The following is a 56,715-nucleotide window of genomic DNA, read 5'->3' as shown; positions in this document are numbered from 1 at the left end:
ACTCACCCAGAACTCCCGTGCCGGATACGCCGGCCAGCTCACCGGGGCCGGCCCCGAGCTCGCGGGGCGAGCCTCCATCCTGATGGTGCTGGCCGTCGCCGCCCTCGCGGGCGCGGCCCTCCTGCTGCGGCGCCGTCTGGCGCACAGCGCCCTGCCGCTGCTGCTGGCCTCCGTCGCGCCCGTACCCCTGTTCGTGGTCAACGACTACGGCGGCGAAATGCTCTTCCGGGTCTATCTGTTCGCGCTCCCGGGCGCGGCCTTCTTCGCCGCCGCGGCGCTCGTGCCGGCGGTCGGCGGCACCGGAGCGCACCGGGTGCGGCCGTCCGTGCGGAGAGCCGGCGCGGTCGCCCTCCCGGTGACGCTGGCCGCACTGCTCGCCGGCTTCATGCCCGCGTACTACGGCAAGGAGCGGATGAACTACACCCCGCCCGCCGAGACCGCGCTCGTCACCCGAGCCATCGACAGAGCCCCCGAAGGGGCGCTGATCCTGGCCACCACGGGTTCCTTCCCGAAGGCGCTGCACCGCTACGACCGGCTGGAGCACTGGTTCTTCGCCGAACAGGAGCTGCCCGAGAACACCGAGATGCTCAAGGATCCGGCGGGTTACCTGTCGACCAGGCTGCCCCCCGGCACCACGGCCTACGTCATCCTCACGCGTACCCAGGACATCTACACCGCCGGCGAGGGGCTCCTGCCCCCCGGCGGCTTCGCCTCACTGACCCGGGACCTCGCAGCCTCGCCGCTCTTCCATGTGGTCGAACGGACCGGACACGGCGTCGTCCTCCGCTACGACAGCCCCTGAGACCCGTCCTCACGGCGGACCCGGGACCCATCCGCACGGCAGACCCCAGACCAGGAAGGCAGTCACGTGTCCGAGAACCGGCGACCGGTACTCCCCGCCCGGCAGGTCCTGACCAGAACCGCCCTGGGGCTCTCCGGATGGGTGGCGCTCGCCGCGACGGCGCTGCCCGGGGGGACCCCGCTGCGCTGGTCACCCGTCCTCCTCTTCGTCTGCTTCGGCCCCGGGCTCGCTCTGCTGTATCCGCAGTCCGGACCGCTCAGGCCGGGTGCGCGTCTCGAGGCGGCCGCCCTCGCCGCGCCCCTCGGGCTCTCCCTGGCCGTCACCGTGGCCACCTCGCTGTTCCTGGTGGAAGCCTTCTCGGGGACCGCGTTCCTGGTGTCGCTCGCCGCGCTCACCACCCTCGCCTCCGCCCTCCCCGGACTTCCGCTGCCCGCGGCGACGCGGGGTGCCGTCGAGCGGACCCCTGCGGCACCCGCGAGGCGGAGGTGATCCGCCGCGCACGGGGGGAGCGCCGGCCCCGTACGCACCTCGTGCTCGCCCTGGCCGCCGCCGTGGCCCTGCTGACCGGACTCCTCGCCTGGTTCGGCACGCCCTCCTCCGACGAGGGCGATGACGGGGCACCCGCGGCAGGCGCCCTCCCCGCCGACGCCGCCACCGGCCCGGTCCCCGGTGGGTCGTGCGCCCCCACCGCCCTGCTCGTGCCGCCGTGCGGGGCCTGGTGGGGTGCCTATGTGCCGCACGCCGGGAACGGCTCGCTCAAGGACGCGGTGTATGCGTTCGAGAAGAAGATCGGCCGGAAGCTCGACCTCCTGTACACCTACCACGACATGTCGAACACCGCTCTCGACGGACAGCTCCTGACGCGCGACGAACAGATCCTGGGCCGGGACCGGTTGCTGATGCTGGCCTGGGAGTCCACCGTGTGGCGCGAGCCGCACCACACCGACTGGACCGAGGACCAGCTCGGCTGGGCGAAGGTCGCTTCGGGGACGTACGACCGCGAGATCATCGACCCGCAGGCGCGTCGCATCAAGGCGTACGGGAAGCGGGTGTTCTTCTCCTTCGACCAGGAGGCCGACGCCCGGGTCGGCGACGCGGGCACCCCCGAGGAGTACGTCGCCGCCTACCGCCACCTCCACGACCGGTTCGAGGAGCTCGGTGTGGACAACGTGGTGTGGGTGTGGACGGTGTCCGGCTACCTCCCGGCGGGGAAGCTCTTCGAACGGCTCTACCCGGGCGACGACTACGTCGACTGGATCGGCATGGACCAGTACAACTACTTCACCTGCCACGACACCACGGACTGGAAGGACTTCGACCGCAGCCAGCGGCCGGCGTACGAGTGGCTGCGCGCCCACATCAGCGCCGGGAAGCCGCTGATGTTCGCCGAGTACGCCACGGTGCCCGACCCGGCGGACGAGGACCGCCAGCGCGAGTGGTACGAGGAGATCCCGGAGGCCGCCCGGACCATGCCCGGGGCCAAGGCGCTGGTGCACTGGAACCGCGCGGTCCCGGGCGAGGGCTGCGATCTCACGGTCAACGACGGTCCGGGGCTGGAGGGTTACCGCACGGCCGGCCAGGACGACTGGTTCAAGCAGCCGGTGCCCGGCCGCTGACCCTCCCAGGGACCCCGTACGCCACCGACGTGGACGACGGCCGGATCACGAGTCCTCGCCCCCTCGCTCCCGGGCGCGCCGCGCCGCGAGCCGGGCCCACTCCGTCCCGAACTCCTCCTCCGGCGCCGGACGCCGGGAGCGCCACAGGGACCGCCCGGTGAGGGCCGAGCGCAGTCCCAGGGCGGACACGGACGCCACCGCGGTCATGGCGATCAGCATCGCCCAGCCCGCTCCGGCGATCCCCATCGGGCCGAGCAGCACCGTCGCAGTGCCCAGGACGAGGACGCACATCGCGCCCTGCAGGGCGGCCAGCGCTCCGGTCCTGCCCTGCACCCGCAGAACGCCGATATACAGCTCGACCACGACCCGGGGCAGGGCGGCCGCGGCCAGCAGCCGCAGGACCAGGGTGCCGTGGTCGGCGTAGTCGGGGCCGAAGGGGCCGAGGATCTGCGGGGCGAAGAGGACCAGCACGGCCACGACGGGAACCAGCAGGACCGCCATGCGGCGCAGTGCCCCGCGTACGCCCTCGGCCAGGTGCCCGGGGCTGTGAGAGGCGTGCGCGGTGAGGGAGGAGGCCATGTTGATGGCCATGAACTCCATGGTGCCGCCGACGGTGTAGGCGATGTAGAAGAAGCCGTTGTGCGCCGCGTCGAAGCGCACGGCCACCATCACCGGCAGCAGGTTGATCATGGCCAGGCTGAAGAGCGCGCCGACCGAGTCCCCGGCCAGGAATCTGCCGACCTCGCGCAGCCGGGGCGGTTCGCGGTCGCGGTCGGCTCCGGCCTGACGTGGGATCAGCCGGCGGAAGATCAGCCAGCCGAGCGGCAGTACGGACAGGGCGATGGCCGCCGCCCACGACACGAAGACGCCGAGGACGGGCAGGGCGGTCGCGAACGCGGCGAGCAGCACCAGCTTGCCGAGGGAGAACACCGCGTTGCCGACGGGGACCCAGACGGCCTTGCGCAGCCCGGTCAGCACCCCGTCCTGGAGCGTGAGGACCGCCCAGGCGACGCAGGAGCCGGTGAAGACGAGCCCTGCGGACAGGGTGCCGAGCGGGGCGTACGAATCACCCCACAGGTCCAGGGTGAGCAGGAAGGCCACGCAGGCCACGGTGACGACGACGGAGCTGACCAGGTAGGCACGGGCGACCAGGGACGCGGTGGCGCGTCCGGCGCGGGGCACGTAGCGCACGACGGCGCCGATCATCGTCGTCGCGGTGACCGAGGCCAGGAGCCGCATCGCGGCGATGGCGGCGGAGCCCTGCCCGACGGCCTCCTCCGTGTAGTGGCGGGCGGCGACCAGCCAGAAGCCCAGGCCCAGAGCGGCGGAGACACCGGTGGAGAGCATGAGGGCGTAGGCGTTGCGGAACATCGAGTCGCCGCTCGTGCCGCTCCCCGGGGCGGGTGGGGGCGGCGGCGCCTCGGCCGTGGGTGGGCGGGCGCCCGCCGTGTCAGCCACCGGGCGGCGCTCCCGCCGGCCGGTCGCCCGTCGTGGATTCCGCCGTCTCCGCCGCTTCCGGCGCGGCGTGGCCCGCCGGGCCGGTCTCCCCAAGAGCCATGTGTGTTCCCCCCAGAACCCCGCCCAATGTGGCCCAGTCGGTGGCACTTCGTCAACGATGCGAAGGGACCCGTCAACGCGGAAGGACCCGCCCGACGGCCGGGGCAGGTCCTTCCGCGACGACGTACCGGTGGTGCCGGTGACGCCGGGTCACTCCTCCACGGTCAGGCCCTTCCTGAGCTTGACCAGAGTCCGGGAGAGCAGCCGGGACACGTGCATCTGCGAGATGCCGAGCTCCTCGCCGATCTCCGACTGCGTCATGTTGGAGACGAACCGCATGGAGAGGATCGTGCGGTCGCGCAGGGGGAGCGAGGCGATGAGCGGCTTGAGGGACTCGACGTACTCGATGCCCTCGATGCCGTGGTCCTCGTAACCGAGACGGTCCGCGAGGGCCCCCTCGTTGCCGTCGCCGTGGTCGTCGGGCTTGGCGTCGAGCGAGCTCGCGGTGTACGCGTTGCTCGCGGCCATGCCCTCCACGACCTCGTCCCTGCTGAGGCCGAGGCGGTCGGCGAGTTCGAGGACGGTGGGCGCGCGGTCCAGCTTCTGGGCCAGTTCGTCGCCCGCCTTGGCCAGGTCGAGCCGCAGCTCCTGCAGTCGGCGCGGGACGCGCACGGACCAGCTGGTGTCACGGAAGAAGCGCTTGATCTCGCCGACGATCGTGGGCATCGCGAACGTCGGGAACTCCACGCCGCGGCTGAGCTCGAAGCGGTCGATCGCCTTGATCAGGCCGATGGTGCCGACCTGGACGATGTCCTCCATCGGTTCACTGCGGGTGCGGAACCTGGAGGCGGCGAACTTGACCAGGGCCAGGTTGAGTTCGACGAGGGTGTTGCGGACGTACGCGTACTCGTGGGTGCCCTCTTCAAGGGCTTCGAGCCGCGCGAAGAGCGTCTTCGACAGGGCCCTGGCGTCCAGCGCGCCGATTTCGGCGTAGGGCGGGATCTCGGGAAGACCCTCGAGGCCGTCGAACCCGTCGCCCGGGAGGAGGTCGTCGGTGGTCAGGTCGGTGGTGGTGACGGTGGTGCCGGTGCTTTTTCGCGGGCCGGGTACGGCGCTCGCGGCAGCGGAGTCGGAATCGGTCGGTCCCTGAGGACATGCCGACGTCGCGATGTGGGTACGCGATACGTCGAGCCGGGGTGACATGGTTCTCCTCCATCGTTCTCGGCATATGGCTGCCGATGCCCATACGTCTTCCTGCGGTGAAGCGGCGCCTCCGAAGCCGATCGAAATTCTCTGGGTGGATGTCCCTTCTACCCTTACCCGGTTCCAGCGGTGAGTTACAAGCGCCAAATACTCCTATATGTCCGCTTTGTTGAGTTCTTCGACTACCGTGTGGCGAGGGAAACGCGTAATGTTTTACGCACGTCGGGGGCAGCCACGATGAAGCCGCGTACACAGGGGCGCGGGTAGTGACGGACGGCGAAGAGGGACGGGCATGGACCGCGGGACGGTCGGCAGTGCGAACCGGGGTCGGCTACAGGTCGATGTCCGGTCCGAGGGCCGCAGTGAAGTCGTGACGCCGGTGGGTGAGCTCGATCACCACACCGCAGATCTGCTGCGGGAACCTCTGGAGAGCGCGGTCGGGCAAGGACGTACGCGTCTGGTGGTCGACTGCGCGCGCCTCGACTTCTGTGACTCCACCGGACTCAACGTGCTGCTCGGTGCGCGCCTGCAGGCCGAGGCCGCCGGAGGAGGGGTTCACCTGGCCGGAATGCAGCCCGTGGTGGCTCGCGTCTTCGAGATCACGGGGGCGGAGGCGGTATTCACCGTCCACGCCTCGCTCGAAGAGGCTCTGGGCGACTGACCGTGGTGTGATCCATGCGTATTCCCGGCCACGGAGCCCCGCCTGTCGCAGCAGTCACGCTCATGGCGTAGACGAGGTGGGTGTTGTCACCATTCGGCCGGGCAGAAGACACCCCGTCGGGACATTGAAGCCCGCACAATCTGTATCTGATCAGTATCTGTTCGATGGCAACACACGGTGAATCGGTGAGGTGAAGCGCTGATGAGCACCACCCGGCAGCATCCGCCGGGCGGCCTCGGCCGCGAGCCGGACGGCACGGGCCCCGCCCCTGCCGCGCCCGCTGACCGGCAGTGGCGCACGCTCTCGCTGAGACAGGCCACCGGCATCGTCCCCATGGCTCGCGACTTCGCCAGGGAGGCGCTCCACGACTGGGGCTGGCTGCCCGCGTCGGGCGCCGACCGCAGGGCCGCAGCCGAGGACGTCCTGCTGGTCGTCTCCGAGCTCGTCACGAACGCCTGCCTGCACGCGGGCGGCCCCGAGGAGCTCCGTATCGCCTGCTCGGCCAAGATGCTCCGCGTCGAGGTCGTCGACGGCGGAGCGGGCCAGCCGGCGCCGCGGACCCCGCACCGCGCGGGCCGGCCCGGCGGGCACGGCATGTTCATCGTGCAGCGGCTGTGCCTCGACTGGGGCGTGACGCGTGCACCGGACCAGCCCGGCAAGACCGTCTGGGCGGAGCTCGCGGCGCCCGCGTAGCCCCGTTCGCCTCTCGCCTTCCGCGCGTATCCCCGCCGACGGCTCAGGGCCCCGCACCGATCGGTGCGGGGCCCTGAGCCGTGTGGGCGGGGTCCGTGTCAGCGGACGTTGCCCATGAGCGCCTTGACCTTGCCGCGGTACATGAAGACCGCGGCACCCGCGAGGACCGCGAGGGTGGCCTGGAGGGCAACCACCCCGGTGCCGTTGAGCTCGACACCCGCGAGGGAGAGCAGGCCCGTGGTGCAGTCACCGGCGGTCACGGCCAGGAACCAGACACCCATCATCTGGCTGGCGTACTTGGCCGGGGCCATCTTCGTGGTGACCGACAGGCCGACCGGGGACAGCGTCAGCTCGCCGACGGTCTGTACGAAGTAGATCGCGACCAGCCACATCGCGGCGGCCTTGTGACCGTCGCCCGCGATGGTGAGCGGTGCCAGGAAGAGGAAGAACGACGCGCCGACCAGCACCAGACCGGAGCTGAACTTCACGACCGTGCTCGGCTCCTTGCCCCGCCGGTTCAGCGCCATCCAGAAGGCGGCGAAGACCGGGGCCAGTGCCATGATCAGGACCGGGTTGACCGACTGGTACCAGGAGACCGGGAAGTCCCAGCCGAGGACCGAGTTCTCCGCGGAGGAGTCGGCGAAGATCGCCAGGGTCGAACCGCCCTGGTCGTAGATCATCCAGAAGATGGCGGCGGCCACGAAGAACCAGATGTAGCCGGACATCTTCTTCTGCTCGGTCTGGCTGAGCTCCTTGTCGCGCTTGATGCGCACCAGGACCATCACCGGGATGACCAGGCCCGCGATCGTGATCGGGACCAGCAGCCAGTTCAGCGTGTAGACGCCGGTGACGACGGTGCCGATGTAGAAGACGGCCGCGATGCCCAGCCAGATCATCGACTTGCGCAGGGTGGAGGCGCGCTCGTCGGCGGAGAGCGGCTTGGGCACGACGAGGCTGCGCTCGTTCAGGTGGCGGGTGCCGAGCAGGAACTGGGCGACACCGAGTCCCATACCGAGGGCCGCCAGGGCGAAGCCCAGGTGCCAGTTCACGTTCTCGCCGACGGTGCCGATGATCAGCGGGGCGGCGAAGGCACCCATGTTGATGCCCATGTAGAAGATCGTGAAGCCACCGTCACGGCGCGGGTCGTCCGGGCCGTCGTAGAGGTGGCCGACCATCGTGGAGATGTTGGACTTCAGCAGGCCGGAGCCGATCGCGACCAGGCCGAGCCCGGCGAAGAACGTGCCCTCGGAGGGCAGGGCCAGCGTCAGGTGGCCGAGCATGATGACGCCGCCCGCGATGGCGACGGTCTTGCGGGGGCCCCAGACGCGGTCGCCGAACCAGCCGCCGGGCATGGCGAGCAGGTACACCAGCGACAGGTAGACCGAGTAGATCGCCGTGGCCGTGGCGGGGTTCATGTGAAGCCCGTTGGGAGCGATCAGGTAGAGCGGGAGAAGGGCGCGCATGCCGTAGTAGCTGAAGCGCTCCCACATCTCCGTCATGAAGAGAGTGGCCAGGCCGCGGGGGTGGCCGAAGAAGGTCTTCTCCGAACCAGAAGTACTGGCCGGGTCCTTCGTCAGGCTGGACGCCATGGTCGATCCTTGCTGGTCGGGACGCGCCGCCTCGTGAGCGGTACGCGCCCGGTGGGGGGTGGCCGGCACCGGGGCGGACGCGCCCCACCCCTGACGCCTCGAGGGATTCGATCCGGCCACCCGATCCGTAGGGAGTGCGGGGGCGGGGTCGTGGGACCGACCGCTCAGGGATCCACACCCGGCGCGCGTCCTCGCGCTCCGGGCCCGGCCCACAGGTCATTCACTGGTCGGGGCCGGCGGAAACCGGCCCGTACACAAAAGGGACCCTTGGCGCGAAAAGCTGCCCAAAGGTCCTTCGGCGGTGCAACAGGCGTCGAGCAACCATACGACACGACACACGGGGATATGGAAGGACTTGAGACGCGGATCACAGGTTTAGGTGGAACCACGGTCCCATATTCAAAGGAGGATGTCCGATTCGTGGCCCTGACCCGCAGGGCTTGACCAGCGCCTCACTCCGGCATGCCCGCGCGGACTACCATCACTGCATGACCCGTGTACTGCTCGCCGAGGACGACGCATCCATCTCGGAGCCACTGGCCCGCGCCCTGCGTCGTGAGGGTTACGAGGTCGAGGTCCGTGAGGACGGTCCGACCGCGCTCGACGCCGGACTCCAGGGGGGCGTCGACCTGGTCGTCCTCGACCTGGGGCTGCCAGGGATGGACGGCCTCGAGGTCGCCAGGCGGCTGCGGGCCGGCGGTCACGCCGTACCCATCCTGGTGCTGACAGCCCGGGCCGACGAGGTCGACACGGTCGTCGGCCTCGACGCCGGGGCGGACGACTACGTCACCAAGCCCTTCCGTCTGGCCGAGCTCCTCGCCCGGGTCCGCGCCCTGCTGCGCCGCGGTGCCGCCGAGCACGCCCCGCAGCCCGCCACGCACGGCGTCCGGATCGACGTCGAGTCGCACCGGGCCTGGATGGGAGACGAGGAACTCCAGCTCACCGCCAAGGAGTTCGACCTGCTGCGGGTCCTCGTGCGGGATGCCGGCCGGGTCGTCACCCGCGACCAGCTGATGCGTGAGGTCTGGGACACCACGTGGTGGTCCTCCACCAAGACCCTCGACATGCACATCTCCTGGCTCCGCAAGAAGCTCGGCGACGACGCGGCCAATCCGCGCTACATCGCCACCGTCCGGGGCGTCGGCTTCCGGTTCGAGAAGAGCTGACGTACAGAACAGTCATGCGCCGCCGACTGATCAACTCCACGCTCGCCGTGGTGCTCGTCGTGATCGCCGTCTTCGGCGTGTCCCTCGTCATCGTCGAGACCCGCACCATCAGCAACAGTGCCCAGGAAAGCGTCGATTCCGAGGCCTTCCGGCTGATCAGCGTCGTCGAGAGCCGGCTGCTCGGCGCCGAGCGGATCACCCCCCAGGTCCTCGCCGAGCAGGTGGACGCCAGCCGCTACGCCCGCGTCGAGATCCCCGGCCGGGCTCCCATCGAGGTCGGCGAGCGCCCCACGGACAGCAACGTCACCCGCAGCACGGAGATGGGGGAGCAGGGCGAGAAGGTCACCGTCGAGGAGTCCCGCTCCGCCGTGACCCGCGAGGTCGGCCGGACCCTGCTGATCATCGGGGCGGTGGCGCTGCTCGCCATCATCTCCGCCGTACTCCTCGCCGTACGCCAGGCCGACCGGCTGACCTCCCCGCTCACGGACCTCGCGGAGACCGCCGAACGCCTCGGATCGGGCGATCCGCGCCCCCGGCACAAGCGGTACGGCGTGACGGAGCTGGACCGGGTCGCCGACGTCCTCGACTCCTCCGCAGAGCGGATCGCGCGGATGCTGACCGCGGAGCGCCGTCTCGCCGCGGACGCCTCGCACCAGCTCCGTACACCCCTGACCGCCCTCTCCATGCGCATCGAGGAGATCTCCGTCACCGACGACCCGGAGACGGTGAAGGAGGAGGCGAACATCGCTCTCACCCAGGTGGAGCGGCTGACGGACGTGGTGCAGCGACTGCTGACGAATTCCCGTGACCCGCGCACCGGCTCCGCCGTCGCCTTCGACCTCGACGAGGTCGTGAAGCAGCAGATCGAGGAGTGGCGGCCCGCCTACCGCAGCGCCGGCCGCGCGGTCGTCTGCTCGGGCAAGCACGGGCTGGAGGCCGTCGGCACCCCCGGAGCCGTCGCCCAGGTGCTCGCCGCGCTGATCGAGAACTCGCTGATGCACGGGGGCGGCACGGTCGCGCTGCGTACCCGCATCACCGGCAACCAGGTCGTCGTCGAGGTCACGGACGAGGGCCCCGGTGTCCCCGCCGACCTCGGGGCGCGGATCTTCGAGCGCACCATCAGCGGGCGCAACTCCACCGGAATCGGCCTCGCGGTGGCCCGGGACCTCGCCGAGGCGGACGGTGGCCGGCTCGAACTGCTCCAGCAGCAGCCTCCGGTCTTCGCCCTCTTCCTCAGCCGGGTCGCGCCGAGCCGCAAGGAATCCGCGCGCCCGGTGCGCTGAGCGGCCCGCCCACCGCGCCGGCCCCTACCGCCGGGGCGCCGGGCGTCAGTGGGGCACGGGGCCGGGCGCTACCTCGTCGGAGGGTCGTCGCTGCTCCAGAAACCGTTCCGCGTCGAGCACGGCCTCCTTGGCGGGCAGGGCCCTGAACACCCAGGTGCGGTAGGACCAGAAGCGGAACAGCGTGGCGATGCCGATGCCGAGGATCTTGAAGACGTTGCTCTGGACCGGGCTGTTCCAGCCGAAGCCGTACGTCGCCGCGTAGAGCACGCCCGTCTCGATCACCGCACCGACGGCGCTGAACAGCAGGAACAGTGTCAGCTCCCGGGTCCGGCCGGTCTTGTCGCGGTCCCGGTACGTCCAGTAGCGGAAGCCGACGTAGTTGAAGAGGATGGCGACGACCGTCCCCATCAGCCCGGCCCGCACCACAGGAATGTCCGTGGTGCGCCAGATCAGGTTGGAGACGGCGATGTTGACGACCAGCCCGAGTGCGCCGACCGCGCCGAACTTGGCGACCTCCCGGGCCAGCAGATCAAGCCGGGCCCGCAGTGCGCCCCGTTCGCTCATGGTGATCGCTCAGCCCCGTCCGGTCGGTTTCGTCAACCCGGCCATGCTAACCAGCCCGCACGTGTGATGCCGGTGAGCCGGACGGCCCGCTTGACGGGGCTTCTCCCCGGAGGGGCCCGGGGCCCGGCGGGAGAGGGTGAGGGGACCTCCCGCGCGCCCGATACCCTGGACACGTGACGTTCCCTGTAGTCGGCATGGTCGGCGGCGGTCAGCTCGCCCGTATGACCCACGAGGCGGGCATCCCCCTCGGCCTGAAATTCAAGCTCCTCAGTGACACCCCTCAGGACTCGGCCGCCCAGGTGGCCGGCGAAGTCGTCGTCGGCGACTACCGAGACCTGGAGACACTGCGCGCCTTCGCACGCGGCTGTGACGTGATCACCTTCGATCACGAGCACGTGCCGACCGAGCACCTGCGGGCCCTGGAGGCGGACGGCATCCCCGTGCGCCCCGGCCCCGACGCTCTGGTGCACGCCCAGGACAAGGGGGTGATGCGCGCGAAGCTCATGGAGATCGGCGCGCCCTGCCCCCGCCACCGCATCGTCGCGGACCCGGCGGACGCCGCGGCCTTCGCCGACGAGGTGGGTGGCTTCCCCGTCATCCTCAAGACGGTCCGGGGCGGTTACGACGGCAAGGGTGTCTGGGTGGTCCGCTCCGAGGCGGACGCCGCCGAGCCCTTCCGGGCCGGTGTCCCCGTCCTCGCCGAGGAGAAGGTCGGCTTCACCCGGGAGCTGGCGGCCAACATCGTCCGCTCGCCCCACGGCCAGGCCGTCGCCTACCCCGTCGTCGAGTCCGTCCAGGTCGACGGGGTCTGCGACACGGTCATCGCGCCGGCGCCCGACCTGGACGAACGCCTCGCCGGCGAGGCCCAGCAGCTCGCCCTGAGGATCGCCGCCGAGCTCGGTGTGGTGGGCCACCTCGCGGTCGAGCTCTTCGAGACGCGCGGACCCGACGGGACCCCCGGCATCCTCGTGAACGAGCTCGCGATGCGCCCGCACAACTCCGGGCACTGGACCCAGGACGGTGCGGTCACCTCGCAGTTCGCCAACCACGTGCGGGCCGTCCTGGACCTCCCGCTCGGTGACCCCCGCCCGCGCGCCACGTGGACGGTCATGTGCAACGTCCTCGGCGGCGACTACCCGGACATGTACCAGGCGTACCTGCACTGCATGGCCCGTGACCCGCAGCTCAAGATCCACATGTACGGCAAGGACGTGAAGCCGGGCCGCAAGGTGGGCCACGTCAACACCTACGGCGACGATCTGGCGGACGTGCGGGAGCGCGCCCGGCACGCGGCCGACTACCTGCGAGGAACGATCACCGAATGACCGCACCAGGCTCCGCCCCCGTCGTCGGCATCGTCATGGGCTCGGACTCCGACTGGCCCGTGATGGAAGCGGCCGCGAAGGCCCTCGACGAGTTCGAGATCCCCTACGAGGTCGACGTCGTCTCCGCGCACCGCATGCCGCACGAGATGATCGCGTACGGCGAGAGGGCCGCGGACCGCGGTCTCAAGGCGATCATCGCGGGGGCGGGCGGAGCGGCCCACCTGCCCGGGATGCTGGCCTCCGTCACCCCGCTGCCGGTGATCGGCGTCCCGGTCCCGCTGAAGTACCTCGACGGCATGGACAGCCTGCTGTCCATCGTCCAGATGCCGGCCGGGGTCCCCGTCGCCACGGTCTCCGTCGGCGGCGCCCGTAACGCGGGCCTGCTCGCCGCCCGTATCCTCGCCGCTCACGACAGCGCGCTGCTGGAGCGGATGAAGGACTTCCAGCAGGAGCTCAAGGAGCAGGCGACCGAGAAGGGTAAGCGGTTGCGCGCCAAGGTCCAGGGCGCGGACTCCTTCGGCTTCGGGAAGTAGGCGGTCACGATGGACAACCTGGACCGGGCCCGGCTGCTCCTCGCCGACCACCCCGTCGTCGACGGTCACAACGACCTCCCCTGGGCCCTGCGCGAGCAGGTCGGCTACGACCTCGACGCACGCGACATCTCCCGGGACCAGACGGGCACCCTGCACACCGACATCCCCCGGCTGCGGGCCGGCGGCGTCGGCGCGCAGTTCTGGTCGGTCTACGTCACCCCGAGGCTGGCGGGCGACGCCGCGGTCAGCGCCACACTGGAACAGATCGACGTGGTCGGCGAGATGCTCGCCCGCTACCCGGACGACCTGCGGCGCGCCCTGACCGCCGACGACATGGAGAAGGCCCGCGCCGAGGGCCGTATCGCCTCCCTGATGGGTGCCGAGGGCGGCCACTCCATCAACAACTCCCTGGGTACCCTGCGCGCCCTGCACACCCTCGGTGTCCGCTACATGACGCTCACGCACAACGACAACACGGACTGGGCGGACTCCGCGACCGACTCCCCGCGCGTCGGCGGCCTGTCGGAGTTCGGCCGTGAGGTCGTACGCGAGATGAACCGCATCGGCATGCTGGTCGACCTCTCCCATGTGGCGGCCACCACGATGCGTGACGCGCTGGCCACCTCCGTCGCGCCGGTGATCTTCTCGCACTCCTCCGCCCGGGCGGTCTGCGACCACCCGCGCAACATCCCGGACGACGTGCTGCGGATGGTCGCGGCCAACGGCGGCGTGGCGATGGCGACGTTCGTGCCGAAGTTCGTCCTGCCGGCGGCCGTCGAGTGGACGCTCGCCGCCGACCGCAACATGCGGGAGCACGGACTGCACCACCTGGACACCACACCGGCCGCCATGCGGATCCACGCCGACTTCGAAGCGCTCAACCCGCGCCCGATGGCCACCGTGGCCACGATCGCCGACCATCTCGACCACATGCGGGAGATCGCCGGGATCGACCACATCGGTGTCGGCGGCGACTACGACGGCACGGCCTTCCTCCCGCAGGAGCTGGAGGACGTGTCCGGCTACCCGTACCTGATCGCCGAGCTGCTCACGCGCGGCTGGTCGGAGTCCGACGTGGCCAAGCTGACGTGGCGGAACGCGGTCCGGGTCCTGCGCGAGGCCGAAGCGGTCTCCCGCGAACTGAGCACCCGGGTCGGCCCGTCCCACGCGACGATCGACGAGCTGGACGGCCCGGTGCGCTGACGTATCCGGTACCGGACCGGCCCCGCCGTTTCGATGATCCCCTGCTAGCAGGCGCACAGACAGAACGGGTGCCCCGCGGGGTCGGCGTACACGCGCCAGGTGCGTGACGGGTCGCCCGCCTCCAGCAGCGTCGCGCCCAGCGACAGCACCTCCCGCTCCGCCGCCTCCAGGTCCTCCACCGTCAGGTCCAGATGGAACTGCTGCGGGGCCTCGGCGCGCGGCCACTGCGGCGGGACGTGACCGGGCGCGGACTGGAAGGCCAGCGCAGTGCCGTCGTCCGTCTTCAGATCGACCCAGCCCTCGCCGTCGTCCTCGGTCCTGCCGCCGAGTACCTGGGCGTAGAAACCGGCCAGGGCGACGGGGTCGGGGCAGTCCAGGACGACGGTACCCAGCTTGGCGACGGCCATGACGTCTCCTCCTCGGATCGGAACCGCGACGGGGCGTGGCGGACCGCCATCACCCCACGGTTACCGCTTGAACCGCTCAACCAGTAACCGTTACCGCATGCTCCCGCAAAGGAAGTAACCTCGCAACCATGAATGAGAGGGCGACCGCCCCCGGTGGACTCGCTCTGATCGAGAGCCTGGTCAACACGCTGGACGTCGAGACCGGCACGGACACCCTCGGTACACAGGAAGGGCGCGCGGCCTTCGGCCTGGCCGAGGCGGATGTGCCCGGCGCCACGACCCTGCGCGAGGCGCTGCGCGCGGTCTGTCTCGCGCACGCCGGACACCGCCCGCCGGAGGGTCCCACGGTTCCTGCTCTCGACCGGCTCCTCGCCGCCGCACCGCTCCGGGTCACCGTCGACGAGGCCGGGGCCGCCGCGCTGCGGCCGGTCGCCGAACCGGCGGGGCTGACCGCACGGGTCGCCGTGGCCGTCGCGGAGGCCTCGGCGGAGGGCACCTGGGCGCGGCTCAAGGCGTGCGAGGCGGAGGACTGCCGCTGGGCGTACTACGACCGCAGTCCGGCGGGGCGCCGCAGGTGGTGCTCCATGTCGGTGTGCGGGGCCCGCGCCAAGATGCGTACCTACCGCGCCAGGCGGGACGCGGACCCGGCCTGAGGGCCGGCCCGCCTCCTTCTCGCGTCAGGCCTTCGGGCGGCCCATCGCGCGGTACGTCCATCCGGCTTCGCGCCAGACCGCAGGGTCCAGGGCGTTGCGCCCGTCCAGGATGATCCGCCGACCCACGACCTCGCCCAGCGCAGCCGGGTCCAGCTCCCGGAACTCGCGCCACTCCGTCAGGTGCAGCACCACGTCCGCCCCGCGCACCGCGTCCAGCGCCGTGTCCGCGTAACCGAGCGTCGGGAAGAGGCGCCGGGCGTTGTCCATGCCCTTCGGGTCGAAGACCGTCACCTGGCCGCCCTGAAGGTGGATCTGCCCGGCGACGTTCAGGGCCGGTGAGTCGCGTACGTCGTCGGAGTCCGGCTTGAAGGTGGCGCCCAGCACCGCGACACGCGTGCCCAGGAAGGACCCTCCGCCCACGGCCTCGCGAGCCAGTTCCACCATGTGGCCGCGCCTGCGCATGTTGATGGAGTCGACCTCCCGCAGGAAGGTCAGCGCCTGGTCGGCACCCAGCTCACCGGCGCGCGCCATGAAGGCGCGGATGTCCTTGGGCAGGCAGCCCCCGCCGAAGCCGATCCCGGCCCGCAGGAACTTCTTCCCGATGCGCTCGTCGTGGCCGATCGCCTCGGCCAGCTTCACCACGTCGCCGTCGGCGGCCTCGCAGACCTCGGCCATGGCGTTGATGAACGAGATCTTGGTCGCGAGGAAGGAGTTGGCGGAGGTCTTCACCAGCTCGGCGGTCGGGAAGTCCGTCACCACGAAGGGCGAGCCCTCCGCGACCGGCCCCGCGTACACCTCGCGCAGGAGCTTCTCGGCCCGCTCGCTCTCCACGCCGACGACGATCCGGTCCGGGTGCAGCGTGTCCTTCACCGCGAAGCCCTCGCGCAGGAACTCCGGATTCCAGGCCAGCTCCGCGTCCGTACCCACCGGCGCCAGCTCGGCCAGCCGCTCCGCCAGGCGTGCGGCGGAGCCCACCGGGACGGTGGATTTGCCGACGACGAGCGCGGGCCGGGTCAGCTGCGGGGCCAGCGACTCGAAGGCGCTGTCCACATAGCTCATGTCGCAGGCGTACTCGCCGTGCTTCTGGGGAGTGTTCACGCAGACGAAGTGCACGTCGCCGAACGCGCCGATCTCCTCCCAGGAGGTGGTGAACCGCAGCCGTCCAGTGGACCCCGCGATGCCGGCCACGTGCTTCTGCAGGATCTCCTCGAGCCCCGGCTCGTACATCGGCACCCTGCCGGCCGAGAGCATCTCGATCTTCTCGGGGACGACATCGAGCCCCAGGACTTCGAAGCCCAGTTCCGCCATGGCCGCGGCATGGGTGGCGCCGAGGTAGCCGGTGCCGATCACGGTGATCCTGAGGGCCATGGGTGCTCCTGAACGATGCGGACAGACGTGCGGAGCCGAGCATAACCGGGCGTGCCGGACGCCGTTTTCCGGCCGTCTCGGGGGCCGTCCTCGCGGCTGTCGGCAAGCTCACGTGCCCGGCCCGTATGCCTCCGCGCGGAAGGGCCACTAAAATTGGGTTACTTAACGGTAGTTAGCATCCTTGGGGAGTGAACGTCTTGGCGGGTTCGACCGATTTCGACCTGTACCGTCCGGCCGAGGAGCACGACATGCTCCGCGAGACGATCCGTTCGCTCGCCGAGGCGAAGATCGCCCCGCATGCCGCCGCGGTGGACGAGGAGGCGCGCTTCCCGCAGGAAGCGCTGGACGCGCTGGTCGCCTCGGACCTGCACGCGGTCCACGTCCCGGAGGAGTACGGCGGCGCGGGCGCCGACGCGCTGGCCACGGTCATCGTGATCGAGGAGGTGGCCCGCGTCTGCGGGTCCTCCTCCCTGATCCCGGCCGTGAACAAGCTGGGCTCGCTGCCGGTGATCCTCTCCGGCTCCGAGGACCTCAAGAAGAAGTACCTGGGCCCGCTCGCCAAGGGCGACGCGATGTTCTCGTACGCGCTCTCCGAGCCGGACGCCGGCTCCGACGCGGCGGGCATGAAGACCAAGGCCGTCCGTGACGGCGACTTCTGGGTCCTCAACGGTGTGAAGCGCTGGATCACCAACGCGGGCGAGTCCGAGTACTACACGGTCATGGCCGTGACCGACCCGACGAAGCGCTCCAAGGGCATCTCGGCGTTCGTCGTCGAGAAGTCGGACCCGGGTGTCTCCTTCGGCGCCCCGGAGAAGAAGCTCGGCATCAAGGGCTCCCCGACGCGCGAGGTCTACCTCGACAACGTCCGCATCCCCGCCGACCGCATGATCGGCGAGGAGGGCACCGGCTTCGCCACGGCGATGAAGACCCTGGACCACACCCGCATCACGATCGCGGCCCAGGCCATCGGCATCGCCCAGGGCGCCCTGGACTACGCCAAGGGCTACGTCCAGGAGCGCAAGCAGTTCGGCAAGCCGATCGGCGACTTCCAGGGCGTCCAGTTCATGCTCGCCGACATGGCGATGAAGCTGGAGGCGGCCCGCCAGCTCACGTACGCGGCGGCGGCCAAGTCCCAGCGCCTCGACGGCGACCTCACCTTCTTCGGCGCCGCGGCCAAGTGCTTCGCCTCCGACGTCGCCATGGAGGTCACCACGGACGCGGTCCAGCTGCTCGGCGGCTACGGCTACACGCGTGACTACCCGGTGGAGCGCATGATGCGCGACGCCAAGATCACGCAGATCTACGAGGGAACGAACCAGGTCCAGCGGATCGTCATGGCCCGCAACCTGCCGTAGCCCCCGGCACGTCGGACGAGGGAGCCCCCGCTTCGGCGGGGGCTCCCTTTCCGTTGTGCCCATGGAGGAGCGGCCGGCTCAGGCGGGCCGTTCCCCGTCAAGGATCTCGTCGGCGGTGGCGGCGGTGGCGGCTCGGCGAAGCCATCGGCGCAGGACGTCGAGGTCGCGGCAGCCGGTGATGGCCAAGAGCAGTTACAGCAGCAGTGGCGACGGCAACGACTGCATCGAGGTCGCGTCCACGCCCGGCGCCGTTCACGTCCGCAACTCCAAGCAGCCCCCCGGCCCCCGGCTCGGCTTCGCCCCCGGGACCTGGGCGGCCTTCGTGGCGTACGCGGCCGGGAGCTGACCTGGGCGGGCCGGCACGGACGGAGGCCCCTCACCCGCCGGCGGGTGAGGGGCCTCCGTCCGTGCCGGGGGCGGTCAGCTGCCCTTGACCGTGACCTTCTCGTCGTTCTTCAGCTGCTCCACGAGCTGCTTGACCTTGTCCTTGTCCCAGACCAGGTTGCCGTTCACGCTCTGACCCGAGAGCGGGATGTTCATCGACGTGCCCTCGCCGCCGGTGACGCCCTTCATCGCGAAGAACATGTTGCCGAGCGACCAGAGCGACATGTCCTTGTCCACGATCAGGGTGTCCAGGCCCGCGCCCATCGTCGGGTAGAGCTTGAACGGGTTGAGGATCGTCGACGGGGTCGCCGTCTGGGACGCCAGGGCGGCGAGGAACTTCTGCTGGTTCTTCGTACGGTCCAGGTCGCTGCCCGCGAAGGCGTAACGGGTGCGGACGAAGGCGAGGGACTGCTCGCCGTTCAGCGTCTGCTTGCCGGCCTGGAAGTCGGCGCCGGACTTCTTGTCCTTGAAGGCCTTCGGGATGTCCATCTCGACGCCGCCGATCGCGTCCACGATGTTGGCGAAGCCACCGAAGCCGATCTCGACGTAGTGGTCGATGCGCAGCCCGGTGTTGAACTCGACCGTGCGGACCAGCAGCTCCGGGCCGTCCTCGGCATAGGCGGCGTTCAGCTTGACCTGGCGGCCCGTGCCCGCGAACTTCTTGCCGGACTCCGAGCCGACGAAGCTCGGGATCTCGACGTTGGAGTCGCGGGGCAGCGAGATCATCGTCGGGCCGTTGGAGCCGTCGTGCAGGATCATCATCGAGTCGGTCCGCTTGCCCTCGGCGGAGCCGGTGTGCAGCTTCTTCTTGTCCTCGGCCGTCATGCCCTCGCGGCTGTCCGAGCCGACGATGAGGTAGTTCGTGCCGTCGCCCTCGGAGGGGCGGTCGATGACCTTGGCGAGGTCGACCTCACGCTTGAGCTTGCCGTCGGCCCAGAAGTACGTGCCGATGGAGACGGCGAGCAGTACGACGACCAGGGTCAGGGTCCCGACCTTGATCCGCCGGCCCCAGTCGGGGGCGGCCCGGGGCTGGACGTAACCGCTGTCACCGCCACGGCCGCCGCCGCGCTGACCGCCGCCGTAGACCTGCCCCGTGTTGTAGCCGCTGTCGTAGGCGGGTGCCTCGCCGTAGCCGTCGTGGCCCTGGCCCTGCTGCGGCGGGATCCTGGGCGGGGACTGCGGCGGCGCGGGGCGCCGCCGGACGTGCGGCATGGCGCGGGCACTCTCGGGCTGAGGGCTCGCGCTGCCCCGCCCGTAGCGCTCGCCGGGTCCGCCGTTCCGCCCTTCGGGCCAATCACTCATGCGGAACAGTGTGCCGTCTCCGCCTGTGCCTCATACAGGGTGTACGGGAGATCGGGTCAGGGCTGTTGCGAAGCTGATGCAATGCAACCCGGTGCAAGCCCCCGCATAAGGTGGACTGCATGACAGATCAGCCCCACCCGCCGGAGGTCGATATTCCGGTCAAGCCGACCTCGGCCTCCCGGACCACGCTCAGCCACATCATGACCGGCAACGACACCAACCTCCTGGGCACGGTGCACGGCGGCGTGATCATGAAACTGGTCGACGACGCGGCGGGGGCGGTCGCGGGCCGGCACTCCGGAGGGCCGGCCGTGACGGCCTCGATGGACGAGATGGTCTTTCTGGAGCCGGTCCGCGTGGGTGACCTCGTTCACGTCCGTGCCCAGGTGAACTGGACCGGCCGTTCCTCGATGGAGGTCGGCGTCCGGGTCATGGCCGAGCGGTGGAACGAGTCCACTCCGGCCCAGCAGGTCGGCAGCGCCTATCTGGTGTTCGCGGCGGTCGACGAGGACGGCAAGCCGCGCCGTGTGCCGCAGGTGGCCCCGGAGACGGAACGCGACAAGCGGCGCTACCAGGAGGCGCAGATCCGCCGCACGCACCGCCTGGCCCGGCGACGCGCGATCAAGGAGCTGCGGGAGCAGCGGGCGGCCGAAGGCATCGACGACTGACCGTGTTCCACAGGTGCCACGAGGTGGGCCCGGGAACGCGCGGTCAGATCACGGGCAGACCACCTGGTCGCCGGTCACCGTGCCGAACTCCCCCCGCTGCGGGTCCTCGGCCTTCACCCGCTGCACCTTGGTGAAGTCCGCGCCGGCCGTGACCTTCATCGTCCCGCCCTGCCCCTTCACCGCCCTGAGCTCGCACCCGGGCAGTGCGGCGGCCAGCGACCTCGCCGACCGGTCCCAGCGTGGGTCGTAGGCGACCACCGTCCGCCGCAGATCGGCGGGGCCGCCGCTGAGCGGGGAACGGGTGGTGTCGAACCCGGTGCTGCGCAGGGCGGCGTCGACGTCCTGGCCCAGCCCGTCCTTCGACGTCCCGTTGTAGACCTGCACCCGGATCTGTCCGGGGGCCACGTCGACGAGCGTCGCCTTGGGCTGCTTCGGCTGGTGCGCGGCGAGCGGACGGTCCTCCCGCAGGGCCTGGAACATCTGCTTCGACTTCTCGGCGTCCCACTTCACCGTCGAACCGATGCCCTTGACCTGGTGCTGCTTCTCCTCGAGGGGGACGGAGGCGAATTCGGACGACGCCGGGGTGAAGCCCCGCATGGCCTTGCCGAGCTCCAGCATCTGCTCCGTACCGAAGCCCTTGTCGGCGCGGACCGATTCGAGCATCGAGGTGGCGACCTGCTGGAACTTCATGGGGTTCATCAGCACACCGCTGCTGGTCGTCTGCTTGATCAGCGCGGCCATGAACTTCTGCTGGCGCTGCATCCTGCCCAGGTCGGACGCCCCGTCGAGATGCCGGGAGCGTACGTACTGGAGGGCCTGGCCACCGTCCAGCTCGTGGGTGCCGGCGGTCAGCTCCAGGCCGGTGTAGGAGTCCTTGAGCGGTTTGGCGGTGCAGATCTCCACCCCGCCCAGGGTGTCGACCGTCTTCATGAAGCTGGTGAAGTCGACCTCCAGGTAGTGGTCGATCTTGACACCCGTCATCTGCTCGACGGTCCGCACCGTGAGGTGGGGGCCGCCCTCGGCATAGGCGGCGTTCAGCTTCACCGGGTGGGGGGTGTGCTCCTTGCCGGTGGTGCCGTCCGTGTGGGCCGGGAGCTCGGCGTAGCTGTCGCGCGGCAGGCTGACGACGCTGGCCCGCTTCCTGTCGGCCGAGAGGTGTACGAGCATGAGGGTGTCGGTGCAGTTGCACGGGGCACCGCCCAGCCTGTACTTCTTCCTCTCCGCCCGGGTGATCTTGTCGCGGCCGTCGGTCCCGACGAGGAGGACGTTCAGGCCGTGGCCTCCCTGGGGGCGGTTCTTCATGTCCTTGAACGGGTCGACCCGGTCGATCCCCGTCTCCAGACCGCTCACCACGGCGTGGCCGATCCCGCCCGCGCCGAGCACCAGCACGGACAGCCCGGTGGCGATCCGCATGCCCCACCGGGGCGGCGGCTTCCGCCCACCGGCCCGGTTGCGCCCGGCGGCTCGGCCGCCGGCTCCGGGCTGCCGTGAGGGCCTGCGCTGCGGTGGAGCGGTGCGGGGATGCGGTGGACGGGGCGATCGGTGCGGCGTGGGCACGAGGGACACCTCCGCGCGAGCGAGTGGGACTTTCGCACGGTAGGCCCATACGATCTGCGGACCGGGAGGAGACCCGGCGGCGCGCGCCGCTGTCCCCCGTTCGCGGTAACGTGGCCGCCGAGTCACGCCGCCTCCTGGGGTGCGAAACCCCCCGGAACCCTGGCACCCCCGAGGACCCCCCGAGGACCACATGTCTGCCGCGCAGTACCCCGCCGTCTCCGTGATCATGCCGGTGCTCAACGAGGAACGCCATCTCAGGAACTCGGTCCGGCACATCCTGGAGCAGGAGTACGCCGGTGAGATGGAGGTGGTGATCGCCCTCGGCCCTTCGAGCGACCGTACGGACGAGATCGCCGCCGAGCTGGTCCAGGAGGACTCCCGGGTCCACACCGTCCCCAACCCGACCGGCCGCACCCCCGCCGCGCTCAACGCCGCGATCAAGGCGTCGCGCCACCCGATCGTGGTGCGGGTGGACGGCCACGGCATGCTGTCGCCGAACTACATCGCGACCGCCGTGCGGCTCCTGGAGGAGACCGGGGCGCAGAACGTCGGCGGCATCATGCACGCCGAAGGTGAGAACGCCTGGGAGGACGCCGTCGCCGCCGCGATGACGTCGAAGATCGGCGTCGGCAACGCGGCCTTCCACACCGGAGGGAAGGCGGGCCCCGCCGAGACCGTGTACCTGGGGGTCTTCCGCCGCGAGGCCCTGGAGCGTGCCGGCGGGTACAACGTCGAGTTCATCCGCGCCCAGGACTGGGAGCTGAACTTCCGCATCCGTGAGGCGGGCGGCCTGATCTGGTTCTCGCCGGAGCTGAAGGTGCAGTACCGCCCCCGGCCCAGCGTCCGCGCCCTCTCCAAGCAGTACAAGGAGTACGGCCGCTGGCGCCACGTCGTGGCCCGCTACCACTCCGGCTCGATCAACCTGCGCTACCTGGCCCCGCCGACCGCCGTCTGCGCGATAGCGGCCGGCATCGTCGTGGGCGCGGCCGTCACCCCGTGGGCGTTCGTCGTGCCCGCCGGGTACGCCGCGGCGATCGTCGCCGGGTCGCTGCCCGCCGGGAAGGGCCTGCCCCTGAAGGCACGGGCGCAGATCCCGGTGGCGCTGGCCACCATGCACATGTCGTGGGGGTACGGCTTCCTGACCAGCCCCCGCTCGCTGGCGAAGAAGGTCATCGCCAGCCGCCGCCCGGCCGTGCGGGAGCAGAAGGTCTGACCGCGGTCCGATCGCCGTAGTCACAGGAAGGAGGGCCCCGCCGACGTCGGCGGGGCCCTCCTCACCTGTACGGCGTCACCAGGTGAAACCTGGATTGACCTTCATGCACGCCTTCTCGTCGGCGCCGTTCAGGGGGTTCGCCGAGTCCGGCGTCTTCTCCTCGGCGGCCTTGGCGGGGTACGCCCCGTCCTCGCGCCAGTCGGCTCCGACGGACAGGACGACGCCCGTGACACCGGTCGACTTCTTCACCTGGGACACCGGGATCCCGAGCGCCTTGGCGACCGCCTGCGCGTCGCCCTCCATGTCCGCGCCGGAATACAGGACGCCGGTCCTGGCGGCCGCCTCGACGTTCTGCGAGTCGACGGACGCCTTGGTGAAGCCCGCGTCGGTGAGCAGCTCCTTGACCGTGCCCGCACGGCCCCGGGCCGGGCCCAGCCCGTCCGTGGAGGTCGCGTTGCGCACGGTGACCGCGATCTCGGCGGCGGGGGCGGCCAGGTCCTTGACGACGGGCGTCTTGCGCTTGGACGCCTTGCCGTCCAGCGGGATGTCCTCACGGACCATCCGGAAGACCTGCTCGGCCTCGTCGGTCTTCGGGTACACCCGGCCGCTGAACTGCCCCGTGCCGTAGACGTTCGGCATGGTCGTCATGGTGATGCGGTCGGTCGGGGCCTTCTTGAGCTCCTCGGCGAGGTCGTACAGCTTCTTGACGGTGTCGAGGCCCTTGTCGACCGTCAGCGCGCTGGTGGCCGCCTCGGCGAGGTCCATCAGCTTTCCGGGGTCGGTGAGCTTGGTGCCCTTGCGCAGCTCGCGGACCATCGAGTTCAGGTACTGGTGCTGCGCCTTGGTCCGGCCGAGGTCCGTGTTGTCCTCGAAGCCGTACCGCGTGCGCAGCCACTGGAGGGCCTGCTCGCCCTTGACGGAGGTGGTGCCCTTCTCCAGCTTCAGCCCGGACCCCTTGCCGTCGCTGGTGTGCGAGTAGACGTTGGCGTCGACACAGACGGGGACGCCCCCGATCGCGTCGGCCATCGAGACCACACCCGCGAAGTCGATCATCATGAAGTGGTCGATGGTGATACCGGTGAGCTCGTACCAGGCGGCCACCGTGCACCCGGGACCCCCGCGGCCCAGGCTCTGGTTGGTCTGGACGTCGACCGTGCTGGCCGGGTACACCTTGCCCGACTCCGGGTCGGTGCACTTGGGCATCTTCAGCATGGTGTCGCGCGGCATGCTGATGACCGAGATGTTGCTGCGGTCCGCGGAGAGGTGGAGCAGCATCTGCACGTCGGCGAGCGGCGTGCCGCCGAAGGTCTCCTTCGCGCCGCCCAGTTCCTGGTTGGCCTCGGAGTCCCGCGCGTCGGATCCTATGAGCAGGATGTTCAGAGGCGTCTGACCGGCGGCGTTGGCCTTGTGGTCGGCCATCTGCTTGTCGCCGAGCGTCAGGTCCTCTTTCCTGAGGTTGCCGTTGAGGTGCTTGTAGTACACGTAACCGGCGCCGCCGGTGCCGAGTATGAGCAGCGCGAGAACGGACGCCACCCAGCGCAGTACGCGCCGCTTGCCGCCTCTGGCGGTCCGTCGCGTACGGCGGTTCGGCCCGGCCCCGGCCGGCCCGCCCTCCGGCGGGACGGGGCGCTCCCGCCGGACGCTGCGCCCGGACCGCCCGCCGGACGCGCCGCCGCCGTCGCCGCCCGGCGGCCCGTCGTGCCGGCCGCGCTGCCGCGTGCCCTCCCCGCGCATGCTGCTCCGTCCCACCAGGACCCCCCTGCTCCTCAGAATTCTGCTGTGGCGCGACGACTCGTCGTCACTTCGCGCATCCCGCCTTCTCGGCGCCGGCCTTCTGTCCGTCTTCCCGCGCCTTATGCGCGCGGCCGTTCCCGGCCGCGCAGCGGGCCCGCCACGCGTGTTCCTCGCCGTGGTGCGGCCGGGAATTCCCCCGGCGGCCGGGCCGGTCCGGTGCGCGGGGAACGCCGGTCGGCTCTTTTCCGGAGCGGTCCGGTCGCAATTCGTGATCGTCGGCGTGCGAGTCGCGGACCCACTGGTCGGCGGGACCGATTCCGTCCGCCCGCCCCCGGCCATGCGCGTCCACGGTTGCCTGTGTCCTCCGTCGGTGCCGGGCGAGGCGCCTCCCCCGGCAGGGCGCTCGGTCGTTCGCTCCGGATGTGCGCGGTCTCATGGCCGCGAGGACCGGATCGCGTCACACTATCCGGCGGATTCAGCCACGGGTGACGCGCGTGACACATTCCACGCTCCTTACAACCGGGCATTTCCCCTATTCCGCTCCGATTGCCGCTCATGGCCTGAGAATTGTTTTACGCGCCGCACGGGTCGTCCGCTGCATTCGACCCCGAATAGGTGGGGTCAGGGGTCGGACTCCCGTCCGTGGCGCCGGGCTCCCGGCCGGACGGGTCTTTCCCGGAACTGTGATCTGCCTGTGAATCCCCGGAATTGACGGTCTCGGCGGGAACCACGGCGACGGGCCGGTCCTTGCGCAACTGTGCGAACAGCCGGTCCGCGTCCGGCTGTACGAGCTCGTCGCGGTTCGGGTTGGCGTAGTAGGCCTTCCGGGGCACGGTCAGGAACTGCACCTTCTCGGTCGGCACGTTCCGCATCCCGCGCACCAGGTCGTACAGGTCCCTCAGGGAGTCGAGGTCCGGGTCCGTGGTGAGCGACTTGGTCGCCGCGTCCAGCACCGGGTACAGCCGAGTCGGGTTCAGCAGCACGCCGTTGCTCTGCATCTTGTTGACGAGGGCCCCGAGGAACTTCTGCTGACGGTCCATGCGCTCGGTGTCGCTGCCGTCGCCGATCGACTTACGGGCCCGCACGTATCCGAGGGCCTCCTCGCCGTCGAGCTTCTGGCGGCCCGCGGGGAGTTTGAGATGGGCGTCGGGGTCGTCGACCGGCGCCTGGAGGCACACCTCGACACCGTCGACCGCGTCGACCATGTCCTTGAAACCGTTGAAGTCGATGACCATGTGGTGGTCGACGCGAATGCCCGTCATCTTCTCGACCGTCCGGATCGTGCAGGCCGTGCCGCCGAGCTCGAAGGCCGAGTTGAACTGGGCGAACTGCTTGTTCGTGGCCTTGCCGTCAGCCGTGTGGCAGCTGGGGATCTCGGCCATCAGGTCGCGAGGGATCGACACCGCCGTCGCGCTCCCGCGGTCGGCCGCGAGGTGCAGCAGGATCGTGGTGTCCGAACGCTGACTGCCGCCGTCGTCACGTCCGTAGGCGCTGTTCTCGCCGGAACGGGTGTCGGAACCGATGAGCAGGATGTTCTGCGCGTTCCTGGCGATCGGGAGCGGGCGGTCCCTCTCGTACGCCTTGAGTTCGGCGGCGGCGCTCGTGTCGGTCGTGATGTTGCCGTCGAGCTTCTTGTAGAGCCACCAGCCCGCCCCGGCGGCGACCAGGACGAGGAACGAGGCGGCGAGCGCGGCCCAGCGGAGCCAGTGGCGCCCGCGCCCCTGGGGACCGAGCTGGGGCCGCGCGCCCCAGGTCCCGCTCCCGGCCCCGTCGCTCGCGCCCGGTCCGGGGTCCGGTCGGTTGTCGCTCGCGCCCGGTTCCGGTCCGCCGTCGCTCGCGTCCGGTCCGGGTTCCGGTCGGCCGTCCGCGGCCGCCGATGCCCGGGGAGCCTCGCCGGCGGCCCCGTCCTGCGGGGCCGCCTCGGACGCGTCCTGCGAACCGTCCGCCGGCCCGCCCCCGGCCGGATGGTCCGGGCGGTCCTGTTCGGCCGGGGTGCCGGGGCTGTCGCTCACGTCTGCGTCCATCCTTCACGTTCGGCGGCGCGATGGGCCGCCGGTCGCAGGAGTAGACGGCTGAACCTCACGCTTGGTTGTGCAATCAGGCAGCGTTCCCATCAGTGCTTCGTACCGCCTGATCATGTACCGCCGTCGGCGCCCGGTCCCGGGGGCTCGGCCCGCCATGGGCCGGACGGGTGGCCTTCGGAGCGCTTGTCATACCGCGGTGCCGGTGATCCGTTCGCTGTCGACGCGCTTGGCGAGTCCCTCCTCGTCCAGCCGGTCCAGGTGACGGCACAGGACGACGGAGCCCCCCGCGGCCAGCGGAGCGAAGAGCCCGGCGGACAGCCCCTCCCAGGTGTCGTACGTACGGCCCGTCAGCAGCCTGGACCCCGGGCCGAGCCCCATCTCCGCCGCGTCCTCGCGGGCCCGCGCGACCAGCTGGTCCGCCGTCAGACGGACGTCGCCCACGACCAGCGCCGGGGCCGCCGGGTCCACCGGCGCGTACGGGGCGAAGCGGTCGCCCTGGCCCGGCACCTCCACGGCGTAGTCCGCGAACCCCTCGGGAGGCTGCGGGAACCGGCCGCCCAGCGGTCGCAGGGCCAGCGCGACCCGCTCACCGCGGCAGGCGCGGGCCCGGTCGAGCGTGTCCGGACCGCTGACGGTCAGATCGGCGGAAGCCGGGTCGCCCTGGACCTCGGCGACGACGCCCACCGACGAGCAGGCCAGCAGCCAGACGGCCGACTGCCAGTGGGCGGGGAGCAGCAGAGCGAGCCGGTCGCCCGGCTCGGCGGCCAGGTCGCCCTGGAGCAGATTGGCGGTCTTGGCCACCCAATTGGCGAAGGTGGCCACCGACAGTTCGACGCGCTCTCCGGTTGCGTCGTCGTAGAAGGTGACGAGGGGACGGGCGGGGTCCGCGGCGAGCGCGGATCGCAGCAGGTCGGCGGGGGTGCGATCACTGGCGTTCATCCGCGCAAGGGTACGTGGCGGGCGCCGGCCCGGCAGGGCGTGACGGGTGTCTCGTACACCGGTCGGCAGACGGAGCGTCAACTGGAGGCGGTGTTACTCCAGTAGCCGGGAATGCCGGGCTATGTCAAGGATTTCCTGTATGCGTGCACTTCTTGCAACCTCGATCGGCGTCACCTGCGCGACGGCACTCACCCTCCCGCTCGCCGCGCCCGCATCCGCCGCCCCCGCCCAGGCCCCGGTCGCGCAGGCGCCCGTGGCAACCCCCGTCGAACCCGCCGGCTCGACCCAGTCACTGCCCCTGCGGCCGCTCACCGACGCGGCACCCAGGGCCACCGGTGAACCCACCGGGCCCATGAACCCGGAGACCGTGCGAGGACTGCTCCGGCGCGACTCGCACCGCTTCTCCCTCGTCGGCGTGGTCTGGGACGACGCCGACGCCGAGCTGCACGGTACCGTCCAGGTCCGCACCCGCGCGACCGGCACCACCTCGTGGTCCGGCTGGCAGTCACTCGAGACCCACAACGCCGACCACGCCGCCGACTCCGGCAGCCCCGAGCGCGAGTCGGGCACCGTGCGCGGCTCCACCGCCCCCCTCTGGGTCGGCGATTCGGACGGCGTCGAGGTACGCGTGCGCTCCGAGAACGCCGGACCGCGAAGCGGCTCCGCCGGCACCGCGCCCCTTCCCGCCGGCCTCCAGGTGGAACTCGTCGACCCGGGTGACGACCCGGAGCAGCCACGTGCCGAGGGCACCCCGGCCCCCGGTACGCCGTCCGCGGTCACCGCCGTCACCCCGTCGGCCGGAACCGCCACGCCGGTCACGGCGGCCCAGCCCGGCGCCCTCCCGGAGACCGCGGGCCTCACCATGGCCGCGGCGGAGAGCTCCGCGGTCAACGCCGACCTCGCCCCGCTGGGCGCCTCAGAGATCACCGCCCTGAGCAAGGCCGAGTCGGAGGAGCAGGCGGTCGTCGGAGCGGGCGCCAAACCGTTCATCGGCCCGCGCCCCGGCATCGTGACCCGCAAGGGCTGGGGTGCCGACGAGAGCCTGCGCGAGCGCGACTTCGCCTACACCTCGACGGTCAAGGCGGCCTTCGTCCACCACAGCGCCACCGGCAACAACTACACCTGCGCCCAGGCGCCCTCCGTCCTGCGCAGCATCTACCGCTACCACGTCAAGAGCAGCGGCTGGCGCGACTTCGGCTACAACTTCGCCGTCGACAAGTGCGGAAAGATCTACGAAGGCCGCGCCGGGGGCGTGTCGAAGGCGGTGCTCGGGGCCCACACCCTCGGTTTCAACACGAACAGCATGGGCATCGCGGTACTCGGGACGTACAGCTCGAAGAACCCGCCCGCCGCCGCGGTCACCGCGGTCGCCAAGCTCACCGCCTGGAAACTCGGTCTGTTCGGCCGTAACCCCAAGGGGAAGATCACGCTCGTCTCCGGCGGCAGCGGCAAGTACAAGAAGGGTGCGAAGGCCACACTCCACGTCATCTCGGGACACCGCGACGGGTTCGCAACCGAATGCCCCGGAATCCGTCTCTACAAGAAGCTCGGCACGGCCCGGACCAGTTCGGCGAAGCTGCAGGGCCGCTGACCGGGAGGGCTCCGACCGGTCTGCATACACTGGCCAGCCATAACGAGGCCCGGCCCCAGCAGGAAGCAGAGACGGTGCTGTGACAGAGGCAAAAGAAGCGATCCTCCTGGTCGGTGGCAAGGGCACCCGGCTGCGTCCGCTCACGGTGCACACCCCCAAGCCGATGGTCCCGGCGGCGGGGGTGCCGTTCCTCACGCACCAGCTGGCGCGTGCCAGGGCGGCCGGGGTGGAGCACATCGTGCTCGCGACGTCCTACCTGGCGGAGGTATTCGAACCGTACTTCGGTGACGGCTCGTCGCTCGGCCTCTCGATCGAGTACGTCACCGAGGACGAGCCCCTCGGTACCGGCGGAGCCATCCGGAACGTGGCGTCGCGGCTGGCCTCGGGCCCGGACGAACCCGTCATCGTGTTCAACGGGGACATCCTCACGGGCCTCGACATCCGGGCCCTGGTCGCGGCGCACGCCACCTCGGGGGCGGACGTGTCCCTGCACCTCACCAGGGTGGAGGACCCGCGCGCCTTCGGTCTCGTACCGACGGACGGCACGGGCAGGGTGACGGCCTTCCTGGAGAAGCCGCAGACACCCGAGGAGATAGTCACCGACCAGATCAACGCGGGGGCGTACGTCTTCCGCCGCTCGGTCATCGACACGATCCCGGCCGGCCGGCCGGTGTCCGTGGAGCGCGAGACCTTCCCCGGTCTGCTGGCCGCCGGCGCCCACCTCCAGGGCATGGTGGACTCCACGTACTGGCTGGACCTCGGCACCCCGCAGGCGTTCGTACGCGGATCGGCCGACCTGGTCCTCGGCCGCGCCCCGTCCCCGGCGGTTCCCGGCCGCTGCGGCGACCGGCTCGTCCTGCCCACCGCATCCGTGGCGGCCGACGCCAAGCTCACCGGCGGCACGGTCATCGGCGACGGCGCGCTGATCGGCGAGGGCGCCAGGATCGCCGGCTCCACCGTGCTGGACGGCGCCGTGGTCGAACCGGGCGCGGTGATCACCGACTCGCTGGTGGGAGCCGGTGCGCGGATCGGCAGCCGTTCGGTCCTCGTGGGCGCGGTGATCGGCGACGGGGCCCGGGTCGGCGCGGACAACGAACTGCGTGACGGAATCCGGGTCTGGTGCGGCGCGGTCCTCCCGGACGCCTCGGTCCGCTTCTCGTCCGACCAGTGAACGGTCCTTCTCCCAGGTGAACGGCCGCATCCGACCGGTGCGCGGTCTCCTCCGGCCGGAGAACGGTCCGGGTCGGCCTTACCCTCGATAGGCACCCCCCGACGACCGAGGACCTCACCCGTGGCAGGACGCTTCGTACCCCGCACCGCCGCCGTGCCCCGGCAGGAGCCGGTGCCCGGCTCCGGGTGCGCGTCCGTCCCGCCACGGACCAGGACCTGGACACCGCCGTGGCCGCTCGACCTGCGGCTGGTCCTGAGCCCGCTACGGCGCGGCCCGGCGGACCCCGCCTACCGGGCGCTGCCCGACGGGACCTTCTGGCGGGCGACCCGCACCCCGGCCGGCCCCGGCACCCTGCGCGTCTCGGCGTCCCGCGACGGCCGGATCTCGGCGGCGGCCTGGGGGCCCGGCGCGCAGTGGCTGCTGGACGGGCTGCCGACGCTGCTCGGCGCGGACGACGCCCCGGACGCCTTCCGCCCGCGCCACCGGCTGGTCGCCCTGACCCAGCACCGCCGGCCCGGCCTGCGCCTGCTGCGCACCGGGCTGGTCATGGAGTCCCTGATCCCCTCGATCCTGGAACAGAAGGTCACCACCGACGAGGCCTACCGCGCCTGGCGGCTGCTGCTGCGCACCTACGGGACCCCCGCCCCCGGACCCGCCGACGCGGCCTTCGGCACGTACGGCCTGTACGTCATGCCGGACGCCAGGACCTGGTCGCTCATCCCGTCGTGGGAGTGGCACCGCGCGGGCGTGGACGCCAAACGCTCCGCCACGATCCTGCGCGCGGTCCGGGTGGCCCGGCGCATGGAGGAGGCGGCCGCCATGGAACTTCCCGAGGCGATGGCCCGGCTGGAGCTGATCCCGGGCATCGGCCCGTGGACCGCGGCGGAGACCTTGCAGCGCTCGAACGGCGCGGCCGACGCGGTGACGGTCGGCGACCTCCACCTGCCCGGCATCGTGGGCCACGCGCTCGCGGGCGACAGGAACGCCGACGACGAGGAGATGCTGAGGCTCCTCGCCCCCTACGAGGGCCAGCGCCACCGGGCGACCCGTCTGATCACGCTCTCCGGCCACACCCCGGCCCGCCGGGCACCCCGGATGCAGCCGCGCGACATCGCCCGGCTGTAGCCCGTGGCCCTCAGCGCACGGCTCAGCGCACGGTTCTGCGCAAGGTTCTGCGCAAGGTTCTGCGCAAGGCTCAGCGCAAGGTTCTGCGCACGGCTCAGCGCACGGTGATGAACGCCCCCGCGTCCCGGGCGGCCCGCACCGGCGGTGCCACCCTCGGGTGCCCCACGGCGACCGCGCCCAGCGGATCCCAGGAGTCCGGCAGGTCCAGCACCTCACGCACCACGGACCGGCAGAACATCGTCGAGGAAACCCACGCCGAGCCGAGCCGCTCACCCGCGAGCGCCACCAGGAAGTTCTGCACGCCCGCGCCGGCAGCGACCACGAACATCTCGCGTTCCGCGGCGTCCCGGCGCTCGTCCCCGTAGGTGTGCGAGCCGTCCATCACGAGGCACGGCACCGCCAGATACGGCGCGTTGCGCAGGACGTCCCCCCGCCGCACCCGCTTGGCCACCGACTCCTCGCTGCGCCCGTCCCGGCGCAGATCCGCGATCCACGCGTCCCGCATGGCGTCCAGCAGCCGGGTCCGCGCGTCCGCCGACTCCAGCAGGACGAACCGCCACGGCGTGGTGTGGTGGGGCGCGGGAGCAGTCACCGCCGCCGCCACCGCACGCCGTACGGCCCCGGGGTCGACCGGCTCGTCGGTGAACTCCCGCACCGTGCGCCGGAGGTTCAGCGCCTCCCGCACCGCCTCGGACGTACCCAGCCGGAACATGTCGTCGGCCGCGACCCGCACCATCGCCCGGGCGCCCTCGTCGGCCGTGCCGGGGCCCGCGACCACGTGCGGGAGCCCGCGCACGACCGCGACCGGCAGTCCGGCTGCCTTGCCCTTCACCAGATCACCGGCCGAGGCCAGCTCGTCGGCCGTGGCCACGACCGTGGCGCTCAGCGGATTGCCGTACCCGTCGGTGCCGCCCCGGAGGTCGTCGAGGACCCTGACCCCCGCCGCTCCGATCGCCACGTCCGTCAGGCCGTTGCGCCAGGGGCGGCCGAAGGTGTCCGTGACGACGACTCCGACCTCGACGCCGAGGGCGTCCCGCAGCCCGTCCCGGATCGTCCGGGCCGACGCGTCCGGGTCCTCGGGCAGCAGCAGGACCGTCCCGGCCGGGGTGTTCGAGGCGTCGACCCCGGCGGCGGCCATGACGAGCCCCTGCCGGTTCTCCACGATCCTGAGCGTCCCGCGCCGGGCGACCACCCGGACGGTCTCGGCGTCGATCGCCGCCTCCCGGTCCGTCGCCTCGACGATGCGGCCCTCGGCCTTGGAGACGACCTTCGAGGTGACCAGCAGGACATCACCGTCCACCAGTCCCGGCTCCGTGGCGGCGATCAGCTTCGCGAGGTCGTCGCCCTCGCGCACCTCCGGCATCCCGGGCAGGGCCCACACGCGGTACGAGGGAGCCCCGCCGTCCGGTCCGCCGCTCATGCCCGTACCTCCTCGGCCAGCGCCAGGGCCTGCCGGGCCATCTCGGCGGTGGCGTCCACGTCCGTCATCATCAGCGGGACGGCCCGGCAGCGGATCCCCGCCGCCTCGACCTCCTCGACCACTCCCGCGTCCACGCTGTCGACGAGCCAGCCGTCGAGCAGTCCCGAACCGTAGTGCCGGGCGACGGCCGCGGCGGTGGACTCGACGCCCACCGCGGCCAGCACCTTGTCGGCCATGCCCCGCACGGGCGCGTCGCCGACGATGGGGGAGAGCCCGACCACGGGCACCCCGGCCTCGGCGATCGCCTCCCGGATACCGGGCACGGCGAGGATGGTGCCCACGGACACGACCGGGTTGGACGGCGGGAAGACGATGACGTCGGACTCGGCGATGGCCTCCAGGACGCCCGGCGCGGGCTTGGCCTGCTCCGCGCCGACCGGCACGACGGCCTGCGCGGGCACGGAGGCGCGCAGTTTCACCCAGTACTCCTGGAAGTGGACGGCCTTGCTCTCGCCGTCGACGTCCACCGCCACGTGCGTCTCGACGCGGTCGTCGGACATCGGGATCAGCCGGACCCCCGGCTTCCAGCGCGCACACAGCGCCTCGGTGACCGCACTCAGCGGATAGCCCGCGCCGAGCATCTGCGTACGGACGATGTGGGTCGCGAAGTCACGGTCGCCGAGGCCGAACCACTCGGGCCCCACGCCGTACGCCGCGAGCTCGTCCTTGACCCGGAAGCTCTCGTCGGTACGCCCCCAGCCCTGCTCCTCGTCGATGCCACCGCCGAGGGTGTACATCACGGTGTCGAGGTCGGGGCAGACCTTCAGCCCGAACAGATGGATGTCGTCGCCGGTGTTGCCGATCACCGTGATGTCCGCGTCGGGCGCGGCCTGTTTGAGGCCACGCAGGAAACGAGCACCACCGATACCGCCGGCCAGAACCACAATGCGCATGCACAACAGTCTGTCAGGCGGAGCCTGGTCCTTGTGGGGGTGGTGGCGGGCGACGGGTGGGGCTGTCAGGCGGAGCCTGGTCCTTGTGGGCGCTGATCGGCCCGGCACGGTGGGCGGCTGCTCCTGGTGCCGGCCGTCGGACGCGGAAGGACCCGCGCTCCTGTCCACCGGCGGACACCCCCCGCCGCATGATTCAGTGGTCCGGTCGGTGCCGGTCTCCCGAACTCGCGCCACGCGCCACGCTCTGGATCCGGGCACCGCGAGACGGCTCACCCGCGAACGGCTCACCCGGGCACGTCCACGAAAGCCCGGAAGAAAAAGCGGACGGCGATGTCGAGAACCCGTGACTGGCTCCGTCCCCGCAGTGAAGCGACCACAGCGGGTCGCACCGGCGTGGAGGAACACGATGGCCAAGTACCTGATGCTCAAGCACTACCGCGGCGCCCCGGCTCCGGCCAACGACGTGCCGATGGACCAGTGGACGCCGGAGGAGATCTCGGCCCACGTGCAGTACATGAACGACTTCGCGGCCCGGCTGGAGAAGACCGGCGAGTTCGTCGACGGTCAGGCGCTCGCACCCGAGGGAGCATGGGTCCGCTACGACGGTGAGGGGCGCCCGCCGGTCACCGACGGTCCGTTCGCGGAGACCAAGGACCTCGTCGCCGGCTGGATGATCATCGACGTGGACAACTACGAGCGTGCCGTCGAGCTGGCCGGAGAGCTGTCGGCCGCCCCCGGTGCGGGCGGGAAGCCGATCCACGAGTGGCTGGAGCTGCGCCCGTTCCTGACCGCCCCGCCCACCATCACGGAGTGACCTCTCAGATGACCCGGATGGACGAGGCCGCGCTGAGGAGCCTCACACCAGGTGTGCTCGCGATTCTCGTCCGCCGCGGAGCCGACTTCGCGGCGGCCGAGGACGCCGTGCAGGAGGCACTGCTCCAGGCGGTCCGCGTCTGGCCGGCCGGCCCTTCCCCGAGCTCCCGGCCCCGCCCGGGCGGGGGAGACCCCCTTCGGGATGCGAAGGGCTGGCTGGTCACCGTGGCCTGGCACCGGTTCCTCGACGCGACCCGGGCGGACACCGCCCGCCGCCGCCGTGAGGACCTCGTCGACGAGGAACCGGCACCGGGGCCCGTGCCCGCGGTGGACGACACGCTCCAGCTCTACTTCCTGTGCGCCCACCCGTCACTGACCCCGGCGTCCGCCGTCGCGCTCACTCTGCGAGCCGTCGGCGGGCTGACCACCCGCCAGATCGCCCAGGCCTACCTGGTGCCCGAGGCGACCATGGCGCAGCGCATCAGCCGGGCCAAGCGCACCGTCTCCGACGTGCGGTTCGACCGGCCGGGTGATGTGTCCACCGTGCTGCGCGTCCTCTATCTGGTCTTCAACGAGGGCTACTCCGGCGATGTCGACCTCGCCGCCGAGGCCATCCGGCTCACCCGGCAGCTCGCGGCCGCGATCGACCACCCCGAGGTGGCCGGGTTGCTCGCCCTCATGCTGCTCCACCACGCCCGGCGTGCTGCCCGTACCGCGCCCGACGGCAGCCTGGTGCCGCTCGCCGAGCAGGACCGCCGCCGGTGGGACACCGGGGCGATCGCCGAGGGCGTCGAAATCCTGCAGGCGGCCCTCGCCCGCGACCGGCTGGGCGAATTCCAGGCCCAGGCCGCCATCGCGGCTCTCCACGCCGACGCGCCCACCGCCGAGGAGACCGACTGGGTGCAGATCGTCGAGTGGTACGACGAGCTCACGCGCCTGACCGACAGCCCGGTCGTCCGGCTCAACCGCGCGGTCGCCGTCGGAGAGGCCCACGGACCGCGCGCCGGTCTGGCGGCGCTCGCGGCGCTGGACGCCGCTTCCCCGAGCTCCGGGCTGCGATCGAGCAGGGGACACCCCGTCCCCCGCCACGCCGCGGTGGCGGCGTACCTCCACGAGCGCGACGGCGACCTGGCGACGGCGGCGCGGCTTTATGCCGAGGCGGCCCACCAGGCACCCAACCTCGCCGAGCGCGACCACCTGACGCGCCAGGCCGCCCGGCTCAACGCTCGCCGACGCCGCTGACGGACCGCGCCAGGCCCGGTCGGCACACCGCGGGGGCGTGATGCCCCGTGCAGGAGGAGAGGCCCGCCCACCCCGCGCCCGGGCGCGGGGTGGTGGCGGCCCGTCAGGCCGGTACGGCGTTCTCGGCGGCCGGAGCGCATCGTGCCGAATGCATCGGCATGTCGGTCAGGCCCGGGAAGTAGATGTGCAGGCTGACGGAGGGTTCCAGCGAGTCGTTGACGACCTCGTGGACGTATCCCGGGGCGAAGACACGTTGTGCGCCCGAGCCCAGTGCCTGTGTCCCGCGCGCCGTGTGTTCGGTCAGCTCGCCGTCCAGGACCGTGAGCACCCCGGACGAGAGGCCGTGGTCGTGGCGTCCGCTGCCCTGGCCGGGCACCCAGCTCAGCAGCCACACCTCGTATCCGGGACCTTGCTGCAGCCGGTGGTACCACCGGGTGGTGGTGTCGTACCGGACGAGCGGAGCCCACCGGGCGCGGTCGGCGGCGATGGAGCGGGCGAGGCCGACGAACCCGGCCACGGTGGAGGGGTGAGGGCTGGCCGGCTGGAGAAGGTGCTGGACATCAAGGATGTCGCCGGCGATCGAGAGGTCGCTGTCGCTGTTCATGGGTGCGGTGGTTCCTCGGCATGGGATGCGCGTGCGGGGGGTGTCGCAGAGACCGGAATGCGGTGAAGCGAAGCTGGATCAGAGCTGGAGCGCTACGGCTTCAACAGCTGTGACAGCTGGAACAGCAACAGCGGGCCTGGACAGCGGTACGGAACCCACGGGCGTGGGTCGTGTACATCGCTGAGGTCGCCTGCATGGAGTCAAGGAGACCGGCTGAATCCGCCCTCTGTCAACTCAATGCCCGAATTGGCGGCAATGTTTCACCACATCCGGTTGTCGAGGGTGGAGAAAGGTTTTGGCACCCCCAAGGCAGGCAACACGGCGCATGAACCGCGTCCGTGGACGCGGCTGACGCCTCGTGACCTCGCTGTGATCTTGGTCGCTCCGGTGATCAAATCGAAACATCGAGGCGGCCCCACCCGTCTCACTCGGTGAGAAGCGATGTCGGGCGACGCCGGTGGCATATGTCAGGTTTTTGGTGATTTGAACACTTTCCGCATAGGCTTGGTCCCGCAGAGTGAATACCGAGGCCAATAGCAGATCCTCGCTTGACTGGCCCGAAGCTACACACTTGTAATTTCACTCGTGTCGTTCGGCCGCATCGATAACGGCCGCATCACGGGGACGCAAGAGACGGACGAGGGGCGCACATGACCGAGCTGTTCCAGCAACTGCTGGTCGAGGACGCGGACGAGGAGCTCGGCTGGCAGGAGCGCGCGCTGTGCGCCCAGACCGACCCCGAGTCCTTCTTTCCGGAGAAGGGCGGCTCCACGCGCGAGGCCAAGAAGGTCTGTCTCGCCTGCGAAGTCCGTTCCGAATGCCTGGAGTACGCCCTCAACAACGACGAACGCTTCGGGATCTGGGGCGGCCTCTCCGAGCGTGAGCGGCGGCGCCTGAAGAAGGCGGCCGTCTGACGCGGCGCACCCGCGCCGGACCCGCGATGGCCTGGGGGCCACACCCTGTACGCAGGGTGTGGCCCCCAGGTCATCGGCATGTCCGGCCATCTCCGGTATGTCCGGCCGCCCCCCGTTCCTGCCGGTCACCCGTTCGGCGCGGGGCGGACATCCGTACCGTTAGTGTGGGGCCCCGTCCGAGAGACGCGCCAACGCCCCGCCGCGGCGCGCGTGTACACCGATGCAGCCCCCGGGGGGACCCCCTCCGGACCCGGCCGGAGGGCCCGTACCCCGATGTCCGTGCACAGCCACTCGGCGGCGCCGAACGCGGCCGCCGCCGCCCCAGAGTTCCCCCGGCACGTCGTCACCGCCGTGCTCGTCTCGCACGACGGCGCCCGCTGGCTGCCCCGCGTGCTCGCCGGACTGCTCGGGCAGGAGCGCCCCGTCCAGAACGTCGTCGCCGCCGACACCGGCAGCGCCGACGACTCCGCCCGCCTGGTCACCGAGGCGCTCGGCGGCGAGCGCGTCCTCCACCTGGCACGGCGTACGAGCTTCGGCACCGCCGTGGAGGAGGCGACCCGCACGGCGGCGGTGCTCACCCCCGACGACCTGCCGTACCTGAAGCGCCCCAGCGGCTGGGACCCGGTCACCCGCAGCTGGCGCGACGACGCCTACGACCTGCCGGAGCTTCCGCACGGCGAGCCCGTCCAGTGGCTCTGGCTGCTGCACGACGACAGCGCCCCCGAGCCGGCCGCGCTCGCCGAGATGCTCCGGGTCGTCGACAACGACAAGCACGCCGCGATCGTCGGCCCCAAGCTGCGCGGCTGGTACGACCGCAAGCAGCTCCTCGAGGTCGGCGTCTCCATCGCCAACAGCGGTCGCCGCTGGACGGGTCTCGACCGCCGCGAGCAGGACCAGGGACAGCACGACCAGGTCCGCACGGTCCTCTCCGTCTCCTCCGCGGGCATGCTGGTGCGACGCGACGTCTGGGAGGAGCTCGGCGGCTTCGACCGCAGGCTCCCGCTGATGCGCGACGACGTCGACCTCTGCTGGCGCGCGCACATGGCCGGTCACCGGGTGCTCGTCGCCCCCGACGCCGTCCTGCGCCATGCCGAGGCCTCGGCCAGGGAACGCCGGCCCATCGACTGCGCCGGACGCTCCGTCACCAGTCCGCACCGCGTCGACAAGGCGGGCGCCGTCTACACGATGCTCGTCAACGCCCGCGGCAAACAGCTGCCGTGGTCTCTTCTCCGCCTCGTCGTCGGAACCCTCCTGCGCACCCTCGCGTACCTCGTCGGCAAGGTGCCCGGGCAGGCGCTCGACGAGGTCGCCGGACTCCTCGGCACCCTGCTGCGCCCCGGGCGGATCATCGCCGCCCGCCGCGCGCGCGGCCGGGCGACGGTGGACGCGGCAGAACTGCGGTCGCTCTTCCCGCCGCCCGGTGCCACGGTCCGCGCGACCGTCGAACAGGTCGCGGGCAACTTCGGCAGCCGCTCCGACTCCGACTCCGGCGGTTCACGGCACGGAGCCGTCGAGTCCGGGCCCGGCGGTGACGACGCCGACTTCCTGGAGGTCGAGCAGTTCGCGCGGCTCAAGAAGGTCGGCCGGAAGCCCGGCCCCGTGCTCTTCGCGCTCCTCCTCCTCGTCTCCCTCGTGGCCTGCCGGGGACTCCTCGGCAGCGGCGCCCTGGCGGGCGGCGCGCTGCTGCCCGCCCCCGCCGACGTCTCCGACCTCTGGGGGCGCTACGCGGACGGCTGGCACCCTGTCGGCACCGGCGGCACCCAGTCCGCACCGCCCTACCTCGGCGTGATCGCAGCCCTGTCGGCGCTGTTCCTCGGCTCCACAGGCTTCGCGCTCACCGTCCTGCTCGTCTGCTCGGTCCCGCTCGCCGGGCTCACCGCGTACTTCGCCTCCAGGCCGCTGGTCGAGTCCCGGCTCCTGCGGGCCTGGGCGAGCGTCGCGTACGCCTTCCTGCCCGCCGCCACGGGAGCGCTGGCCACCGGGCGTCTCGGCACAGCCGTCCTGGCCGTCCTGCTTCCGCTGATCGCCCGTGCGGCCGTCGCCGCGCACGGGCTGCGGGGCGACGGCTCCACCGCACGCGGCAGCTGGCGCGCCACCTGGGCGTACACCCTGCTGCTCACCCTGACGACGGCCTTCACGCCGGTCGTCTGGCCGCTCGCGGTGGTCCTCGGCATCGGCGTACTTGTGCTGCGCAGGAACGACATCGCCGCCTACGGCCTGCGCTTCCTGGCCACGGCCGGCACCCCGATCCTGGTCCTCGCGCCCTGGTCGCTGTCCCTGCTGACGTCGCCGTCCGGCTTCCTGAAGGAGGCCGGACTCGACATCGGTACGGGCACGGCGTCCGCCCTCGACCTGCTCGGCATCAGTCCGGGCGGTCCCAAGGCCGCGGGCGGAGTCCTGCTGCTGGGCATCGTGCTGGCGGCGCTGGCCGCCCTGCTGCGCGGGGAGCGCCGGTTCGCGATCCGCGCGGCCTGGGCCGTGGTGCTCGTCTCCCTGGCCTTCGCGGGGATCTCCAACGGTTCCACCTGGGCGGGGCCCGCCACGCTCGTCTACGGCATCGCGCTGATCGCCGCGGCTCTGCTCGGGGCGGACGGCGCCCGGATCCGGGTCGCCGCCCTGAGCTTCGGCTGGCGCCAGCCGGTCGCCGCGCTGATCGCCCTGGCCGCCGGGCTGGCCCCGGTCCTGGCCGCGGCAGGCTGGATGATCGGCGGCGCGGCCGGTCCGCTGGAGCGCCGCGACCCGGTGCAGGTGCCCGCCTTCGTCGCGGAGGAGAGCAGTACGCGCGACCAGGCACGCACCCTGGTGCTCGGAGGCACGTCACCGGCGGCCGTCTCGTACAGCCTGGTCCGCGGTTCGGGAGCCCGCCTGGGCGATGCCGAGCTCACCGAGGCGGGTGGCAGCAACACCCATCTCGACAAGGTCGTCGCCAACCTGGTCGCGGGCTCCGGTGCCGACCAGGGCAGCCAGCTCAGTGGCTTCGCCATCCGCTACGTCCTCGTACGGGACGGCGCGCCCCGGCAGATGAGCCGGGTGCTGGACTCGACCCCGGGCCTGAGCCGGCTCAGCCAGCTGGACGGCAGCGCCCTGTGGCGGGTCGACCGCCAGGTCTCCCGGCTCGCGATCGTCCCCTCCGGCGCCGATGCCGAACCCGTACCCGTCGGGTCCCTGCCCGTCGAGGCGCACACCAAGGTCCCGGAGGGCGACTCCGGCCGGGTGCTGAGGATCGCCGACGCGGCCGACCCGGGCTGGCAGGCCACGCTGAACGGCCGCGCGCTGACCCCGAAGACCGTGGACGGCTGGGCGCAGGGATTCGAGCTGCCCGCCGAGGGCGGCACGCTCGACCTGACGTACGACGCGCCCCTCACGCACACCGCCTGGGTCTGGACGCAGGTGGCGCTCGGCGTCGTCCTGGTGGTGCTGGCCCTGCCGGGCCGCCGCCGGGAGATCGACGACGACCTGCCCGAGGAGCCGGAGGCCGTCGCGGCCGAGCCGGTCGCCGGGGAGGGGCGCCGGGCCCGCAGGCTGCGCGCGGCCGCCCAGGCGGAAGCGGCGACGGCGGGCGACGACGTCGCAGGCGCGGCGGTCGCCCAGGACGGCATGGCGACCGGGTACGAGGCGGCCCCCGGCGTTCCGGAGCAGTCGCCGGGGGAGTACATCCCGGCGCAGCAGGCCGCCGACCCGTATGCGGCGGTCCCGGGCGGGCAGGACGGCACCGGCACCTACGCCTCGGTGCCCCAGGACCAGGACGGCACCGGCACCTACGCCGCGGTGCCCCAGCAGAACTACGGGGAGTGGGAGGCGCAGCAGTACCAGGGCGCCGACCACGGCCAGTACCAGGGCGGGCAGGACGCCGGCCAGTACTACCAGGCCGATCCCTACCAGCAGGACCCGTACCAGCAGCAGGGCGCCTACGACCCGTACGGCTACGCCCAGCAGCAGCCCTACGCCACGGGTACGGGCGAAGCCGCCCCGTACGACGGGCACGAAGGGCACGACGAGAACACGACCCCGGGCCAGGGCCCGTGGCAGACCGGCAACGGCAACGGCAACGCATCGCGAGGCGAGTCCGAGTGAAGTCCACCCCCATTTCCCTCATCGCGGGCGTCGTCGCCCTCGCCGCCGTCACCGGTCTGGCCGCGCTCACCGTGCCCGGTGGCGAGGGCGTGGTGGAGGCGAAGGCCGCCGCCCGGCTTCCCGTCGAGCGCTCCAGCCTGCTCTGCCCGGCGCCGAGCACGTCCGACGTGGCGGAGACGACGTACACGTCCTTCACCCCGGCAGGGAAGGACGGCGGAGAGGCCGGTGCCGCCGAACTGAAGCCCGCCGATCCCCTCCCCGCGGACGAGGACGCGCCGGCGGACGAGGAGAAGACCGAGGGGGACGAGGAGAAGGCCGACGCGGACGAGGAGAAGGTGCCGGACGGCAAGCCCGTGATCTCCCTCAAGGACCTCGGCAAGCCGGCCACCGCCGACACCTCCAAGTCCGACGCTCCCGCTCTGGTCGGCACCGCCACCGGCAGGCTCGCGCCCGGCTGGACCGCCCAGCAGACCACCACGGCCGCAGCGGGAGGCGCACGCGGTCTGCTCGGTGTCAGCTGCACCGCCCCCGACACGGACTTCTGGTTCCCGGGGGCGAGCACCGGGGAGGGCCGCCAGGACTACGTCCACCTGACCAATCCCGACGACACCGCCGCCGTCGCCGACATCGAGCTGTACGGCGCCGAGGGCCCCCTCGAGTCCGCGGTGGGGGAGGGCATCACGGTTCCGGCGAGGTCGAGCGTCCCGATGCTGATCTCCACCCTGACCGGCGAGGCCGCGGAGAACGTGACCGTCCACGTCACCACCCGGACGGGACGGGTCGGCGCGGTCGTCAGCGCGGCGGAGGACGAGGTGGGCAGCGACTGGCTGGCCGCCTCCGCCGATCCGGCGGGCACGCAGATCCTGCCCGGGATCCCGGCCGACGCGACCTCCGTGCGCCTGGTGGCGTTCGCGCCCGGGGAGGCCGACGCCGATGTGAAGGTCCAGCTCCTGGGCAAGACCGGGCCGCTGTCACCGGCCGGGAACGCCACCCTGCACATCAAGTCGCAGATGACCGCGAGCGTCGACCTCAAGGACGTCACCCGCGGGGAGCCCGGCTCGCTCCGGCTGTCGCCCACCGACGGCAGCACCACTCCGGTGGTCGCCGCACTGCGCGTGGTGCGGGGCACCGGGGCCAAGCAGGAGGTCGCCTTCATCCCGGCGACCGGCCCCGTAGGCGAACGGGCGAGCGTCGCCGACAACCGGGCGAAGGGCTCCGTGCTCTCCCTGACCGCCCCCGGCGAGACGGCCGAGGTCAAGGTCACGGCGTCGGCGGGCAGCGGCGGCGGCGAGGCGACGGCCAAGACCTACACGGTCAAGGGCGGAACGACGATGGAGATCACGCCGGAGGTCCCGGCCGGCCTCAAGGGCGGCTACGCGCTGACGGTGGAGCCGGAGTCGGGCGGCCCGGTGCACGCCGCCCGCACCCTCACGATCGCGGAGGGCGGGGTCGGCATGTTCACCGTGCAGACCCTGCCGGACGACGAGGGCGCGGTCGAGGTGCCCGCAGTGGAGCAGGACCTGTCGGTCCTGGACGACTGACGGCCGCAGCGGGGGCGGTTCAGCGTCCTCCGTCGGGATCAGGCTGGGGCAGGGAGCGGTGCCAGGCCACGCGAGCCGTGATCCGGACGATGCCCTAGTCCTGCCCGTAGCGCGGGTCCACCGACTCGGGCGAGAGGCCGAGCAGCTCCGCGACCTGCTCGACCACGACCTCGTGCACCAGCAGAGCACGCTCGTCGCGGGTCTTGGTGCGGATCTCGACGGGGCGCCGGTAGACGACGATCTGCGCGGGCTGTCCCTTCACGGCGGACAGGGCGCGCCCCAGCGGCACGGTCTCCTCCAGCGAACCCGGCACGTCGAGGACCAGGAAGTCGACATCCGCCAGCTGCGGCCAGCGTCGCTCCAGCCGCTCCACGGAGTCCTGGACGAGATCGCGGAAGCTCTCCGCCCTGCTGACGGACAGCGGCACCTGGGGCGGCGCGACCGGTCCGCGCATGCCGCGGCCATGGCGGTCGCGGCGACGGGGCCGCGGCTCGGACGGGTGGGGCGGTACGGGACTGTCCATCACCGACGCAGCGTAACCCTCCTCGGGCCGGGTCGATCACGGCTTCTCCGTAGGCCCGCCGGATGTCCGGAGATGAACATTCCGGCCAGGTCCGAGAGCGGTTCCGGACCTTGCCGCGACCGCGGACCTTCTGCCGAACGACCGCTTGCGTTCGCCCCCGGCGACCGCGCCCGGTCCCGCGCGCACCGGTTGCCCCGCAGGTCGGAGCGGCCGCGCCGGAGCCCTGCCGGGCCCGGTCCACGGGGCGACACGAGGGGGTGAGCTGAGGGAGAGTCGTCGCAGCCCGCTCAAGAGTGCGGTACCGTCCAACATCGTGAGCCCTGTACGTCGCTGTTCGCGAACCGCGTGCGGCCGTCCCGCCGTCGCGACACTGACGTACGTCTATGCCGACTCGACCGCGGTCCTCGGCCCGCTCGCCACCTATGCCGAGCCCCACTGCTACGACCTGTGCGCCGAGCACGGTGAGCGGCTCACCGCGCCACGCGGCTGGGAGGTCCTCCGGCTCTCCGACCCCTCGGCCCCCACCCGTCCCAGCGGTGACGATCTCGAAGCGCTCGCCAACGCCGTGCGCGAGGCGGCCCGGCCTCAGGACCGGCCGCAGGGCGGCAGGGGACCGCGAGCGGCGGACCCGGTGGAGGTCGCGCGCAGGGGGCACCTCCGGGTGCTGCGCTCCCCGGACTCCTGACACACCTCCTGCCTCTTCGGTCCCACCCGTCACCTCTGCGTACCGGAAGAAGTTTTCCGGTACGGAGCATTGACGCTGCCTTGTCGCGGACACGACCATTCCCCCACCCGTGAGAGATCGCTTCCGCATCACGGAATCCGGGGAGGTCTGTGTGTTTGTCCAGCAACTCGAACCCGTAGCCGATTCGCTCGTTCTGTCCGCTCTCGTCGCTTCCTTGCCGCTGGTGACCGTGCTGGTTCTGCTCGGCGCCGTCCGCATGAAGGCCCACCGGGCCGGACTCATCGGGCTCGCCGTCGCCGTGCTCGTCGCATGGTCGGCGTTCGGCATGCCCGTCGGGCAGACCCTGTCCGCGGGTGCGCAAGGCGTTCTCTTCGGGCTCTTCCCCATCATGTGGATCGTCGTCAACGCCCTCTGGGTGTACCGGATGACCGTGCGCACCCAGCACTTCGACATCCTGCGACGCTCCTTCGGCCGGGTCTCCGACGACCCCCGCATCCAGGCGCTGGTCATCGCCTTCTGTTTCGGAGCGCTCCTCGAGGCGCTGGCCGGCTTCGGCGCACCCGTCGCGATCTGCTCGGTCATGCTCGTCGCACTCGGCTTCGACCCGGTGAAGGCCGCCGTCGTCTCGCTGGTCGCCAACACCGCGCCCGTCGCCTTCGGCGCCATGGGCACGCCCGTGGTGACGCTCGCCCAGGTGACCGGGCTGCCGCTGGACGCCGTCGCCACGGTCGTCGGCCGCCAGACACCCTTGCTCGCCCTCGTCGTCCCGCTGATCCTGGTCTTCCTCGTCGACGGCAGAAGGGGCCTGCGGGAGACCTGGCTGCCCGCCCTCGTCTGCGGAGTGGCCTTCGCCGTCGCGCAGTTCGCCGCCTCCAACTACGTCTCCGCCCAGCTCGCCGACATCGCGGCGGCCCTCGCCGGCGCGGGCGCGCTGATCGCCCTCCCGGGCGCCCGCAGGCCCGCCGGTGAACCCGTACGCGCGGCGGTGCTGACGGGTGTGCGCAGCGAGGACCTGGACCAGGAGGACCCGCGCCGCGAGGTCCTGCGCGCCTACGCCCCGTACGCCCTGATCGTCGCGGTGTTCTCCGTCGCCCAGATCCCGCCCGTGAAGCGGCTGCTGGCCGGGGCCACACGCGTCTTCGACTGGCCGTTCCTCGATGTCGCGGGGCCCGACGGCGAACCGGTCGGCGCCAACGTGTTCTCCCTCCCGCTCCTCGGCACGGGCGGCACCCTCGTCCTGCTCGCGGGCCTGGTCACCGCCGTCGTGCTCGGCGTACGAGCCGGTGTCGCCGCGCGGGAGTGGGCGGCCACCGTGCACGAACTGCGCTACGCGATCCTCACCGTGACGTCCGTGCTCGCCCTCGCCTACGTCATGAACCTCTCCGGGCAGGCCGCCACCATCGGCCAGTCCGTCGCCGCGGCAGGCGCCGGACTCGCCTTCCTCTCACCCGTGCTCGGCTGGTTCGGCGTCGCCGTGTCCGGCTCCGACACCTCTGCCAACGCCCTCTTCGGCGCCCTCCAGGTGTCAGCCGCGCGGGAGTCCGGCCTGTCGCCGGAGCTCCTCGCCGCCGCCAACAGCTCCGGGGGCGTGCTGGGCAAGATGATCTCCCCGCAGAATCTGACGATCGCCTGCGCCGCCGTCGGGCTCGCCGGGCGTGAGGGCGATCTGCTGCGCAAGGTCCTGCCGTGGAGCCTCGGCCTGCTGCTGGTGATGTGCCTGGTCGTGATGGCGCAGAGCACGGCGGTGCTGGGCTGGATGCTTCCCTGACCGCGGCCGGGAGGGCGGCGGTGCCGGGCAGGCCGCTCCCCTGACGGAGGGCTCCGGCCCGCCGGGTAGTTTGGGCGGTCCGTAAAGATCCCAGGAGGACCGGCCGTGGTTGCTGACCTGTCGCAGCTCGTGAAGGCGTACGACGTGCGCGGAGTCGTGCCCGACCAGTGGGACGAGCCGCTCGCCGAACTCTTCGGTGCCGCGTTCGTCCAGGTCACCGAGGCGGACGCCATCGTGATCGGCCACGACATGCGGCCGTCCTCGCCCGGCCTGGCCGCGGCCTTCGCCCGTGGGGCGACGGCACGCGGCGCCGACGTCACCCTCATCGGGCTCTGCTCGACGGACCAGCTGTACTACGCGTCCGGAGCACTGGACCTGCCCGGAGCGATGTTCACGGCCTCGCACAACCCGGCGCGGTACAACGGCATCAAGCTCTGCCGCGCCGGCGCCGCGCCCGTGGGCCAGGACACCGGTCTGACCGAGATCCGCACGCTGGTCGAGAAGTGGTCGGACCACGGCCTCCCCGCCACGGCCGCCACCACCCCGGGCACGGTCACCGAGCGCGACACCCTCACCGACTATGCCGCGCACCTGCTGGGCCTCGTAGGCCTCTCCGGGATCCGGCCGCTCAAGGTCGTCGTCGACGCGGGGAACGGCATGGGCGGCCACACCGTCCCCACCGTCTTCGAGGGCCTCCCCCTGGACCTCGTACCCATGTACTTCGAGCTCGACGGCACCTTCCCCAACCACGAGGCCAACCCGCTCGACCCGAAGAACATCGTCGACCTCCAGGCCCGCGTCCTCGCCGAGGGCGCCGACCTCGGCCTCGCCTTCGACGGCGACGCCGACCGCTGCTTCGTCGTCGACGAGCGCGGCCAAGGCGTGTCCCCGTCCGCGATCACGGCCCTGGTGGCCGCCCGTGAACTGGCCCGCAACGGCGGCAGGGGAACGGTGATCCACAACCTGATCACCTCCTGGTCCGTCCCCGAAGTCGTACGGGAGAACGGCGGAACGCCCGTCCGTACGCGCGTCGGCCACTCCTTCATCAAGGCCGAGATGGCCGAGCACGGCGCGATCTTCGGCGGCGAGCACTCCGCGCACTACTACTTCCGCGACTTCTGGAACGCCGATACGGGCATGCTCGCCGCCCTCCACGTCCTCGCGGCGCTGGGCGGCCAGGAGGGCCCGCTCTCCGGGCTCCTCGACCGGTACGACCGCTACACGGGCTCCGGCGAGATCAACTCCACGGTCGACGACCAGGCAGGCCGGCTGACGGCGATCAGGGCGGCCTACGACGACCGCGACGACGTGCGCTTCGACGAGCTCGACGGACTCACGGTGACCGGCACCGACTGGTGGTTCAACCTCCGGGCCTCCAACACCGAGCCCTTGCTGCGTCTGAACGTCGAGGCGCGCGACGAGAGGACGATGGCGGCGGTCCGCGACGAGGTCCTCACGCTCGTCCGCGCGTGACCGGGACGAGCGTGGGCACACGAACCGTGGGCACACGAACCGTGGGCACACGAACCGTGGGCACACGAACCGTGGACACATGAACCGTGGACACACGAACCGTGGACACCGTGGAGACGCCCACGGTGCCCGCACCGCCCGCCGCGTACATGCCGCCCGACGCATGCCCCGTCGTGCGGGGCCTGCCGGGCCGCGGCCCTCTCGGCCCGGCGGTAGGCTGACCACGCATTCCGCGGACCCGAACCGGGGTCCGTACCGGATCCGCACCGCATGCCCGAAGGGACCCACCCCATGCCGCTCGAAGCCGGCCTCCTGCAGATCCTCGCCTGCCCGGCCTGCCACGCCGGGCTCGACGACCGGTCCGCGGCCGAGAACCCCGAGCTGGTCTGCACCGGCACGGACTGCGGTCTCGCCTACCCGGTGCGGGACGGCATCCCGGTACTCCTCGTCGACGAGGCCCGCCGCCCCGCGTAACCCGCACCCTGATCAGCACGGTGATCGGAGGCCCACCAAAATGCTCGACGAGTCGCTGCTCGACGCACCGGAAGCCCTGGCCCGAGCCGACAGGAGAGGGCTGCTGCGCGGCGCCGCCGAGGCCGGAGCCCGCGTCCGCACAGCCGCCCGGCACGCCGCCGAGGCGGGAATCGGCGCCCTGGCCCCCGAAGGCCGGCCCCGCGCCGTCCTCGTCGCGGGACCCGGCACCGCCGCGGCCGGCGTCGCCGACCTGATCGGCGCCCTCGCCGGAGCCTCCGCGCCCGTCACCGCGATCCGCCCCACCGGGGTCGCGGCAGCCGCCGGAGCACTGCGCTGGGCCCTGCCCGGCTGGGCCGGATCCGTGGACCTGCTGCTCATCGCCACGGCCGACGGTTCGGAACCCGGCCTCGCCCTCCTCGCCGAGCAGGCGTACCGCCGAGGCTGCACGGTCGTCGCCGTCGCGCCCGTCCGGTCCCCGCTCCGCGAAGCCGTCGACGGGGTCCACGGACTCGTCGTACCCATGGCGGCCGCCCCGCACGGCGAGTACGACGCCGAGACGTCGGCGGCGGGACCCGGCACACTCTGGGCCCTGCTCACCCCGCTGCTCGCCCTGCTCGACCGGGTGGGCCTGGTCGACGCGCCCCCGGAGACGCTGCAGAAGGTCGCCGACCGCCTCGACCGCACCGCCGAGCGCTGTGGGCCCGCCATCGCCACCTACAGCAACCCGGCCAAGACCCTCGCCGCGGAACTCGCCGACAGTCTGCCCCTCGTCTGGACGGAGGGTGAGGCCGCCGGCCCGGTCGGGCGCCGCTTCGCCGCCGTCCTGGCCGAGCTCGCAGGCCGCCCGGCGCTCGTGGCCGAGCTGCCGGAGGCGCTGCCGTCCCACGGAGGGCTGCTCGCCGGAGCGTTCGCCGCCGGAGCCGACCCCGACGACTTCTTCCGCGACCGGGTGGACGAGCCCGAAGCCATGCGCGCCCGGGTCGTCCTGCTCCGCGACCGGCCCACCGGCGGCCTGACCGCGAGTCCGGCCGCCCGCGAGCTCGCCCTGAGCCACGACACCGCCATCAGCGAACTGGAACCCGAGGAGGGCAGCGAGCTCGAAGCCCTCGCCGAGCTCCTCGCGGTCACCGATTTCGCCGCCGTCTACGCCTCCCTGGCCTCCGACAACCGGGCCTGACGGCCCGGCTCCCCCGGGCACCACGCCCCGCGCATCCCACGAGGACGAATCTCCATGGACCGGCTCTCCAACACCGTGCGCCCCTACGCCTGGGGGTCGGTCACGGCCATCCCCGAGCTGCTCGGCACAGCCCCGACCGGCGAACCTCAGGCCGAGATGTGGATGGGAGCCCACCCGGGAGCCCCTTCACGCCTCACCCGCCCCGCCGCAGCGGACACCGCGAGTTCCGGGACGGGCGAGCAGTCCCTCACGGACGTCATCGCGGCCGACCCCGAGCGTGAACTCGGCACCGCGGCCGTCCGCGCCTTCGGCCCCCGTCTCCCCTTCCTCCTCAAGCTGCTCGCGGCCGGCGCCCCGCTCTCCCTCCAGGTCCACCCCGACCTCGCGCAGGCACAGCAGGGCTTCGCGGACGAGGAGCGCCGGGGCGTCCCGGCCGACGCGCCGCACCGCACCTACAAGGACGCCAACCACAAGCCCGAACTGATCTGCGCGCTCACGCACTTCGAAGGACTCTGCGGCTTCCGCAGGCCCGCCGAGGCAGCCGGCCTGATAGCCGCCCTCGGCGTCGACTCCCTCAAGCCCTACGTGGACCTGCTCCGTGCCCGGCCCGAGGACGGGGCCCTGCGTGAGGTGCTCACCGCGATCCTCACCGCCGACCCCGACGAGATGGCGCACACGGTGGCCGAAGCGGCCGAGGCGGCGGAACGGCTCGGCGGCGCCCACGCTCCGTACGCCCAGATCGCCCACCACTACCCCGGCGATCCGGGCGTCATCGCGGCGATGCTGCTGAACCACGTGGAACTCCAGCCCGGCGAGGCCATGTTCCTCGGCGCCGGCGTGCCGCACGCCTATCTCGGCGGCCTGGGTGTCGAGATCATGGCCAACTCCGACAACGTGCTGCGCTGCGGTCTCACCCCCAAGCACGTCGACGTCCCCGAACTGCTGCGCATCGTCCGCTTCGAAGCAACCGAACCCGGCATCCTGCGCCCCGAGGCCGCGCCCAGCGGTGAGGAGCTGTACGAGACACCGGTCGACGAATTCAGGCTGTCCCGTTACGTCCTGCCGCCCGGCGGGACCTCCGTCGACCTGACCGCCGCCACGCCCCAGATCCTTCTCTGCACGGCAGGAGCCCCCCAGGCGGGGGAGATGGCCCTCGCGCCCGGCGAATCCGTGTTCGTCCCGGCGGGCGAAACGGTCGAAGTCGCCGGTACGGGCACGCTGTTCCGTGCGACCGTGGTGGTCTGACGTACGGTCCGCACCAGCGGCTGCAACAATGTCCGGCCGTACCGCGGCGCCCGTGCCGCAGCACCTAGGAAGGGACACCAGGCACCCATGAGCGCGTCAGGCGGAACCAAGGCGATCGTGGCGGCACTCGCCGCCAACCTCGCCATCGCAGTGGCCAAATTCGTGGCGTTCCTCTTCAGCGGCTCGTCGTCGATGCTGGCGGAGAGCGTCCACTCGCTGGCCGACTCGGGCAACCAGGGGCTCCTGCTGATCGGTGGCAAGAAGGCCCAGCGGGAGGCGACCCCTCAGCACCCCTTCGGCTACGGGCGCGAGCGCTACATCTACGCCTTCCTCGTCTCCATCGTGCTGTTCTCGGTCGGTGGCATGTTCGCGATCTACGAGGGCTACGAGAAGATCAAGCACCCGCACGAGATCGAGGCCTGGTACTGGCCGGTCGGTGTTCTCGTCTTCGCGATCATCGCCGAGTGCTTCTCCTTCCGTACGGCCATCGCGGAGTCCAACGCGATCCGCGGCAAGCTGTCCTGGACGCAGTTCGTCCGTCGCTCCAAGGCGCCCGAGCTTCCCGTCGTCCTCCTCGAGGACCTCGGCGCGCTCGTCGGCCTGATCCTGGCCCTCGCCGGCGTCGGCCTTGCGCTGGGCACCGGCAACGGGGTGTGGGACGGCATCGGCACCCTGTGCATCGGCATCCTGCTGATCGTGATCGCGATCGTCCTGGCCGCCGAGACGAAGTCCCTGCTGCTGGGTGAGGCGGCGGGCGTCGAGGACGTCGAGAAGATCCAGGCCTCGCTGGTCGACGGCGACACCGTCACCCGCATCATCCACATGCGCACCCTCCACCTCGGGCCGGAGGAGCTGCTGGTGGCCGCCAAGATCGCGGTGCGGGCCGAGGAGTCCGCCGCCGAGGTCGCGGAAGCGATCGACGCCGCGGAGAACCGGATCCGTGAGGCCGTCCCGATCGCCCGGGTCATCTACCTCGAGCCCGACATCTACGACGAGTCGGCCGCTGCGGCAGGCACCGACCCGGGCAAGGTCCCGGGCGGTCCCGTGTCGCCCGACGGCGCACCGGCCGGATCCAGCCACTGATCCACTGAGGATCAGCCCCGAACGGCCCCGTGACCCACTCCGCCGACCAGGCGGGCTGGGGCTCACTGGGCCGTTCGGTGTAGATTCGGGGGAGTACCAGACGTCGCTGCTGATGGCGGTCGATCGGTCCGCAGGAGCGGGCCGGCCGAGGGAGAGAGGGCCTCCGACGGACTGCACTGCGGATCGCCCGGGCATTCGTGTGCCCGTGGCCGCCGCAGAGCCAGCCACCCACCCTCGACCCACTACGAGGAGCAGCCCGTTATGACGACGGCCGCCAATCGCCAGGACTTCAAGGTCGCAGACCTTTCCCTCGCCGCCTACGGGCGCAAGGAGATCACCCTCGCCGAGCACGAGATGCCCGGCCTGATGTCGATCCGCAAGGAGTACACCGAGGCCCAGCCGCTGGCCGGCGCCCGGATCACCGGCTCCCTGCACATGACCGTGCAGACCGCGGTGCTCATCGAGACCCTGGTCGCCCTGGGTGCCGAGGTCCGCTGGGCCTCCTGCAACATCTACTCGACCCAGGACCACGCCGCCGCAGCGATCGCGGTCGGCCCGAACGGCACCCCGGACGCCCCCGCGGGCGTCCCGGTCTACGCCTGGAAGGGCGAGACCCTCGAGGAGTACTGGTGGTGCACGGAGCAGGCTCTGACCTGGCCCAACACCCCCACCGGCGGACCGAACATGATCCTCGACGACGGTGGTGACGCCACCCTCCTCGTCCACAAGGGCGTCGAGTTCGAGAAGGCCGGCGAGGCCCCGGACCCGTCGACCGCGGACAGCGAGGAGTACGCCTACATCCTCACCCTGCTGAACCGCACCCTCGGCGAGGCGCCGCAGAAGTGGACCCAGCTGGCGTCCGAGATCCGCGGCGTGACCGAGGAGACCACGACCGGCGTGCACCGCCTGTACGAGATGCACCGCGACGGCACCCTCCTGTTCCCGGCGATCAACGTCAACGACGCCGTCACCAAGTCGAAGTTCGACAACAAGTACGGCTGCCGCCACTCGCTGATCGACGGCATCAACCGCGCCACCGACGTCCTGATCGGCGGCAAGACCGCCGTCGTCTGCGGCTACGGCGACGTGGGCAAGGGCTGCGCGGAGTCCCTCCGCGGCCAGGGCGCACGGGTGATCATCACGGAGATCGACCCGATCTGCGCCCTGCAGGCCGCGATGGACGGCTACCAGGTCACGACGCTGGACGACGTGGTGGAGACCGCGGACATCTTCGTCACGACGACGGGCAACAAGGACATCATCATGGCCTCCGACATGGCCCGGATGAAGCACCAGGCCATCGTCGGCAACATCGGCCACTTCGACAACGAGATCGACATGGCCGGTCTGGCGAAGATCGACGGAGTCGTCAAGGACGAGGTCAAGCCGCAGGTCCACACCTGGACGTTCCCGGACGGCAAGGTCCTGATCGTGCTGTCCGAGGGCCGCCTGCTGAACCTCGGCAACGCCACCGGTCACCCCTCGTTCGTCATGTCCAACTCGTTCGCGGACCAGACCCTGGCCCAGATCGAGCTGTTCACCAAGCCCGAGGCCTACCCGACCGACGTCTACGTGCTGCCGAAGCACCTGGACGAGAAGGTCGCCCGTCTCCACCTCGACGCGCTGGGCGTGAAGCTGACGACCCTCCGCCAGGAGCAGGCCGACTACATCGGTGTCCCGGTCGAGGGCCCGTACAAGTCGGACCTCTACCGCTACTGAGCCGGCCGTCGGCCGACGGCCGGCACAGCTCTCAGCAGCAGGTCCGAGCGCAGGCCCCCGCACCCCCGTGTCGGGGGCCTGCCCCGTACCGCACCCGCACAGCCAGAGGAACCCGAAGGACCCCATGCCCCGCGGCCGTTATTCGCTCCACGATCTCCACGACCACACCCCCCTCGGCGAAGAACACTTCCACTGCGCGCCCGGCCCTTCCGGCTGGCGCTACGTCTCCCAGACCACGGGCACCTCGGGCGCCCACCTGGGTTCCGTCGATCTGGCCCTGGACGAACTCGGCCGCCCCATCCGCCTCGAACTGCACGCATCGAGCTGGCAGATCCGTGGCGCAGCCCTCGACGGGGTCACCTGGGTACGGACCGACCCCGCCGGCACCCATGCCACCGAAGGCAATGTCCGCGCCCACACCTTCTCCGGCACGTCCCCCGCTTTCCTCGTCTCCCTCGCCCGGCTCCTGCGCCTCACCCCCGATTCCCCCGCGACCCGCGTCCGCCTGGTCACCTTCACGGACCCGGTTCTCGCCCCCCGTACCGTCGACCAGTCCTGGTCCCTGCTGAACAGTGAAGCGCACGCCACTGACAACGGACCCCTGATCGTGGACGAGTACCAGGTCAACGCACTGGACACGGGTGATCAGCACACCGTGCACATCGCGGGTGACGTGGTGCTGGCGGCGCCGGGCATCGAGCTGGAGCACCTCGAATCCCCGCCCTCGGTCATGTCCCGTCCGCCGGACGGTTCTTGAGGCCGCACGTGGGGCGGCCGGGTGACGGCCGACGCGGCCGCGCTCACGCGGTGGGGCTCGGACCGTCCGACTTCAGCCGGTGAGACACGTTCAGGCGGTATGAAGCGCGCGCGGTACGGAGCTCAGGCGGGCGGGGCGAATCCGGTAGGAGGCGGCCCCTCGGGCGCGCTCCGGGTGGAGTCCTGTGTCGAATCCAGCGTCGGGGAAAACGCCGAGGTCCTACTGCTATCTGTCCGCCCGGCCTCCACCGGCCGGCCACCGGAGACGTCCCGACCCACGGGAACGGGCCGGATTCCCGGCACCTCTCCGGTGCGGCCCGCGGCCGCGACCACCCGCCGGACGTCCCGCTGCTGCCGTTCGTTCACCACGGCCGCCAGATAAGCAGCCGCCGGCACACCCTGAGGGACCGGAACGCCCGTGCGTGCGGCGAGATCCCAGGACAGCTGCTGGGCCATGGACCCGCGCACCGTGACATCGAGCTGGTTCATCCGCGTCAGGTACTGCCGTACAGCGAGCCAGAGGCCATCCGGTACGCCCGAAAGGTCCAGCTGGGCGAACCGTCCCACGAGCCATGGCGGTGGCGGCGGCACGGCGAGAGACCGCCCGGCAGGCACCCGCTCACGTACGACGAGCGTTCCCGCGAACACGTCACCGAGCCGACGGCCCCGCGCTGACACCAGAGAGGCGATGCAGCCCACGACTCCGAAGGTCCCGAGAATCTCGACCATGCCCATCGCTCCCCGAACAAGCGCGTGCCGGAAGCGGATCGGTCCGCCGTCGTCCCGCACCACGCGGAGTCCGCAGGCGAGTTTTCCGAGTGAACGGCCGTGCGTGAGCGTCTCGACCGCGACCGGCCCACCCACCAGCACCAGGAGGAACGTGGCGACGGCGATCGCCGCGACCGCGGCTTCGTCGAGGGTCGCGGTCGCCACGGCCAGACCGACGGACAGCAGAACGAACACCGTCAGCAGTACAGCGAGATCGATGGCGATCGCCAAGGCCCGGCTGGGCAGCCTCGCCGGCCGCAATCCCAGTACCACCGCGTCTCCGGTCACGAGCTCATCCATCGCCACCCACCCCTCGCCGCCCTTCCCTGCCCCTCGGGACCACAGTCTGCCAAGCTGACACGCAGCGCACCGCCGTAGTTCGGACCCGTACGCCCCCATGCCTGGAGCAGAAGCCGACCATGGACCTCGACGTCTTCGTGACAACCCACCGCATCGAGTGGGACCGCCTGGACCATCTTCTGCACCGGGGGCGCAGCCTGACGGGTGCGGAGGCCGACGAGCTCGTCGCCCTGTACCAGCGCACCGCCACCCATCTGTCCATGATCCAGTCCAGCGCCCCGGATCCCCTGCTGACCGCTCGCCTCACCCAGCTGGTGGCCCGAGCGCGCTCCACCGTGACCGGGACCCGCCGGGCTTCGTGGCGGGACGCCACACGCTTCCTGACCGCAGGCTTCCCCGCGGCCGTCTACCGTTCCCGGCACTGGTGGATTCCCACAGCAGTGCTCTCCACACTGCTCACGGCCGTCATCGGCTGGTGGATCGGCGTACATCCGGAGGTCCAGGCGTCGATCGGGGCCCCGGATGACCTGCGCGCTCTGACCCGTCCCGGTGGCGAGTACGAGACGTACTACTCCAGCCACCCGGCCGCGTCGTTCGCCGCCCAGGTCTGGACGAACAATGCGCAGGCGGCAGCCTTGTGCCTGGTGCTGGGGGCGTTCCTCGGCGTACCGGTGATCTGGATCCTCTTCCTCAACGTGCTCAACCTCGCCGTGGGCATCGGCCTGATGTCCTCCGCCGGCCGTCTGGACACCTTCCTCGGGCTCGTCCTGCCACACGGGCTGCTCGAGCTCACCGCCGTCTTCGTCGCAGCGGGCACGGGCCTCCGCCTCGGCTGGACAGTCATCGATCCGGGCCCACGCACCCGCCGCTCGGCTCTGGCCCAGCAGGGCCGAGCGGCGATAGGCATGGCCATCGGCCTGGCACTGGTGCTGTTCGTCTCCGGAGTCATAGAAGGCTTCGTCACCCCGTCGGGCCTGCCCACCTGGGCCCGCATCACCATCGGCGTGGCGGCTGAGCTGGCCTTTCTCGCCTACGTCTATGTCCTGGGGGGCCGCGCGGCCCGCGCGGGGGACACAGGAGACGTGGAGGACCGGGAGCGCAGCGCGGAGCTTCCCGCCGCAGCCTGAGGGCCTGATGTGCGTGTGGGGGCTCTGACCTGCTAGTCTCCAGCTTGCCCACAAAGACTGTTGACACGGTCTGCGTGGAGAGGTAGATTTTAACGGTTCCAACGAGTTGGACAGCTCGTGCGGGAACGTCTAAAGTTCATCTCGCTCGTGCGGAGGACCTGGTTCCCGCAGAGCCGATCGATTCTTCTCTTTCAAGCAGACAGCCGGATTCGCTTCGGCCGAATTGCTTCTGATAAAGTCGAGTCAGCCGAAAGGCAAAGACCACTCCACAGGTCATCGGAATCGAATTCGAACCGGAAACGGAACGGAAAAGAGTCTGGTAAAGTTGGAATCGCCGGAAAGGGAAACGCGAAAGCGAAGAACTGGAAAGCGAATGAGCAGGAACCCGCTTCGGCCGGGAATCGGACACGAAAGAGTCTGATAGAGTCGG

At 71.4% G+C, this 56,715-nt stretch carries 49 protein-coding genes and 1 pseudogene (1 of these 50 only partly in view); 34 read left to right on the top strand and 16 right to left on the bottom strand.

Annotation, left to right across the window (positions count from 1 at the left end; translation table 11 throughout):
* The 3 genes from OO67_RS30820 to OO67_RS30810 form a co-directional block, all read left to right on the top strand.
* On the top strand, positions 1 to 802 hold the 3' end of the coding sequence (locus OO67_RS30820; RefSeq protein WP_244300357.1) for a hypothetical protein. The gene continues 1,097 nt to the left of window position 1, outside the view; the window shows 802 of its 1,899 coding nt (coding positions 1,098–1,899); its start codon lies off the left edge, out of view; the stop codon is at positions 800 to 802.
* A 66-nt stretch (positions 803 to 868) separates the two neighbouring features.
* Complete coding sequence (locus OO67_RS30815; protein ID WP_051710046.1) at positions 869 to 1,291, top strand: hypothetical protein; 423 nt, start codon at positions 869 to 871, stop codon at positions 1,289 to 1,291.
* Positions 1,288 to 2,418 (top strand): glycoside hydrolase family 26 protein, encoded by a 1,131-nt coding sequence (locus tag OO67_RS30810; RefSeq protein WP_033305083.1) that lies wholly within the window; start codon positions 1,288 to 1,290, stop codon positions 2,416 to 2,418. Before OO67_RS30815 ends, OO67_RS30810 begins: the two co-directional genes overlap by 4 nt.
* 54 nt (positions 2,419 to 2,472) lie before the next feature.
* On the opposite strand, the pseudogene OO67_RS30805 reads toward OO67_RS30810, so the two are convergent.
* A pseudogene (locus OO67_RS30805) lies at positions 2,473 to 3,876 on the bottom strand (lipopolysaccharide biosynthesis protein); the annotation flags it as partial.
* A 249-nt stretch (positions 3,877 to 4,125) separates the two neighbouring features.
* On the bottom strand, positions 4,126 to 5,118 hold the full coding sequence (locus tag OO67_RS30800) for an RNA polymerase sigma factor SigF (RefSeq protein WP_033305082.1): 993 nt from the start codon (positions 5,116 to 5,118) through the stop codon (positions 4,126 to 4,128).
* A gap of 292 nt (positions 5,119 to 5,410) precedes the next feature.
* Between OO67_RS30800 and OO67_RS30795 the strand changes: the two genes are divergently transcribed.
* Positions 5,411 to 5,779, top strand: coding sequence for an STAS domain-containing protein (locus tag OO67_RS30795; protein ID WP_033305081.1), 369 nt, complete (start codon positions 5,411 to 5,413; stop codon positions 5,777 to 5,779).
* A 201-nt stretch (positions 5,780 to 5,980) separates the two neighbouring features.
* Positions 5,981 to 6,472, top strand: coding sequence for an ATP-binding protein (locus OO67_RS30790; RefSeq protein ID WP_033305080.1), 492 nt, complete (start codon positions 5,981 to 5,983; stop codon positions 6,470 to 6,472).
* A 98-nt stretch (positions 6,473 to 6,570) separates the two neighbouring features.
* On the opposite strand, the gene OO67_RS30785 is transcribed toward OO67_RS30790, so the two are convergent.
* Positions 6,571 to 8,061 (bottom strand): oligopeptide:H+ symporter, encoded by a 1,491-nt coding sequence (locus tag OO67_RS30785; RefSeq protein ID WP_033305079.1) that lies wholly within the window; start codon positions 8,059 to 8,061, stop codon positions 6,571 to 6,573.
* Between the two features lie 488 nt (positions 8,062 to 8,549).
* Between OO67_RS30785 and OO67_RS30780 the strand changes: the two genes are divergently transcribed.
* Positions 8,550 to 9,227: a response regulator transcription factor gene (locus OO67_RS30780; protein WP_033305078.1), complete on the top strand. Its 678-nt coding sequence runs from the start codon at positions 8,550 to 8,552 to the stop codon at positions 9,225 to 9,227.
* Between the two features lie 14 nt (positions 9,228 to 9,241).
* Entirely contained in the window at positions 9,242 to 10,510 is a 1,269-nt protein-coding gene (locus OO67_RS30775; RefSeq protein ID WP_033305077.1) for an ATP-binding protein, read from the top strand.
* Positions 10,511 to 10,555: 45 nt separating this feature from the next.
* Here OO67_RS30775 and OO67_RS30770 read toward each other — a convergent pair whose 3' ends face one another.
* Positions 10,556 to 11,074 carry a GtrA family protein gene (locus tag OO67_RS30770; protein ID WP_033305076.1) on the bottom strand — a complete coding sequence of 173 codons (519 nt, stop codon included), beginning with the start codon at positions 11,072 to 11,074 and terminating at the stop codon, positions 10,556 to 10,558.
* A 194-nt stretch (positions 11,075 to 11,268) separates the two neighbouring features.
* Between OO67_RS30770 and OO67_RS30765 the strand changes: the two genes are divergently transcribed.
* From OO67_RS30765 to OO67_RS30755, 3 genes are read left to right on the top strand one after another with little or no spacing between them, the layout of a single operon-like run.
* Positions 11,269 to 12,399: a 5-(carboxyamino)imidazole ribonucleotide synthase gene (locus OO67_RS30765; RefSeq protein ID WP_033305075.1), complete on the top strand. Its 1,131-nt coding sequence runs from the start codon at positions 11,269 to 11,271 to the stop codon at positions 12,397 to 12,399.
* Positions 12,396 to 12,932 (top strand): 5-(carboxyamino)imidazole ribonucleotide mutase, encoded by a 537-nt coding sequence (purE, locus tag OO67_RS30760; RefSeq protein WP_033305074.1) that lies wholly within the window; start codon positions 12,396 to 12,398, stop codon positions 12,930 to 12,932. Before OO67_RS30765 ends, purE begins: the two co-directional genes overlap by 4 nt.
* Positions 12,933 to 12,941: 9 nt before the next feature.
* On the top strand, positions 12,942 to 14,135 hold the full coding sequence (locus OO67_RS30755) for a dipeptidase (protein WP_033305073.1): 1,194 nt from the start codon (positions 12,942 to 12,944) through the stop codon (positions 14,133 to 14,135).
* 44 nt (positions 14,136 to 14,179) lie between these two features.
* On the opposite strand, the gene OO67_RS30750 is transcribed toward OO67_RS30755, so the two are convergent.
* Positions 14,180 to 14,542, bottom strand: coding sequence for a VOC family protein (locus tag OO67_RS30750; RefSeq protein ID WP_033305072.1), 363 nt, complete (start codon positions 14,540 to 14,542; stop codon positions 14,180 to 14,182).
* A 128-nt stretch (positions 14,543 to 14,670) separates the two neighbouring features.
* Here OO67_RS30750 and OO67_RS30745 point away from each other — a divergent pair, with 128 nt between their 5' ends.
* Positions 14,671 to 15,195 (top strand): CGNR zinc finger domain-containing protein, encoded by a 525-nt coding sequence (locus OO67_RS30745; RefSeq protein ID WP_033305071.1) that lies wholly within the window; start codon positions 14,671 to 14,673, stop codon positions 15,193 to 15,195.
* A gap of 24 nt (positions 15,196 to 15,219) precedes the next feature.
* Here the strand turns inward: OO67_RS30745 and OO67_RS30740 are convergent, their stop codons facing one another.
* Positions 15,220 to 16,563: a UDP-glucose dehydrogenase family protein gene (locus OO67_RS30740; RefSeq protein WP_033305070.1), complete on the bottom strand. Its 1,344-nt coding sequence runs from the start codon at positions 16,561 to 16,563 to the stop codon at positions 15,220 to 15,222.
* Between the two features lie 197 nt (positions 16,564 to 16,760).
* Here OO67_RS30740 and OO67_RS30735 point away from each other — a divergent pair, with 197 nt between their 5' ends.
* Positions 16,761 to 17,918, top strand: a complete 1,158-nt coding sequence (locus OO67_RS30735; RefSeq protein ID WP_033305069.1) for an acyl-CoA dehydrogenase — start codon at positions 16,761 to 16,763, stop codon at positions 17,916 to 17,918.
* Between the two features lie 178 nt (positions 17,919 to 18,096).
* Positions 18,097 to 18,264, top strand: coding sequence for a DUF397 domain-containing protein (locus tag OO67_RS39405; protein ID WP_051710044.1), 168 nt, complete (start codon positions 18,097 to 18,099; stop codon positions 18,262 to 18,264).
* A gap of 74 nt (positions 18,265 to 18,338) precedes the next feature.
* On the opposite strand, the gene OO67_RS30725 is transcribed toward OO67_RS39405, so the two are convergent.
* Complete coding sequence (locus OO67_RS30725) at positions 18,339 to 19,604, bottom strand: LCP family protein (protein WP_078598372.1); 1,266 nt, start codon at positions 19,602 to 19,604, stop codon at positions 18,339 to 18,341.
* 119 nt (positions 19,605 to 19,723) lie between these two features.
* Here OO67_RS30725 and OO67_RS30720 point away from each other — a divergent pair, with 119 nt between their 5' ends.
* The gene (locus tag OO67_RS30720) at positions 19,724 to 20,272 is read left to right on the top strand and encodes an acyl-CoA thioesterase (protein WP_033305067.1); all 549 of its coding nucleotides are present in this window, start codon (positions 19,724 to 19,726) and stop codon (positions 20,270 to 20,272) included.
* Positions 20,273 to 20,320: 48 nt separating this feature from the next.
* On the opposite strand, the gene OO67_RS30715 is transcribed toward OO67_RS30720, so the two are convergent.
* Complete coding sequence (locus tag OO67_RS30715) at positions 20,321 to 21,829, bottom strand: LCP family protein (RefSeq protein WP_435840219.1); 1,509 nt, start codon at positions 21,827 to 21,829, stop codon at positions 20,321 to 20,323.
* 190 nt (positions 21,830 to 22,019) lie between these two features.
* On the opposite strand from OO67_RS30715, the gene OO67_RS30710 reads away from it, so the two are divergent.
* On the top strand, positions 22,020 to 23,042 hold the full coding sequence (locus OO67_RS30710) for a glycosyltransferase family 2 protein (protein WP_033305065.1): 1,023 nt from the start codon (positions 22,020 to 22,022) through the stop codon (positions 23,040 to 23,042).
* Between the two features lie 75 nt (positions 23,043 to 23,117).
* Here the strand turns inward: OO67_RS30710 and OO67_RS30705 are convergent, their stop codons facing one another.
* The 3 genes from OO67_RS30705 to OO67_RS30690 form a co-directional block, all read right to left on the bottom strand.
* Positions 23,118 to 24,791: an LCP family protein gene (locus OO67_RS30705; protein WP_033305064.1), complete on the bottom strand. Its 1,674-nt coding sequence runs from the start codon at positions 24,789 to 24,791 to the stop codon at positions 23,118 to 23,120.
* Between the two features lie 557 nt (positions 24,792 to 25,348).
* Positions 25,349 to 26,800 (bottom strand): LCP family protein, encoded by a 1,452-nt coding sequence (locus OO67_RS30695; protein WP_033305062.1) that lies wholly within the window; start codon positions 26,798 to 26,800, stop codon positions 25,349 to 25,351.
* Positions 26,801 to 26,986: 186 nt separating this feature from the next.
* Positions 26,987 to 27,739 carry a TIGR03089 family protein gene (locus OO67_RS30690; protein WP_033305061.1) on the bottom strand — a complete coding sequence of 251 codons (753 nt, stop codon included), beginning with the start codon at positions 27,737 to 27,739 and terminating at the stop codon, positions 26,987 to 26,989.
* A 139-nt stretch (positions 27,740 to 27,878) separates the two neighbouring features.
* On the opposite strand from OO67_RS30690, the gene OO67_RS30685 reads away from it, so the two are divergent.
* The 3 genes from OO67_RS30685 (at position 27,879) to OO67_RS30675 (ending at position 31,626) form a co-directional block, all read left to right on the top strand.
* Positions 27,879 to 29,330 (top strand): peptidoglycan recognition protein family protein, encoded by a 1,452-nt coding sequence (locus OO67_RS30685; protein ID WP_033305060.1) that lies wholly within the window; start codon positions 27,879 to 27,881, stop codon positions 29,328 to 29,330.
* 79 nt (positions 29,331 to 29,409) lie between these two features.
* Positions 29,410 to 30,501 (top strand): mannose-1-phosphate guanylyltransferase, encoded by a 1,092-nt coding sequence (manB, locus tag OO67_RS30680; protein WP_033305059.1) that lies wholly within the window; start codon positions 29,410 to 29,412, stop codon positions 30,499 to 30,501.
* Positions 30,502 to 30,621: 120 nt separating this feature from the next.
* Complete coding sequence (locus OO67_RS30675) at positions 30,622 to 31,626, top strand: DNA-3-methyladenine glycosylase family protein (RefSeq protein ID WP_033305058.1); 1,005 nt, start codon at positions 30,622 to 30,624, stop codon at positions 31,624 to 31,626.
* A gap of 94 nt (positions 31,627 to 31,720) precedes the next feature.
* On the opposite strand, the gene OO67_RS30670 is transcribed toward OO67_RS30675, so the two are convergent.
* Both OO67_RS30670 and cofD read right to left on the bottom strand, forming a co-directional pair.
* Entirely contained in the window at positions 31,721 to 33,046 is a 1,326-nt protein-coding gene (locus tag OO67_RS30670; RefSeq protein ID WP_033305057.1) for a coenzyme F420-0:L-glutamate ligase, read from the bottom strand.
* Positions 33,043 to 33,999: a 2-phospho-L-lactate transferase gene (gene cofD, locus OO67_RS30665; protein WP_033305056.1), complete on the bottom strand. Its 957-nt coding sequence runs from the start codon at positions 33,997 to 33,999 to the stop codon at positions 33,043 to 33,045. Before cofD ends, OO67_RS30670 begins: the two co-directional genes overlap by 4 nt.
* 406 nt (positions 34,000 to 34,405) lie before the next feature.
* Between cofD and OO67_RS30660 the strand changes: the two genes are divergently transcribed.
* Together OO67_RS30660 and OO67_RS30655 are read left to right on the top strand one after the other, a co-directional pair.
* Positions 34,406 to 34,813: a YciI family protein gene (locus tag OO67_RS30660; protein WP_033305055.1), complete on the top strand. Its 408-nt coding sequence runs from the start codon at positions 34,406 to 34,408 to the stop codon at positions 34,811 to 34,813.
* A gap of 17 nt (positions 34,814 to 34,830) precedes the next feature.
* On the top strand, positions 34,831 to 36,054 hold the full coding sequence (locus OO67_RS30655) for an RNA polymerase sigma factor (RefSeq protein ID WP_033305139.1): 1,224 nt from the start codon (positions 34,831 to 34,833) through the stop codon (positions 36,052 to 36,054).
* A 103-nt stretch (positions 36,055 to 36,157) separates the two neighbouring features.
* Here OO67_RS30655 and OO67_RS30650 read toward each other — a convergent pair whose 3' ends face one another.
* Positions 36,158 to 36,658, bottom strand: coding sequence for a cysteine dioxygenase (locus OO67_RS30650; protein WP_033305054.1), 501 nt, complete (start codon positions 36,656 to 36,658; stop codon positions 36,158 to 36,160).
* A gap of 650 nt (positions 36,659 to 37,308) precedes the next feature.
* Between OO67_RS30650 and OO67_RS30645 the strand changes: the two genes are divergently transcribed.
* From OO67_RS30645 to OO67_RS30635, 3 genes are all read left to right on the top strand, one after another.
* Complete coding sequence (locus OO67_RS30645) at positions 37,309 to 37,572, top strand: WhiB family transcriptional regulator (RefSeq protein ID WP_018846780.1); 264 nt, start codon at positions 37,309 to 37,311, stop codon at positions 37,570 to 37,572.
* A gap of 273 nt (positions 37,573 to 37,845) precedes the next feature.
* Positions 37,846 to 41,646, top strand: coding sequence for a glycosyltransferase family 2 protein (locus OO67_RS30640; protein WP_033305053.1), 3,801 nt, complete (start codon positions 37,846 to 37,848; stop codon positions 41,644 to 41,646).
* A complete protein-coding gene (locus OO67_RS30635) occupies positions 41,643 to 43,187 on the top strand; it encodes a DUF5719 family protein (RefSeq protein WP_033305052.1) in 1,545 nt (514 codons plus the stop codon). Before OO67_RS30640 ends, OO67_RS30635 begins: the two co-directional genes overlap by 4 nt.
* 94 nt (positions 43,188 to 43,281) lie before the next feature.
* On the opposite strand, the gene OO67_RS30630 is transcribed toward OO67_RS30635, so the two are convergent.
* Positions 43,282 to 43,710 (bottom strand): metallopeptidase family protein, encoded by a 429-nt coding sequence (locus tag OO67_RS30630; RefSeq protein ID WP_078598368.1) that lies wholly within the window; start codon positions 43,708 to 43,710, stop codon positions 43,282 to 43,284.
* Between the two features lie 313 nt (positions 43,711 to 44,023).
* Between OO67_RS30630 and OO67_RS30625 the strand changes: the two genes are divergently transcribed.
* The 10 genes from OO67_RS30625 to OO67_RS30585 all read left to right on the top strand — a co-directional run bounded on the left by OO67_RS30625 (position 44,024) and on the right by OO67_RS30585 (position 54,091).
* Complete coding sequence (locus tag OO67_RS30625) at positions 44,024 to 44,395, top strand: DUF3499 domain-containing protein (protein ID WP_033305050.1); 372 nt, start codon at positions 44,024 to 44,026, stop codon at positions 44,393 to 44,395.
* Between the two features lie 151 nt (positions 44,396 to 44,546).
* Entirely contained in the window at positions 44,547 to 46,163 is a 1,617-nt protein-coding gene (locus OO67_RS30620; protein WP_033305049.1) for an L-lactate permease, read from the top strand.
* Between the two features lie 105 nt (positions 46,164 to 46,268).
* Complete coding sequence (locus OO67_RS30615; RefSeq protein ID WP_033305048.1) at positions 46,269 to 47,636, top strand: phosphomannomutase/phosphoglucomutase; 1,368 nt, start codon at positions 46,269 to 46,271, stop codon at positions 47,634 to 47,636.
* Between the two features lie 86 nt (positions 47,637 to 47,722).
* Positions 47,723 to 47,857, top strand: coding sequence for a hypothetical protein (locus OO67_RS40540; protein ID WP_279626913.1), 135 nt, complete (start codon positions 47,723 to 47,725; stop codon positions 47,855 to 47,857).
* A gap of 70 nt (positions 47,858 to 47,927) precedes the next feature.
* Complete coding sequence (locus OO67_RS30610; RefSeq protein ID WP_033305047.1) at positions 47,928 to 48,110, top strand: Trm112 family protein; 183 nt, start codon at positions 47,928 to 47,930, stop codon at positions 48,108 to 48,110.
* 40 nt (positions 48,111 to 48,150) lie between these two features.
* The gene (locus tag OO67_RS30605) at positions 48,151 to 49,287 is read left to right on the top strand and encodes an SIS domain-containing protein (protein WP_033305046.1); all 1,137 of its coding nucleotides are present in this window, start codon (positions 48,151 to 48,153) and stop codon (positions 49,285 to 49,287) included.
* 54 nt (positions 49,288 to 49,341) lie between these two features.
* Positions 49,342 to 50,532 carry a mannose-6-phosphate isomerase, class I gene (manA, locus tag OO67_RS30600; RefSeq protein WP_033305045.1) on the top strand — a complete coding sequence of 397 codons (1,191 nt, stop codon included), beginning with the start codon at positions 49,342 to 49,344 and terminating at the stop codon, positions 50,530 to 50,532.
* An 87-nt stretch (positions 50,533 to 50,619) separates the two neighbouring features.
* Positions 50,620 to 51,615 (top strand): cation diffusion facilitator family transporter, encoded by a 996-nt coding sequence (locus OO67_RS30595; RefSeq protein WP_033305044.1) that lies wholly within the window; start codon positions 50,620 to 50,622, stop codon positions 51,613 to 51,615.
* 261 nt (positions 51,616 to 51,876) lie between these two features.
* Positions 51,877 to 53,334 carry an adenosylhomocysteinase gene (ahcY, locus tag OO67_RS30590; protein WP_033305043.1) on the top strand — a complete coding sequence of 486 codons (1,458 nt, stop codon included), beginning with the start codon at positions 51,877 to 51,879 and terminating at the stop codon, positions 53,332 to 53,334.
* A gap of 124 nt (positions 53,335 to 53,458) precedes the next feature.
* A complete protein-coding gene (locus tag OO67_RS30585; protein WP_033305042.1) occupies positions 53,459 to 54,091 on the top strand; it encodes a hypothetical protein in 633 nt (210 codons plus the stop codon).
* Positions 54,092 to 54,213: 122 nt separating this feature from the next.
* Here OO67_RS30585 and OO67_RS30580 read toward each other — a convergent pair whose 3' ends face one another.
* Positions 54,214 to 55,158 (bottom strand): RDD family protein, encoded by a 945-nt coding sequence (locus OO67_RS30580; RefSeq protein WP_033305041.1) that lies wholly within the window; start codon positions 55,156 to 55,158, stop codon positions 54,214 to 54,216.
* 119 nt (positions 55,159 to 55,277) lie between these two features.
* On the opposite strand from OO67_RS30580, the gene OO67_RS30575 reads away from it, so the two are divergent.
* Positions 55,278 to 56,285, top strand: a complete 1,008-nt coding sequence (locus OO67_RS30575; protein WP_033305040.1) for a stage II sporulation protein M — start codon at positions 55,278 to 55,280, stop codon at positions 56,283 to 56,285.
* The last annotated feature ends 430 nt before the right edge of the window (positions 56,286 to 56,715 follow it).

Origin of the sequence: Streptomyces atroolivaceus (genome assembly GCF_000717025.1) — a bacterium.
Taxonomy (GTDB): Bacteria; Actinomycetota; Actinomycetes; order Streptomycetales; family Streptomycetaceae; genus Streptomyces; species Streptomyces atroolivaceus.
Note: the sequence above shows the minus strand (reverse complement) of the source record. Positions and strands in the feature narration are given on the sequence as shown.

What these genes read in the sequence shown, in the direction of transcription:
- OO67_RS30800 (WP_033305082.1), bottom strand. Translation starts at nt 5,118, where the DNA reads ATGTCACCCCGGCTCGACGTATCGCGTACCCACATCGCGACGTCGGCA.
- OO67_RS30795 (WP_033305081.1), top strand. Translation starts at nt 5,411, where the DNA reads ATGGACCGCGGGACGGTCGGCAGTGCGAACCGGGGTCGGCTACAGGTC.
- OO67_RS30790 (WP_033305080.1), top strand. Translation starts at nt 5,981, where the DNA reads ATGAGCACCACCCGGCAGCATCCGCCGGGCGGCCTCGGCCGCGAGCCG.
- OO67_RS30785 (WP_033305079.1), bottom strand. Translation starts at nt 8,061, where the DNA reads ATGGCGTCCAGCCTGACGAAGGACCCGGCCAGTACTTCTGGTTCGGAG.
- OO67_RS30780 (WP_033305078.1), top strand. Translation starts at nt 8,550, where the DNA reads ATGACCCGTGTACTGCTCGCCGAGGACGACGCATCCATCTCGGAGCCA.
- OO67_RS30775 (WP_033305077.1), top strand. Translation starts at nt 9,242, where the DNA reads ATGCGCCGCCGACTGATCAACTCCACGCTCGCCGTGGTGCTCGTCGTG.
- OO67_RS30770 (WP_033305076.1), bottom strand. Translation starts at nt 11,074, where the DNA reads ATGAGCGAACGGGGCGCACTGCGGGCCCGGCTTGATCTGCTGGCCCGG.
- OO67_RS30765 (WP_033305075.1), top strand. Translation starts at nt 11,269, where the DNA reads ATGGTCGGCGGCGGTCAGCTCGCCCGTATGACCCACGAGGCGGGCATC.
- purE (WP_033305074.1), top strand. Translation starts at nt 12,396, where the DNA reads ATGACCGCACCAGGCTCCGCCCCCGTCGTCGGCATCGTCATGGGCTCG.
- OO67_RS30755 (WP_033305073.1), top strand. Translation starts at nt 12,942, where the DNA reads ATGGACAACCTGGACCGGGCCCGGCTGCTCCTCGCCGACCACCCCGTC.
- OO67_RS30750 (WP_033305072.1), bottom strand. Translation starts at nt 14,542, where the DNA reads ATGGCCGTCGCCAAGCTGGGTACCGTCGTCCTGGACTGCCCCGACCCC.
- OO67_RS30745 (WP_033305071.1), top strand. Translation starts at nt 14,671, where the DNA reads ATGAATGAGAGGGCGACCGCCCCCGGTGGACTCGCTCTGATCGAGAGC.
- OO67_RS30740 (WP_033305070.1), bottom strand. Translation starts at nt 16,563, where the DNA reads ATGGCCCTCAGGATCACCGTGATCGGCACCGGCTACCTCGGCGCCACC.
- OO67_RS39405 (WP_051710044.1), top strand. Translation starts at nt 18,097, where the DNA reads ATGGCCAAGAGCAGTTACAGCAGCAGTGGCGACGGCAACGACTGCATC.
- OO67_RS30725 (WP_078598372.1), bottom strand. Translation starts at nt 19,604, where the DNA reads ATGAGTGATTGGCCCGAAGGGCGGAACGGCGGACCCGGCGAGCGCTAC.
- OO67_RS30720 (WP_033305067.1), top strand. Translation starts at nt 19,724, where the DNA reads ATGACAGATCAGCCCCACCCGCCGGAGGTCGATATTCCGGTCAAGCCG.
- OO67_RS30710 (WP_033305065.1), top strand. Translation starts at nt 22,020, where the DNA reads ATGTCTGCCGCGCAGTACCCCGCCGTCTCCGTGATCATGCCGGTGCTC.
- OO67_RS30695 (WP_033305062.1), bottom strand. Translation starts at nt 26,800, where the DNA reads ATGGACGCAGACGTGAGCGACAGCCCCGGCACCCCGGCCGAACAGGAC.
- OO67_RS30690 (WP_033305061.1), bottom strand. Translation starts at nt 27,739, where the DNA reads ATGAACGCCAGTGATCGCACCCCCGCCGACCTGCTGCGATCCGCGCTC.
- OO67_RS30685 (WP_033305060.1), top strand. Translation starts at nt 27,879, where the DNA reads ATGCGTGCACTTCTTGCAACCTCGATCGGCGTCACCTGCGCGACGGCA.
- OO67_RS30670 (WP_033305057.1), bottom strand. Translation starts at nt 33,046, where the DNA reads ATGAGCGGCGGACCGGACGGCGGGGCTCCCTCGTACCGCGTGTGGGCC.
- cofD (WP_033305056.1), bottom strand. Translation starts at nt 33,999, where the DNA reads ATGCGCATTGTGGTTCTGGCCGGCGGTATCGGTGGTGCTCGTTTCCTG.
- OO67_RS30660 (WP_033305055.1), top strand. Translation starts at nt 34,406, where the DNA reads ATGGCCAAGTACCTGATGCTCAAGCACTACCGCGGCGCCCCGGCTCCG.
- OO67_RS30655 (WP_033305139.1), top strand. Translation starts at nt 34,831, where the DNA reads ATGGACGAGGCCGCGCTGAGGAGCCTCACACCAGGTGTGCTCGCGATT.
- OO67_RS30650 (WP_033305054.1), bottom strand. Translation starts at nt 36,658, where the DNA reads ATGAACAGCGACAGCGACCTCTCGATCGCCGGCGACATCCTTGATGTC.
- OO67_RS30645 (WP_018846780.1), top strand. Translation starts at nt 37,309, where the DNA reads ATGACCGAGCTGTTCCAGCAACTGCTGGTCGAGGACGCGGACGAGGAG.
- OO67_RS30640 (WP_033305053.1), top strand. Translation starts at nt 37,846, where the DNA reads ATGTCCGTGCACAGCCACTCGGCGGCGCCGAACGCGGCCGCCGCCGCC.
- OO67_RS30630 (WP_078598368.1), bottom strand. Translation starts at nt 43,710, where the DNA reads ATGGACAGTCCCGTACCGCCCCACCCGTCCGAGCCGCGGCCCCGTCGC.
- OO67_RS30610 (WP_033305047.1), top strand. Translation starts at nt 47,928, where the DNA reads ATGCCGCTCGAAGCCGGCCTCCTGCAGATCCTCGCCTGCCCGGCCTGC.
- OO67_RS30605 (WP_033305046.1), top strand. Translation starts at nt 48,151, where the DNA reads ATGCTCGACGAGTCGCTGCTCGACGCACCGGAAGCCCTGGCCCGAGCC.
- manA (WP_033305045.1), top strand. Translation starts at nt 49,342, where the DNA reads ATGGACCGGCTCTCCAACACCGTGCGCCCCTACGCCTGGGGGTCGGTC.
- OO67_RS30595 (WP_033305044.1), top strand. Translation starts at nt 50,620, where the DNA reads ATGAGCGCGTCAGGCGGAACCAAGGCGATCGTGGCGGCACTCGCCGCC.
- ahcY (WP_033305043.1), top strand. Translation starts at nt 51,877, where the DNA reads ATGACGACGGCCGCCAATCGCCAGGACTTCAAGGTCGCAGACCTTTCC.
- OO67_RS30585 (WP_033305042.1), top strand. Translation starts at nt 53,459, where the DNA reads ATGCCCCGCGGCCGTTATTCGCTCCACGATCTCCACGACCACACCCCC.
- OO67_RS30580 (WP_033305041.1), bottom strand. Translation starts at nt 55,158, where the DNA reads ATGGATGAGCTCGTGACCGGAGACGCGGTGGTACTGGGATTGCGGCCG.
- OO67_RS30575 (WP_033305040.1), top strand. Translation starts at nt 55,278, where the DNA reads ATGGACCTCGACGTCTTCGTGACAACCCACCGCATCGAGTGGGACCGC.